General features: G+C 40.6%; 55 protein-coding genes, 3 tRNA genes, 1 rRNA gene, 1 other RNA gene and 2 pseudogenes (1 of these 62 cut by a window edge). 42 read left to right on the plus strand and 20 right to left on the minus strand.

From position 1 onward, the window contains the following. Nucleotides 1-32: 32 nt before the first annotated feature. Nucleotides 33-1,521 (minus strand): 16S ribosomal RNA (locus RM347_RS13315). A gap of 312 nt (nucleotides 1,522-1,833) precedes the next feature. Here RM347_RS13315 and nadC point away from each other — a divergent pair. Both nadC and RM347_RS13325 read left to right on the plus strand, forming a co-directional pair. Beyond that, complete coding sequence (nadC, locus tag RM347_RS13320) at nucleotides 1,834-2,700, plus strand: carboxylating nicotinate-nucleotide diphosphorylase (protein ID WP_322718695.1); 867 nt, start codon at nucleotides 1,834-1,836, stop codon at nucleotides 2,698-2,700. A 251-nt stretch (nucleotides 2,701-2,951) separates the two neighbouring features. Continuing rightward, nucleotides 2,952-3,134, plus strand: a complete 183-nt coding sequence (locus RM347_RS13325) for a hypothetical protein (protein ID WP_322718694.1) — start codon at nucleotides 2,952-2,954, stop codon at nucleotides 3,132-3,134. Nucleotides 3,135-3,365: 231 nt separating this feature from the next. Here the strand turns inward: RM347_RS13325 and RM347_RS13330 are convergent, their stop codons facing one another. Continuing rightward, the gene (locus RM347_RS13330; protein WP_322718693.1) at nucleotides 3,366-3,869 is read right to left on the minus strand and encodes a GNAT family N-acetyltransferase; all 504 of its coding nucleotides are present in this window, start codon (nucleotides 3,867-3,869) and stop codon (nucleotides 3,366-3,368) included. A 715-nt stretch (nucleotides 3,870-4,584) separates the two neighbouring features. Between RM347_RS13330 and RM347_RS13335 the strand changes: the two genes are divergently transcribed. Then, nucleotides 4,585-5,529 (plus strand): hypothetical protein, encoded by a 945-nt coding sequence (locus RM347_RS13335; protein ID WP_322718692.1) that lies wholly within the window; start codon nucleotides 4,585-4,587, stop codon nucleotides 5,527-5,529. Between the two features lie 48 nt (nucleotides 5,530-5,577). Here the strand turns inward: RM347_RS13335 and RM347_RS13340 are convergent, their stop codons facing one another. Continuing rightward, a complete protein-coding gene (locus RM347_RS13340; RefSeq protein ID WP_322718691.1) occupies nucleotides 5,578-7,248 on the minus strand; it encodes an ABC transporter ATP-binding protein in 1,671 nt (556 codons plus the stop codon). 320 nt (nucleotides 7,249-7,568) lie between these two features. Here RM347_RS13340 and RM347_RS13345 point away from each other — a divergent pair, with 320 nt between their 5' ends. After that, entirely contained in the window at nucleotides 7,569-7,808 is a 240-nt protein-coding gene (locus RM347_RS13345) for a hypothetical protein (RefSeq protein ID WP_322718690.1), read from the plus strand. Nucleotides 7,809-7,831: 23 nt separating this feature from the next. Here the strand turns inward: RM347_RS13345 and RM347_RS13350 are convergent, their stop codons facing one another. Then, nucleotides 7,832-8,614, minus strand: coding sequence for a TrmH family RNA methyltransferase (locus tag RM347_RS13350; RefSeq protein WP_322718689.1), 783 nt, complete (start codon nucleotides 8,612-8,614; stop codon nucleotides 7,832-7,834). Nucleotides 8,615-8,708: 94 nt separating this feature from the next. Continuing rightward, nucleotides 8,709-8,790: transfer RNA gene (locus RM347_RS13355), tRNA-Leu, on the minus strand. A 409-nt stretch (nucleotides 8,791-9,199) separates the two neighbouring features. On the opposite strand from RM347_RS13355, the gene murA reads away from it, so the two are divergent. Continuing rightward, the gene (gene murA / locus RM347_RS13360; protein WP_322718699.1) at nucleotides 9,200-10,567 is read left to right on the plus strand and encodes a UDP-N-acetylglucosamine 1-carboxyvinyltransferase; all 1,368 of its coding nucleotides are present in this window, start codon (nucleotides 9,200-9,202) and stop codon (nucleotides 10,565-10,567) included. A 629-nt stretch (nucleotides 10,568-11,196) separates the two neighbouring features. On the opposite strand, the gene RM347_RS13365 is transcribed toward murA, so the two are convergent. Further along, on the minus strand, nucleotides 11,197-12,816 hold the full coding sequence (locus RM347_RS13365) for an iron uptake porin (RefSeq protein ID WP_322718698.1): 1,620 nt from the start codon (nucleotides 12,814-12,816) through the stop codon (nucleotides 11,197-11,199). A gap of 391 nt (nucleotides 12,817-13,207) precedes the next feature. Here RM347_RS13365 and RM347_RS13370 point away from each other — a divergent pair, with 391 nt between their 5' ends. From RM347_RS13370 to RM347_RS13420, 11 genes are all read left to right on the plus strand, one after another. Continuing rightward, complete coding sequence (locus RM347_RS13370; protein ID WP_416211899.1) at nucleotides 13,208-14,149, plus strand: metal ABC transporter substrate-binding protein; 942 nt, start codon at nucleotides 13,208-13,210, stop codon at nucleotides 14,147-14,149. A gap of 115 nt (nucleotides 14,150-14,264) precedes the next feature. Further along, complete coding sequence (locus RM347_RS13375; RefSeq protein WP_322718688.1) at nucleotides 14,265-15,041, plus strand: metal ABC transporter ATP-binding protein; 777 nt, start codon at nucleotides 14,265-14,267, stop codon at nucleotides 15,039-15,041. Nucleotides 15,042-15,052: 11 nt separating this feature from the next. After that, nucleotides 15,053-15,922 carry a metal ABC transporter permease gene (locus RM347_RS13380; protein ID WP_322718687.1) on the plus strand — a complete coding sequence of 290 codons (870 nt, stop codon included), beginning with the start codon at nucleotides 15,053-15,055 and terminating at the stop codon, nucleotides 15,920-15,922. Nucleotides 15,923-15,996: 74 nt separating this feature from the next. Then, nucleotides 15,997-16,069: transfer RNA gene (locus RM347_RS13385), tRNA-Phe, on the plus strand. 169 nt (nucleotides 16,070-16,238) lie between these two features. Further along, nucleotides 16,239-17,372 carry a tyrosine-type recombinase/integrase gene (locus RM347_RS13390; protein ID WP_428850551.1) on the plus strand — a complete coding sequence of 378 codons (1,134 nt, stop codon included), beginning with the start codon at nucleotides 16,239-16,241 and terminating at the stop codon, nucleotides 17,370-17,372. Between the two features lie 1,090 nt (nucleotides 17,373-18,462). Further along, nucleotides 18,463-19,617, plus strand: a complete 1,155-nt coding sequence (locus RM347_RS13395; RefSeq protein WP_322718685.1) for a virulence-associated E family protein — start codon at nucleotides 18,463-18,465, stop codon at nucleotides 19,615-19,617. A 376-nt stretch (nucleotides 19,618-19,993) separates the two neighbouring features. Further along, complete coding sequence (locus RM347_RS13400; RefSeq protein ID WP_322718684.1) at nucleotides 19,994-20,770, plus strand: competence protein CoiA family protein; 777 nt, start codon at nucleotides 19,994-19,996, stop codon at nucleotides 20,768-20,770. Between the two features lie 749 nt (nucleotides 20,771-21,519). Beyond that, nucleotides 21,520-22,224, plus strand: coding sequence for a hypothetical protein (locus tag RM347_RS13405; protein WP_322718683.1), 705 nt, complete (start codon nucleotides 21,520-21,522; stop codon nucleotides 22,222-22,224). Nucleotides 22,225-22,640: 416 nt separating this feature from the next. Then, nucleotides 22,641-22,850, plus strand: coding sequence for a hypothetical protein (locus tag RM347_RS13410; protein ID WP_322718682.1), 210 nt, complete (start codon nucleotides 22,641-22,643; stop codon nucleotides 22,848-22,850). Nucleotides 22,851-22,906: 56 nt separating this feature from the next. Then, a tRNA-Phe gene (locus RM347_RS13415) sits at nucleotides 22,907-22,977 on the plus strand. Nucleotides 22,978-23,247: 270 nt separating this feature from the next. Beyond that, nucleotides 23,248-23,634, plus strand: a complete 387-nt coding sequence (locus tag RM347_RS13420) for a hypothetical protein (RefSeq protein WP_322718681.1) — start codon at nucleotides 23,248-23,250, stop codon at nucleotides 23,632-23,634. A gap of 52 nt (nucleotides 23,635-23,686) precedes the next feature. Here the strand turns inward: RM347_RS13420 and RM347_RS13425 are convergent, their stop codons facing one another. Continuing rightward, the gene (locus RM347_RS13425) at nucleotides 23,687-24,976 is read right to left on the minus strand and encodes a lipid-A-disaccharide synthase (RefSeq protein WP_322718680.1); all 1,290 of its coding nucleotides are present in this window, start codon (nucleotides 24,974-24,976) and stop codon (nucleotides 23,687-23,689) included. A gap of 212 nt (nucleotides 24,977-25,188) precedes the next feature. Between RM347_RS13425 and RM347_RS13430 the strand changes: the two genes are divergently transcribed. The 6 genes and pseudogenes from RM347_RS13430 to RM347_RS13455 all read left to right on the plus strand — a co-directional run bounded on the left by RM347_RS13430 (nucleotide 25,189) and on the right by RM347_RS13455 (nucleotide 32,661). Next, nucleotides 25,189-25,791, plus strand: a complete 603-nt coding sequence (locus RM347_RS13430; RefSeq protein ID WP_322718679.1) for a hypothetical protein — start codon at nucleotides 25,189-25,191, stop codon at nucleotides 25,789-25,791. A 436-nt stretch (nucleotides 25,792-26,227) separates the two neighbouring features. Further along, complete coding sequence (locus tag RM347_RS13435) at nucleotides 26,228-30,214, plus strand: magnesium chelatase subunit H (RefSeq protein ID WP_322718678.1); 3,987 nt, start codon at nucleotides 26,228-26,230, stop codon at nucleotides 30,212-30,214. A 113-nt stretch (nucleotides 30,215-30,327) separates the two neighbouring features. After that, nucleotides 30,328-30,747 (plus strand): XisH family protein, encoded by a 420-nt coding sequence (locus tag RM347_RS13440; RefSeq protein WP_322718677.1) that lies wholly within the window; start codon nucleotides 30,328-30,330, stop codon nucleotides 30,745-30,747. Continuing rightward, complete coding sequence (locus tag RM347_RS13445; protein WP_163936986.1) at nucleotides 30,735-31,070, plus strand: XisI protein; 336 nt, start codon at nucleotides 30,735-30,737, stop codon at nucleotides 31,068-31,070. The genes RM347_RS13440 and RM347_RS13445 overlap by 13 nt, the downstream gene beginning before the upstream one ends. Before the next feature lie 235 nt (nucleotides 31,071-31,305). After that, a pseudogene (locus RM347_RS13450) lies at nucleotides 31,306-32,262 on the plus strand (MrcB family domain-containing protein). A gap of 180 nt (nucleotides 32,263-32,442) precedes the next feature. Then, a complete protein-coding gene (locus tag RM347_RS13455; RefSeq protein WP_322718676.1) occupies nucleotides 32,443-32,661 on the plus strand; it encodes a hypothetical protein in 219 nt (72 codons plus the stop codon). Between the two features lie 106 nt (nucleotides 32,662-32,767). Here the strand turns inward: RM347_RS13455 and RM347_RS13460 are convergent, their stop codons facing one another. From RM347_RS13460 to RM347_RS13470, 3 genes are all read right to left on the minus strand, one after another. After that, nucleotides 32,768-33,187: a type II toxin-antitoxin system VapC family toxin gene (locus RM347_RS13460; protein WP_322718675.1), complete on the minus strand. Its 420-nt coding sequence runs from the start codon at nucleotides 33,185-33,187 to the stop codon at nucleotides 32,768-32,770. After that, complete coding sequence (locus tag RM347_RS13465; protein ID WP_322718674.1) at nucleotides 33,178-33,441, minus strand: hypothetical protein; 264 nt, start codon at nucleotides 33,439-33,441, stop codon at nucleotides 33,178-33,180. Before RM347_RS13465 ends, RM347_RS13460 begins: the two co-directional genes overlap by 10 nt. A gap of 142 nt (nucleotides 33,442-33,583) precedes the next feature. Then, nucleotides 33,584-33,799, minus strand: a complete 216-nt coding sequence (locus RM347_RS13470) for a hypothetical protein (RefSeq protein ID WP_322718673.1) — start codon at nucleotides 33,797-33,799, stop codon at nucleotides 33,584-33,586. Nucleotides 33,800-33,970: 171 nt separating this feature from the next. Here RM347_RS13470 and RM347_RS13475 point away from each other — a divergent pair. Next, nucleotides 33,971-34,130, plus strand: a pseudogene (locus RM347_RS13475) (Uma2 family endonuclease); the annotation flags it as partial. A 76-nt stretch (nucleotides 34,131-34,206) separates the two neighbouring features. Here the strand turns inward: RM347_RS13475 and RM347_RS13480 are convergent. Next, nucleotides 34,207-34,461 carry a hypothetical protein gene (locus RM347_RS13480; RefSeq protein ID WP_322718672.1) on the minus strand — a complete coding sequence of 85 codons (255 nt, stop codon included), beginning with the start codon at nucleotides 34,459-34,461 and terminating at the stop codon, nucleotides 34,207-34,209. Nucleotides 34,462-34,626: 165 nt separating this feature from the next. Here RM347_RS13480 and RM347_RS13485 point away from each other — a divergent pair, with 165 nt between their 5' ends. Then, the gene (locus RM347_RS13485) at nucleotides 34,627-35,052 is read left to right on the plus strand and encodes a hypothetical protein (RefSeq protein ID WP_322718671.1); all 426 of its coding nucleotides are present in this window, start codon (nucleotides 34,627-34,629) and stop codon (nucleotides 35,050-35,052) included. A 28-nt stretch (nucleotides 35,053-35,080) separates the two neighbouring features. On the opposite strand, the gene RM347_RS13490 is transcribed toward RM347_RS13485, so the two are convergent. Beyond that, nucleotides 35,081-35,704 carry a TenA family protein gene (locus RM347_RS13490; protein ID WP_322718670.1) on the minus strand — a complete coding sequence of 208 codons (624 nt, stop codon included), beginning with the start codon at nucleotides 35,702-35,704 and terminating at the stop codon, nucleotides 35,081-35,083. 53 nt (nucleotides 35,705-35,757) lie between these two features. Beyond that, a complete protein-coding gene (locus RM347_RS13495; RefSeq protein WP_322718669.1) occupies nucleotides 35,758-36,528 on the minus strand; it encodes a pentapeptide repeat-containing protein in 771 nt (256 codons plus the stop codon). A 465-nt stretch (nucleotides 36,529-36,993) separates the two neighbouring features. Here RM347_RS13495 and RM347_RS13500 point away from each other — a divergent pair, with 465 nt between their 5' ends. Both RM347_RS13500 and RM347_RS13505 read left to right on the plus strand, forming a co-directional pair. Further along, entirely contained in the window at nucleotides 36,994-37,260 is a 267-nt protein-coding gene (locus RM347_RS13500; protein ID WP_322718668.1) for a type II toxin-antitoxin system HicA family toxin, read from the plus strand. Beyond that, nucleotides 37,244-37,456 (plus strand): type II toxin-antitoxin system HicB family antitoxin, encoded by a 213-nt coding sequence (locus RM347_RS13505; RefSeq protein WP_322718667.1) that lies wholly within the window; start codon nucleotides 37,244-37,246, stop codon nucleotides 37,454-37,456. The genes RM347_RS13500 and RM347_RS13505 overlap by 17 nt, the downstream gene beginning before the upstream one ends. A gap of 325 nt (nucleotides 37,457-37,781) precedes the next feature. Here the strand turns inward: RM347_RS13505 and RM347_RS13510 are convergent, their stop codons facing one another. Next, entirely contained in the window at nucleotides 37,782-38,843 is a 1,062-nt protein-coding gene (locus RM347_RS13510) for an L-histidine N(alpha)-methyltransferase (protein ID WP_322718666.1), read from the minus strand. 214 nt (nucleotides 38,844-39,057) lie between these two features. Between RM347_RS13510 and RM347_RS13515 the strand changes: the two genes are divergently transcribed. From RM347_RS13515 to RM347_RS13530, 4 genes are all read left to right on the plus strand, one after another. Further along, a complete protein-coding gene (locus RM347_RS13515; protein ID WP_322718665.1) occupies nucleotides 39,058-40,851 on the plus strand; it encodes an ABC transporter ATP-binding protein in 1,794 nt (597 codons plus the stop codon). Nucleotides 40,852-40,963: 112 nt separating this feature from the next. Next, the gene (locus RM347_RS13520; RefSeq protein ID WP_322718664.1) at nucleotides 40,964-42,766 is read left to right on the plus strand and encodes an ABC transporter ATP-binding protein; all 1,803 of its coding nucleotides are present in this window, start codon (nucleotides 40,964-40,966) and stop codon (nucleotides 42,764-42,766) included. Between the two features lie 39 nt (nucleotides 42,767-42,805). Beyond that, nucleotides 42,806-43,060 carry a TIGR03643 family protein gene (locus RM347_RS13525; RefSeq protein WP_322718663.1) on the plus strand — a complete coding sequence of 85 codons (255 nt, stop codon included), beginning with the start codon at nucleotides 42,806-42,808 and terminating at the stop codon, nucleotides 43,058-43,060. A gap of 187 nt (nucleotides 43,061-43,247) precedes the next feature. Beyond that, nucleotides 43,248-43,781, plus strand: coding sequence for a dihydrofolate reductase family protein (locus tag RM347_RS13530; RefSeq protein ID WP_322718662.1), 534 nt, complete (start codon nucleotides 43,248-43,250; stop codon nucleotides 43,779-43,781). A 131-nt stretch (nucleotides 43,782-43,912) separates the two neighbouring features. Here the strand turns inward: RM347_RS13530 and trxA are convergent, their stop codons facing one another. Together trxA and RM347_RS13540 are read right to left on the minus strand one after the other, a co-directional pair. Further along, nucleotides 43,913-44,266, minus strand: a complete 354-nt coding sequence (trxA, locus tag RM347_RS13535) for a thioredoxin (RefSeq protein ID WP_322718661.1) — start codon at nucleotides 44,264-44,266, stop codon at nucleotides 43,913-43,915. A 217-nt stretch (nucleotides 44,267-44,483) separates the two neighbouring features. Next, the gene (locus RM347_RS13540; protein ID WP_322718660.1) at nucleotides 44,484-44,795 is read right to left on the minus strand and encodes a hypothetical protein; all 312 of its coding nucleotides are present in this window, start codon (nucleotides 44,793-44,795) and stop codon (nucleotides 44,484-44,486) included. Between the two features lie 448 nt (nucleotides 44,796-45,243). On the opposite strand from RM347_RS13540, the gene RM347_RS13545 reads away from it, so the two are divergent. Further along, nucleotides 45,244-45,453 (plus strand): hypothetical protein, encoded by a 210-nt coding sequence (locus tag RM347_RS13545; RefSeq protein WP_322718659.1) that lies wholly within the window; start codon nucleotides 45,244-45,246, stop codon nucleotides 45,451-45,453. A gap of 170 nt (nucleotides 45,454-45,623) precedes the next feature. Here the strand turns inward: RM347_RS13545 and RM347_RS13550 are convergent, their stop codons facing one another. The 3 genes from RM347_RS13550 to aroB all read right to left on the minus strand — a co-directional run bounded on the left by RM347_RS13550 (nucleotide 45,624) and on the right by aroB (nucleotide 47,964). Continuing rightward, nucleotides 45,624-45,944 carry a hypothetical protein gene (locus RM347_RS13550; protein WP_322718658.1) on the minus strand — a complete coding sequence of 107 codons (321 nt, stop codon included), beginning with the start codon at nucleotides 45,942-45,944 and terminating at the stop codon, nucleotides 45,624-45,626. A gap of 272 nt (nucleotides 45,945-46,216) precedes the next feature. After that, nucleotides 46,217-46,795, minus strand: coding sequence for a Uma2 family endonuclease (locus RM347_RS13555; protein WP_322718657.1), 579 nt, complete (start codon nucleotides 46,793-46,795; stop codon nucleotides 46,217-46,219). A 77-nt stretch (nucleotides 46,796-46,872) separates the two neighbouring features. Further along, the gene (gene aroB / locus RM347_RS13560; RefSeq protein WP_322718656.1) at nucleotides 46,873-47,964 is read right to left on the minus strand and encodes a 3-dehydroquinate synthase; all 1,092 of its coding nucleotides are present in this window, start codon (nucleotides 47,962-47,964) and stop codon (nucleotides 46,873-46,875) included. A 190-nt stretch (nucleotides 47,965-48,154) separates the two neighbouring features. Between aroB and petL the strand changes: the two genes are divergently transcribed. From petL to ssrA, 10 genes are all read left to right on the plus strand, one after another. Further along, nucleotides 48,155-48,250, plus strand: coding sequence for a cytochrome b6-f complex subunit PetL (petL, locus tag RM347_RS13565; protein WP_322718655.1), 96 nt, complete (start codon nucleotides 48,155-48,157; stop codon nucleotides 48,248-48,250). Nucleotides 48,251-48,633: 383 nt separating this feature from the next. Continuing rightward, nucleotides 48,634-49,074 carry an ATP synthase subunit I gene (locus tag RM347_RS13570; protein ID WP_322718696.1) on the plus strand — a complete coding sequence of 147 codons (441 nt, stop codon included), beginning with the start codon at nucleotides 48,634-48,636 and terminating at the stop codon, nucleotides 49,072-49,074. A 60-nt stretch (nucleotides 49,075-49,134) separates the two neighbouring features. Beyond that, nucleotides 49,135-49,896 carry a F0F1 ATP synthase subunit A gene (gene atpB, locus RM347_RS13575; protein ID WP_012411161.1) on the plus strand — a complete coding sequence of 254 codons (762 nt, stop codon included), beginning with the start codon at nucleotides 49,135-49,137 and terminating at the stop codon, nucleotides 49,894-49,896. Between the two features lie 148 nt (nucleotides 49,897-50,044). After that, nucleotides 50,045-50,290, plus strand: coding sequence for an ATP synthase F0 subunit C (gene atpE, locus RM347_RS13580; protein ID WP_012411162.1), 246 nt, complete (start codon nucleotides 50,045-50,047; stop codon nucleotides 50,288-50,290). 183 nt (nucleotides 50,291-50,473) lie between these two features. Continuing rightward, nucleotides 50,474-50,905 (plus strand): F0F1 ATP synthase subunit B', encoded by a 432-nt coding sequence (locus tag RM347_RS13585; protein ID WP_322718654.1) that lies wholly within the window; start codon nucleotides 50,474-50,476, stop codon nucleotides 50,903-50,905. Nucleotides 50,906-51,120: 215 nt separating this feature from the next. Beyond that, nucleotides 51,121-51,693, plus strand: coding sequence for a F0F1 ATP synthase subunit B (locus RM347_RS13590; protein WP_322718653.1), 573 nt, complete (start codon nucleotides 51,121-51,123; stop codon nucleotides 51,691-51,693). Further along, entirely contained in the window at nucleotides 51,690-52,244 is a 555-nt protein-coding gene (gene atpH / locus RM347_RS13595) for an ATP synthase F1 subunit delta (RefSeq protein WP_322718652.1), read from the plus strand. The genes RM347_RS13590 and atpH overlap by 4 nt, the downstream gene beginning before the upstream one ends. Before the next feature lie 170 nt (nucleotides 52,245-52,414). Further along, on the plus strand, nucleotides 52,415-53,935 hold the full coding sequence (gene atpA, locus RM347_RS13600; protein WP_322718651.1) for a F0F1 ATP synthase subunit alpha: 1,521 nt from the start codon (nucleotides 52,415-52,417) through the stop codon (nucleotides 53,933-53,935). Between the two features lie 98 nt (nucleotides 53,936-54,033). Beyond that, on the plus strand, nucleotides 54,034-54,981 hold the full coding sequence (locus RM347_RS13605) for a F0F1 ATP synthase subunit gamma (RefSeq protein WP_322718650.1): 948 nt from the start codon (nucleotides 54,034-54,036) through the stop codon (nucleotides 54,979-54,981). Nucleotides 54,982-55,189: 208 nt separating this feature from the next. Continuing rightward, nucleotides 55,190-55,580: a transfer-messenger RNA gene (gene ssrA / locus RM347_RS13610) on the plus strand. Nucleotides 55,581-55,669: 89 nt separating this feature from the next. Here the strand turns inward: ssrA and RM347_RS13615 are convergent. Next, nucleotides 55,670-56,125 carry a helix-turn-helix domain-containing protein gene (locus tag RM347_RS13615; protein WP_322718649.1) on the minus strand — a complete coding sequence of 152 codons (456 nt, stop codon included), beginning with the start codon at nucleotides 56,123-56,125 and terminating at the stop codon, nucleotides 55,670-55,672. Between the two features lie 1,334 nt (nucleotides 56,126-57,459). Between RM347_RS13615 and RM347_RS13620 the strand changes: the two genes are divergently transcribed. Beyond that, nucleotides 57,460-57,671: the beginning of a diflavin flavoprotein gene (locus tag RM347_RS13620; protein WP_322718648.1), read on the plus strand. Its footprint extends 1,528 nt past the window's final position; 212 of the gene's 1,740 nt are visible here — the first part of the coding sequence; it begins with the start codon at nucleotides 57,460-57,462; its stop codon lies off the right edge, out of view.

Here is a 57,671-nt window from a genome sequence, read left to right on the forward strand (position 1 = left end):
TTTCGATTTCTGAGGGGTGTAGGTCTCCCTAAAAAGGAGGTGATCCAGCCACACCTTCCGGTACGGCTACCTTGTTACGACTTCACCCCAGTCACCAGTCCTGCCTTAGGCATCCTCCTCCACGAATGGTTGGAGTAATGACTTCGGGCACTACCAGCTTCCATGGTGTGACGGGCGGTGTGTACAAGGCCCGGGAACGAATTCACTGCAGTATGCTGACCTGCAATTACTAGCGATTCCTCCTTCACGCAGGCGAGTTGCAGCCTGCGATCTGAACTGAGCTCCGGTTTACGGGATTTGCTTGCCATCGCTGGCTTGCTGCCCTCTGTCCGGAGCATTGTAGTACGTGTGTAGCCCAAGGCGTAAGGGGCATGCTGACTTGACGTCATCCCCACCTTCCTCCGGTTTGTCACCGGCAGTCTCTCTAGAGTGCCCAACTTAATGCTGGCAACTAAAAACGAGGGTTGCGCTCGTTGCGGGACTTAACCCAACATCTCACGACACGAGCTGACGACAGCCATGCACCACCTGTGTTCGCGCTCCCGAAGGCACTCTCGACTTTCATCAAGATTCGCGACATGTCAAGCCTTGGTAAGGTTCTTCGCGTTGCATCGAATTAAACCACATACTCCACCGCTTGTGCGGGCCCCCGTCAATTCCTTTGAGTTTCACCGTTGCCGGCGTACTCCCCAGGCGGGATACTTAACGCGTTAGCTACGGCACGGCTCGGGTCGATACAAGCCACGCCTAGTATCCATCGTTTACGGCTAGGACTACTGGGGTATCTAATCCCATTCGCTCCCCTAGCTTTCGTCCCTCAGTGTCAGTTGCGGCCTAGCAGAGCGCCTTCGCCACCGGTGTTCTTCCTGATCTCTACGCATTTCACCGCTACACCAGGAATTCCCTCTGCCCCGAACGCACTCTAGCCATGTAGTTTCCACTGCTCTTATCTAGTTGAGCTAGACTCTTTAACAGCAGACTTACATAGCCACCTGCGGACGCTTTACGCCCAATCATTCCGGATAACGCTTGCATCCTCCGTATTACCGCGGCTGCTGGCACGGAGTTAGCCGATGCTTATTCCTCAGGTACCGTCATTTTGTTCTTCCCTGAGAAAAGAGGTTTACGACCCAAGAGCCTTCCTCCCTCACGCGGTATTGCTCCGTCAGGCTTTCGCCCATTGCGGAAAATTCCCCACTGCTGCCTCCCGTAGGAGTCTGGGCCGTGTCTCAGTCCCAGTGTGGCTGATCGTCCTCTCAGACCAGCTACTGATCGTCGCCTAGGTAGTCCATTACACTACCTACTAGCTAATCAGACGCGAGCTCATCTTCAGGCAGTTAACCTTTCACCTTGCGGCACATCCGGTATTAGCCACCGTTTCCAGTGGTTGTCCCAGACCTGAAGGCAGATTCTCACGCGTTACTCACCCGTCCGCCACTGTGTCCGAAGACACCGTTCGACTTGCATGTGTTAAGCATACCGCCAGCGTTCATCCTGAGCCAGGATCAAACTCTCCGTTTTGAACTGGAAAGCTTTTTAGCTCATTAGCTGCTCTTTTTTAACTTCAGCTTAGTTATCTTTATTTGCTTGACGCAGGCCACTTGTTGTATAATGGCTTTCAAACTATAATATTTTCAAGGTTCGGTGTTTCTTCTGGCGTCGCTCTTTCGCGCTCCGCTTCAGGCACTTATTCAATATAGCGAACCTACCTTCATGTGTCAACTATTTTTCCAAAATTATTTTGGATTGTTTTTCGATTTTCATCAAAGCTTTAGAGAGTAAGGGTTTTAGGCTATAGTATTCCTGAAAGTCACTAAGGAAACAGTTAAAGTCGTGAGGAATTCTGGTGTTTTGCCGCCCTGGCTGGTTTTAGATTCACTGCTGCGTGGCTGGTTGATGGAGGATATTGGCAGGGGCGATCGCACAACAAATGCGCTCCTAGTAGAAAATGCGACGCTAGGCTCTGCTAAATGGATAGCTAAAGCTTCAGGAATAATTACTGGCTTACCAGTTGCAGCTAGAGTATTTCAGATTTTGAATGAAAAAGTCAGTTTTGTGACGGTTGTGGCTGAAGGTGCATGGTGTGAGCCGGGACAGGTCATAGCTGAAATTCATGGTTCGCTGGATGCGCTGTTGATGGGGGAACGGGTTGCGCTCAACTTGGCTATGCGGTTGAGCGGGATTGCGACGCTGACTAATATATATGTAGAGAAAATTGCTGATTTACCTGCTCAGTTGGTGGATACGCGTAAAACTACACCAGGGCTGAGACTGTTGGAAAAGTACGCGACTGCATTGGGTGGGGCGATTAATCATCGTATGGGCTTGGATGATGCGGTGATGATTAAGGATAATCACATTGCGGCTGCTGGGGGAATTGGAGAAGCTGTTACGCGTATTCGTTCTCAGATTCCTTATCCCTTGACTATAGAGGTAGAGACGGAAAGTTTAGAGCAGGTGAAAGAAGCTTTGAAGCACAAGGCTGACATTATTATGTTGGACAATATGCCTTTAGATATGATGCGTCAGGCAGTGCAGTTGATTCGCCAGCAGGATAGCCGGGTGAAAATTGAAGCTTCGGGGAATGTGACTTTGGAAACGATTCGCGGCGTGGCGGAAACGGGTGTTGACCATATTTCTAGCAGTGCGCCAATTACTCAGTCGAAGTGGTTGGATTTGAGTATGAGGATTGTACTTTAAATATAATGAGGTGAATCATCGTACTGCAAAGTCGGTGTAATGTCGCATTTTTGAACGATCAAGCCTAAAACCTAGCGTGGCAAAACTAACTAGAGCAAAAACTTAAACGTAGTAAATTCGTTATTATTGAAAATTTTGGTTTACCTATTTGCGCCTATTTCAATCATGAAAAATCTCCTCTAGCAAGTTTTACCACTCTAGCCTAAAACAATGTCTTCCTTGGGAACATGATGTAACCCAAGTTGCTAGTTATGCATTCGGGCGATCGCTTTTTGACCATTTTGGAATTAGACCAACAACGACAGCAAGAAAGACAACGAGCAGAGCAAGCCGAAGCCGCAGTTGAACAAGAATGCGAGAGAGCCAAACAAGCCCAAACCCAATTAGAAGCTCTCCGTGCTCCTCTACAAGACGGGGGAATTAATCCAGAGTAATTGTGACCGAATTTAATTTAGAAGTCTCAGAAAATAGCAATGGCTCCCTGACGCCAAGGGACAACACCTACGCAAGATTTACCATCCTATATGTTGCTAAGTTATTTACACGTAATTTTTTATCAGGATAAAAATAGTGCGATCGCACAAGCTTTGTTTATTTGTAGCAGTAGATTAAAACCAAATGACTACACAGGAACATCCCAATTTTGCACATTTAGGATGTTCTCATTAAACAACAGTTTTACTAATTCGCAGCCCCATGATGACTAAATCTTGTTCAACGCTGTCAAGTTCGGCAATTTTAGGCAAATGTCCCCAGCGTTGAAAACCAAATGTTTCAAAGAGTTTTAGACTGGGTTGATTGTGGGCAAAAATGAAGCAGAGTAGGGTCTTTAAACCCAAATTAGGACTTTCGCTAATTGCTTGTGTTAAAAGTTGCCGTCCCAAACCACACCGATGAAAGCTAGGGGCTATATAAATACTAATTTCGGCAGTCGTGCTATAGGCAGGTCGCCCATAAAAGGATTGGAAACTAAGCCATCCAGCAATTACTCCCTCTACTTCGATTACCCAAAGTGGGCGTTGTGAAGGCGATCGCCCCTTAAACCAAGCAAGGCGACTTTCCACGGATACTGGTTCTAAGTCAGCGGTTGCCATGCGGCTAGGAATTGCAGCATTGTAAATTGCCACAATTGCAGGCAAGTCAGTTTCTGTCGCATGGCGAATAGTCATTGCTACCGTCTCGGAATAAATCTTCAGAAAATATTCAAAAATAATACAGTGTTAACACTAGCAATTCTACGGCTTCTATCGTAATTGTCACAGATACTTTGCCAGGTAGGGGCCTCTTGCCTTACATAAGATAATGGCTAACCCTACTAGCAAGTAGGCGATGCGCCACTACGAAAGACACCACGATTGCTATAACTAGAGAAAAATTACAAGACACTACCTACTGTATTTTGCGTAACAGAGAAACTTTATAACTGCTTACATTTAAATTTTAAGTCTTTATTCCTAACGCATTATTCAGTATTCACCCTAGAGAAATAGATGTTTTTATCATATTAGAAAAATAAACTTTTTCTTCTGAATATTTATATACTACTTTCGTCTATTCAAGATAATTTAAATATTGAAATTCAGTAAACATAAATCTTTTATTAAAGTTTTGATTTTAAGTTTTACATCAGGGAATAAAATCTGAAACCCCTTGAGAGCAAGACTTTTGAATCATTTTATTAGGACTGAATAAACATACAAATTAGGTTTTTATATAACAAAGAATTGTATTTTGTAGCCATATTTATAATTAAATAATTTTAAATTTGTATTAATCAGTACAAGTTGCATTAGATATAGCTAAAGATAGAGGCTGTCACTATGTATTTGTATCTAGACTTAATTTAAGGGTAAATTGATATGCACTAACTATAATCAAAACATTATGTCTATTAATTGTTTTAAAATTAATAATAAATTAAGTGTAAAGCAAGATAGTAGTATTCCAAATATTGTTGAGATAGCACTTTTGATAGATCAAATCAAAAGTAGTATTTGGCTTTTTGGTATTCCATCTTGGCTTTTCGGAATAACCGATAGAAGCATAGCTGCATTTTCTGATGGTTATTTATCTCTTATAGAAATATTTCAGCTATTTACAGCCTCTTTCTTTTTTGTTAGTTGGCTATATCTAAAGCCTGACGAAAGCTTCAACAGCAATGATCTAGACCCCAGCCAATATCAAGAATATCTTGATCGTACTCAAGCTAACAAACTTCAAGTAAAAAAGCTCCACATGATTAGTCAGGAGTATATTTTACCGTTTCCTTATATTTGCCAAATTTATCATCTATTGAACTTAAAACATTTAGAAACAGTTCATAGCTTTAGCCTTAATAACCTGAAAATTTTTCAAATTAGCCACTTTCAGCCCACAAACACTGGTGGAATAATCAAATTCCAAACAATATTAGACTCGCCAGCTAATCCTTTAAGACTTTGGCGACAACCTATTGTAGAGGTAGATTTGATATTACATACTCCCTACACTGTTGAACTGAGTATTCCAGTCTACAATAACAAAAGGATAATTGTTATATTTCATGCTTTCCCGTTAAATGACTCAGAACATCAGTTCTTTATAGATATTTATAGTGACCTAGAGTGGCCAAAGCCTTTATTACAAATAATCTTGCATTTTGCTTCTTGTTTGACCTTATTTGAAGATTTGCCGTATCTAAGAGCTTTAACTGAGAAAAATATAGGGCGTTTATTCAACTTAAGCAGGACTTCAAATCACGAGACTGCGTTGCTGTTTAAAAGATTCGTTGAACTATATGGTTCGAGTGGAGAAGCAACTAAATTACTTGAGGGAAGGGAAGAGAGTTAAGAGTTAGAATTTAGGAGTTTATATCTATTAAATTCTAACTTTATGTAGTTAAGCGCGTGCTAGTAACGGAGCAGCAGCTAATAAGGTTTTGGTATAAGGGTGCTGAGGATTAGCAAAAATCTTTTTTGTAAGACCGAGTTCGACAATTTTACCGCCATTCATCACGGCAATACGATCGCATAAAAATCTTGCTAACCAAAGGTCATGAGTGATGAATAAATAAGTTAACTCAAACTCTTCCTTTAATTGCAACATCAAATCCAGTACTTGCGACTGCACACTAGCGTCTAACATACTCACTGGTTCATCACAGATTAAAAGTTTAGGGTGAGTAATTAAAGCACGAGCGATCGCAACTCGTTGCTGTTGTCCACCAGACAAATCTGATGGATAACGCTCATAATACACTTCTGGCGGTGTTAACCCGACTTTCTCTAGCATCCACAAAACCTGTTCTTTTGCCTTGGCAGGATTGGCAAGATTGTGGATAAATAAAGGATCAGCGATACTTTGTCCTACTGTCATCGCTGGATTGAGACAAGCATGAGGGTCTTGAAAAACCATTTGTATTTGTCGCCGTGAAGAACGAATTTCTTGACGCGACAGTTTAGTTAAATCCTGTCCTAAAAACTCAACTTTGCCACTAGTGGGACGAATTAGTTGCAAGATTGTTCGTGATAGTGTACTTTTACCACAACCTGATTCCCCCACTAAGCCGAGAATTTCTCCGGAATAAAGATCCAGGTTGATCCCGTCTACCGCTTTAATTGTCTGCGCTTGTGTATTAAACAGTCGTTCGATAAAGTTAGGTTCTATGGTGTAGTGTTGCTTGAGTTCTGTAACACTCAAAATTGGAGATTGCTCATTAATAATCGGTAATTGCTTTTCTCCGTCATTGGCAATTATCAATTCTCCACCATCATTTACTGCTTGAATGTGTAAAGCTGCTTTTAAGAGCGATCGCGTGTATTCATGTTGAGGTTGCCTAAATACGGTTTCTGTAGAACCCATTTCGACCATCTTGCCGTTGTACATCACGCCAATGCGATCGCAATACTCAGCCACCATTGCTAAATCGTGAGATATCAGCAACAATCCCATGTTTTCTTCAGCGCACAGACGAGTTAATTCTTGCAATATCTGCGCGGAAACGGTGACATCTAAACTGGTGGTGGGTTCATCCGCAACAATCAACTTAGGATTGAGAAGTAAAGCTAAGGCGATCGCTACCCGTTGGCGCATTCCACCGCTAAACTCATGGGGATACTGATTCCAGCGGCTGGCTGGAATATTCACCTTTGCCAAGGTAGCAAGTGCTTTTTCTTTGGCTTCCCGCGTTGATAATTCTGGTGAGTGCGCTTGGAGGGTTTCGATACAATGCTTACCAATCGTCATCAGCGGATCGAGGCGTGTCATCGGATCTTGAAAAATTAACGCGATCGCTTCTCCCCGAAATTTCCGCAATGGGTTAGGTGTCAAGTCAAACACGGATTGTCCTTGAAATGTCACCCGTCCCTCAATACGACTAGAGGCTGGTAGTAAACGCATTACTGCCCGTCCTATAGTTGACTTACCACAACCTGACTCTCCCACTAATCCCATTCTTTCACCTGGTTGCAAGGTGAAAGATACATCATCAACCGCCCAGCTTGCTTCTTCTCCACTCCGCCCAGGATAGGCAACTCGCAGATTTTCGATACAGAATAAGGCTTCACTCATAGTTAGTTATCAGCCCTGAGCTACCAGTTTTTATAATTTCAAATTTAAGATAGTCTATCAAATTAAGTATTAGACCTGTTTTATAAAACTTACCTAAACCTAGCCAAACTTGATTTAGTTTACCCGTAGCAGGATTTGGTTAACGTAGCAATAGCAATAAATCTCCAGTCCTAACAATTGGAGACAGCTATCGATATTCTTGATAACCACTGCTAAAGTTGATACAGCACACAACTATGATGTTATAAGTTCAAAATTTAAATCTGTAGGAACCAAAATCAAAATTAAGTCTAGCAAATCAGGATTTTCAAAATAATATTATGGAGCAAAGTCAGCCACAACAGCGCCGTGCCGCTGATCAAGTGTTTCAACAATCCCTCGAACAGCTGGAGGATATCTTACAAGAAAGTTTGACTGAGGAAGAAGAGATCCCCCAACTGCATACTAGTAGTCTCACTGAAGTCGAACTCGATCAAGACTTGACAGATATTGATTTAGCGGCTCTTGAGGACGCAGTTGCTGATATTGAACAATATCTCGAAGAAAAAACAAAAACCTAATTGGGGTAAAAAGTTAAAATTCATTACTGACAAATTAGTTGCCGTTGAGCTTCGTACAACATTAAAGCGGCTGCGATCGCCACATTTAAGGATTCCACCCCAGGACTCAAAGGAATTCTTACTTGCTTGTCTGCGATCGCTGCTAAATCTGCCGACAATCCAGCACCTTCATTTCCTAGTAAAATCAGGCTGGGTTTTCGCCAGTCCACGTCCCAATAAGTTAAAGTTGCACTGGGTAAAGTTGCCACTACCTGCATTCCTGCCTGCTGACTTTGTTGGACTGTCGCTTTTAAATCTTCGGTTACGGCTGTTGCTAGGCGAAACCATTGCCCTGCGGAAGCACGGAGAACTTTGGGGCTGTCTAAATCTACACTATCTTCACTTACCCACAACCCCGATGCTCCAGCGGCAGCAGCAGTGCGGATCATCGTACCCAGGTTGCCGGGATCTTGTATCGTCTCTAAAGCTAGTACTAAACCAGTAAATGGTAGTTGAGTTTGGCGATTGTTTCGTTTTGCCGTTGCTACCACTCCATCCGGTTGGACTGTGGTAGCGATCGCATCCAAGACTTCTCTACTAACAATTTCGGCGCGATCGCATCGGCTACAAGCTTCTGACCACAGTGAAAGGTGGGCTGCTTGCCAATCTGGGGTACAACACACTGTTTCTAGGGGATAATTCACCGCACAAGCTTCCTCTAACAGATGTGTCCCTTCCAGTAAAAATAACTGCTGCTTGTGCCGCTCCTTGGTAGAGTGCAGCTTGCGAATTTGCTTGACTAGAGAATTTTGTAAACTGGTCAACATCAAATAGTTAGGAGTTAGGAATTAGGAGTTAGGAGTTAATTTAGTTTTCTTTCAACTTTTAACTCTTGACTTTTAACTCCTAACTCAAATAATATGCGGAACCCGGGACTTGAACCCGGAAGCCTTGCGGCACTAGAACCTGAATCTAGCGCGTCTGCCAATTCCGCCAGTTCCGCTGGCATTTGTGCTTATCGACAATTTCTTATTATTGCGTTATGTTTTACCTTTGTCAAGTAAAAGCATAACGCCTCCTTACAAAGTCTCTAACTGGAAACGAGTTTTTCAGGCAAGAGGTCGAATCAAAATATTAACTGAACAGTACAGCATTGATTTTTAGAGCATACTTAAGTTATTTTACTGAGTATTTATTTTTGCTTAAAGCTACTACTTATTCATTCTTTTTTATTAAATTTTTAAAAAGCTCAAAATGCTTGCTATTAGTTCCTTTCAGCCCGAATTATTTACCCAAAAAACAATTTTTTTATGCAAGACGTTGCCCTAAAACGTGGACAATTTGAAACTTTACTGTAGAATCAAAACCAACTTCAAACATATAAAATACGTATTACTTTTGGAGGTAGGCTTATTAATCCTTCTACCAGCTTACCAGATGCCAAAATTGCTCCAGAAGCAGACTCCTCAGTCTTGCAAATTTGGGGTGGGCATCCTTTGCGGGGTCATGTGAAAATTAGTGGGGCAAAAAATTCAGCACTGGTAATCATGGCTGGAGCCTTGCTGTGTCCGGGTGATTGTCGTATCCGCAATGTCCCCTTATTAGCGGACGTAGAGCGGATGGGTCAGGTGTTAACAGCTTTGGGTGTACAGTTAACACGACAAGACGATATTTTAGACATCAACGCTAGCGAGATTAAAACATCAAAAGCTCCCTACGAACTAGTTACCCAGTTGAGGGCGAGTTTTTTCGCCATTGGAGCCATTCTGGCAAGATTGGGAGTAGCGCAGATGCCCTTACCAGGCGGTTGTGCTATTGGAGCAAGACCAGTTGACTTGCATGTCCGCGGACTGCAAGCAATGGGAGCTGAGGTGCAGATTGAGCATGGCATTTGTAATGCCTACGTCCCTGGCAGCAGCCGGAGATTAAAAGGTGCGAAGATTTACTTAGACATCGCCAGCGTCGGAGCGACGGAAAACTTGATGATGGCGGCTACCCTGGCAGAGGGCGAAACGATCATCGAAAATGCTGCCAGAGAACCGGAAGTAGTTGATTTAGCTAACTTCTGTAACGCGATGGGAGCGAAGATTAAGGGGGCGGGGACTAGCAGAATTATTATCGAAGGAGTCCCCAAATTGCATTCTGTTGACTACAGCATTATTCCCGACCGCATTGAGGCCGGGACATTTTTGTTGGCGGCAGCAATTACCCGCTCAGAACTTACCCTCTCGCCAGTAGCTCCAGAACATCTTGTACCAGTCATTGCCAAGCTGCGGGATATTGGAGTGACAATAATTGAGGAAAAGCCTGAATACTTACACATTCTGCCAGCGGAAACCCTCAAGGCAACGGATATTGAAACTCAATACCATCCAGGGTTTCCCACAGATATGCAAGCGCCTTTCATGGCTTTGCTGACATTGGCAGAAGGCGACAGCGTGATTAACGAATCTGTCTTTGAAAATCGCTTGCGTCATGCCTCAGAGTTGAATCGCTTGGGGGCAGACATTCGTGTCAAAGGCAACGCTGCTTTCGTTCGGGGAGTACCGAAATTGTCTGGCGCACCAGTATTAGGCACAGATTTACGAGCATCAGCAGCGCTAGTCATAGCAGGACTGGCGGCAGAAGGACAAACCACGATTCAAGGATTACAACACCTCGATCGCGGCTACGATCGACTCGATATGAAGTTGCAGCAATTGGGGGCTAAAATCCTCCGCGTGGGCGAAACATCAGCAGATGCAGTAATCGCTCCCAGCATCAGTAGCTTGTCAAGTTGAAATTGATCGGTTGAGACTGACGCAGGCACAAGCAAGACAAGGGAGACAAGGTAAAATTTTCTCCCTTACCTCTATTATCTATACCCTGCGATCTGCTGAATTCTCCTGATAGAGAGAGGCTTTTAAGCTTTGTTCATATCTTTTTTTGATGAATTTTCAGGAAAAATCTGTGTTGGCTGTTACAATATTGTTAAGAAAAGTTGCCCGTTGCATTTTGGGAACGCGCAATTGGGTTTTAACTCTCTTGAGAAGACAACGCAAAAAAAAACATTTTCTAGACCAGCTGTGGGAGGCTGGTCTTTTTGTATTTAAAGTGCTCATCCATTGGTTATCCGATAACTCACTACAAAAACTTTGAGCATCTATTAGGTTAGTAACTTCAAGGCTCTAACTGACAATGCCAAAAAGAGGGTATTTTTAAGTAATCTCCGCAATTTATCTGTTTCATCTGCGTTAAATCCACTAGATATTTTCATTTTTCTACCGCTACAACCTATTGCATCTACATGAGTTTCGCTATAAGGTTTTGAGATATCAGACTCAGCAAGAATGCTGAGTTTTATTTTTGAGATCACATACAAAAGAAGACGCAAAAGAAAAATTTGCGTCTTCTTTTAAGATTTTAAAAATTAGAAACTGAATGTGGTTCTCAGTGCACCAATAACAACATCATCATTATTATTGTTGTGATCTGGGGATGTTAACCAGATGACTCCTGGGGTAATGGCGATATTGTCACTCAGCTGATACTGGTAGAACGCCTCAAGATGATAGGATGTATCAGGATCGCTATCCAATCCGGCGATGCTAGAACTTGTTAATCTAGGTTCCACGCCAGCAATAATACCGGCCAAACTTCCTTTTTTACCGAGATCGGGGAAGCCGAGGGTAACGGCATAGTTCCAAATATCAACCTCTCCACGATTTCCAGTCAAGGTACGGCTGTTGGTGTATCCAGCCCAACCACCCAAGACTATGTTATCAGTAATGCCAATGGATGCTTGGACACCGTAAGAATTACTGGAAAATCGCGAATCTAGCGTACCATCGCCATCTAAATCTAAGGGTGCGAGAGTTGCGCCATTGCTACCTGTGAGTAGTGGTTGGTTATAGGAATTGATGTAAGTTAAACCGATAGTAATGCGATCGCTTGGTTTAATCGTCAACTGTGCCAGTGCACCATAAGAACCATTGAACAAACCATTATTGGGCGTAGGGTCATTCGCTGTACCACTCAAATACCCTAGACTTAGTGCCAATTTATCACTGAACTCGTGCGTTACTCCCAACCCCGCACCATCCATTTGGCCATAAATTGGGTTGCGTGTACCAAAGGTAGACAAGGCACCAAAAGCACCATCACCATCAAAGAGATTAACAGTACTGGTAATGTCGTCAGCTGCACCTGCATTAGCAATAGCGACAACCTCTGTTTTTTCGCCCAAGGGAAATCTGTAGAACAGTGCATCTATCGCAGCATTAGTAGTACCATCCTCGCCAGCAAAAAATAAGTTGCCCTCTGGTGTACCAATATTAGGGCTGAGAATATTATTAGCCTGGATTCTGGTGAATAGCGTATCTCGCCCTGTGAAGCTGGTCACAAGTTCTATCCGTGCCCGTACCCCTAAAGTTGTATTCTCGTCTGTAATTTCCGCACCATTGACTGTATTTCCTGACAAAACATCGCTGACGACTGCGACAACTTGTCCTTGCAGTTTGGTTGTGGTTGAGAACTGATTCGCCTCCAATTCAGCAGTTTTAGCTTCTACTGCATCCACACGACCTCGGAGTGTCGCCAGTTCTGCGGAAAAATCTTCTTGCAGCTTTTGTAATGTGGCTAAATCTTCTTTGTTAACTAAATCGCTGGTAGCTGTAGCAATAAGTTCGTTAACACGGTCAAGACAAGCATTCAAACCAGCAGCAAACTCATATCGCGTTAATGCCCGATTACCACGATAAGTGCTATTTGGGTATCCGGCAATACAGCCATAGCGCTCAACCAAGGATTGCAATGCTTGGAATGCCCAGTCAGTAGGTTGTACGTCGGAAAATTGAGACACCGAGGTAACTTGCCCTATTATCTGATCTGGCGCTATGTTCGTAGCTCTTGTGTCTGGATTAGCTAAAACTTGCGGTTGATTGATTTCAGACGTGCTAGAAGTTTCACCTGCAAATACAGCAGTATTCACAAATAGGATTACACCACAGACTGCTGGACTAACTAGCAGATATTTACAGAATTTTTGCATTTCTATACTCACACCGATCTCCAATTCACACCCAAACCACGTTTTTTAAACGTGTATTTCATGAAAATCTTTGTCAGCAATCTTATCAGAAATAAGCTAACTTTTTAACAATAAAAGTCAATAAATCCTAATTATTCAGGGAAAACTAAATAGCAGAGGGTTGTACCATCTGAAAAAGTTTTGTTGTTACTCATTACACAGGAAACCCAGAATGATATCATGTGTGAGAAATGAGAATGAGAATTATTATAGTATAAAATCTAGAATATAGGAATTGTGGCAGAGATAAAGCAAGCATCGGTTTTGAGGAGAAAATACCGTGAGCATGAATTGCAGAGAGCTTAGAATAGACAGACAAAGAAGCGGCATCTTGCCCATAATTGCTCTGCTAATGTTGTCAATGGCTACTGGGTGTAGCCAAGCGAATCCGAATCAGGGAACAACTTCCGAACAGTCGCCGCAAGCACAGGAAGCTAGCTCTACTCCACCGGTGCAGTTGAGAAAAACTAAAGTAGTGACGACATTTTTGCCGATATATTTGTTTACTAAGGCAGTGGCTGGAAATGTGGCAGATGTAGAAATTTTAGTGCCACCTGGTACGGAGGTACATGAATACCAAGCGACACCAGAAAATGTTAAAGCGATCGCTACTGCAAATGTGTTAGTAAAAAATGGTTTAGGTTTGGAGGTATTTCTGGACAATACTGTCAAAAATGCCCAAAATACCAAATTAACTGAAATTGTTGCTAGTAAAGGTATTAAACCCTTAAATGAAATTTCACCTGTTGTGAAAACGGACCAAGAGGAAAAAGACCACGAACATACCCAAGGTAATCCTCACGTTTGGTTAGATCCAGTTTTGGCAAAACAGCAGGTAACTAATATTCGGGATGGATTAATTGCTGCCGACCCCGCAAACAAAACTACTTACGAAGCAAATGCTACAGCTTATATTAAAGAATTAGAAAGTTTAAACAGCGAATTTCAACAGACTTTGCAGAAAAATCCCAGTTGCACCTTTATTACCTTTCATGATGCGTTCCCGTATTTAGCTAAACGCTATAACCTCAAACAAGTTGCTGTGGTGCAAATCCCCGAAGATCAACTTTCACCAACTGATGTGCAAAATGCAGTCAATACCGTGAAAAAGTACAAAGTTAAAGCCTTATTTAGTGAACCAGGAGTAGATAACAAACTGCTGACCAGCCTCTCCAAAGACTTGAAGTTAACTTTGCGTCCTTTGGATTCTCTGGAAACTGGCGAAACAAATCCGCAGCATTACTTTAAGGCTATGAAAGCTAACTTGCAAACTCTGGAAACGGCCTGTAAATAGGTTTGTCTTTTGTCGTTTGCAAATGACTAATGACTAATACTTCTCTACGAGAGGCTACGCTCAGGACAGGCTCGGCATGAGTCGCTCAGTACAAATGACCCATGACTAATGACCAATGATTAATGACATTGCTATTTTGAAAGTAGAAGGATTAACTGTCTATCAAGGCAGCTATCTAGCTGTTCGAGATGTTTCCTTTGAATTGTTGCCAGGAACAGATACAGCCATCGTTGGTCCCAATGGTGCTGGTAAAAGTACTTTGGTAAAAGCGGTTTTAGATTTGATACCTCGAAGTGCTGGTACGATTGAAATATTGGGTCGTCCAATTGCAAGACTGGGGCATTTGCGTCACCTGTTGGGCTATATGCCACAGAACTTTATCTTTGACCGCAGCTTTCCCATTTCTGTTAGTGAATTAGTGGGATTGGGATGGGTTAAGGAAGGGAAAAGAAAGAATTCATTTTTCTCCAAGCTGTGGAGACAAGACCGAGAAAAATCGGCAGCAGTAACAGAAGCTTTACGGCGAACTGATGCTTATCATTTACAGCATCAAGCTATTGGTACTCTTAGCGGTGGTCAACTCAAGCGGGTTTTATTGGCTTATTGTTTGGTAATGCCTCGCAAACTCTTGGTACTAGATGAAGCCTTTGCTGGTATTGATGTTCAAGGTGCAGCAGATTTTTATGCTTTGCTAAATGAATTAAAGCGGGAAGAGGGTTGGACGGTATTGCAAGTTTCTCACGATATTGATATGGTAAATCGCCATTGCGATCGCGTGCTTTGCCTGAACCAAAGCATTGTTTGTACTGGTAAGCCGGAAATTGCCCTTTCACCGCAAAACCTGTTAGCAACATACGGCCCAGGTTTCAGTCGCTACCAGCACCAACATTAAAGTCCATAAGTATGAATTTCTTCAATGATTATCAGATAACAAGGCTTGCGATCGCCAGTAGTAGTGACTTACTAGAGTTATTACAACTTCCCTCTATACAGCGTGCGATCGTCGGTGCTGCCTTGATGGGAATACTTGGCGGGATGTTGGGTAGTTTTGTCACCTTGCGCCAGTTGTCCTTTTTTAGCCACGCGGTTGGTCATGCAGCATTAGTAGGTGTGGCGTTAGGCGTGCTGCTACAGGTAAATCCTACTTGGATGCTGTTACCTTTTACCTTAGTTTTTGGTGTTATTGTCCTCTACTTCATCGACAAAACCGACTTAGCTAGCGATAGCATACTTAGCATAGTGCTATCTGGGGCATTAGCGATCGGTTTAATTCTCACGAGCCTCATTAAAGGATATCGTGGCAATTTGATGGCTGTGTTGTTTGGGGATATTCTAGCGATCGATGCCACAGACTTGATTTTGACGCTGCTAGTACTTGTGGGAGGCAGCATATTTTTACTGTCAACCCTGCGCCAGCAAATTTTGTTGACCCTTAACCCCGATGTAGCACAGGTTCAAGGTATTCCTGTCCAATTGTACCGCTACGCTTTTGTCGTCTTGCTTTCACTCGCCGTTGCTGTAGCGATTAAAGCTGTTGGCGTTTTATTGGTAAACGCCTTTTTGGTTATTCCCGCCTCTACTGCCAAACTGATGAGTCACCACTTTAGCCGCTTTCTAGTTATGTCGGTGATAGTTGGTTCCATCAGCAGCATTGCTGGCATCCTTGTGTCAGGTATCTTCAACCTTGCTTCTGGCCCAAGTATTGTTCTTGTCCAGTTTCTACTATTTGTAGCCGTATTCATCTGGTTTAAGTTGAGATTGAAAGCTGCATAAATATTTTTCTCCCAACCCTTGCTATATTCTTTGATGTTTGCTAAATTGATTAATCGTGGCTCACAAAAGCCCCAGCCGGGATAGCTCAGTTGGTAGAGCAGAGGACTGAAAATCCTCGTGTCACCGGTTCAAGTCCGGTTCCTGGCATAATCATATAATAGGTAAAAGCCTTGGTATATCAAGGATTAAGAAAATCACCCTAGTAACTGTAAGAAAACTAGTGGTGATTTTTAGATTTTTTAACTTGACTTTGACTATGAATTGACTATGATAGTAGTAGAGCAGAGGTTTTCATAGTCAAGGTAAGAATATGGTAATGAAGGTAGAACATAAAGCATCTAAAGGTTCAGTCGGTGTTGAATCATTTCAAGAAAGACTCAGATTACGTTTACCGCGTCACCTTTACAATGGGAAGCAAAAATATCTAACTCTGGGAATGGCAGATAATCCAGAGAATCGTAAGTTAGCAGAAGCTAAAGCAAAGCAAATTGAATCAGATATTGCATTTGAACGCTTTGACCCCACATTAGCTAAATATAAACCCCAAACTCATTTAACTCTGGTTGCACCCATAACAGAAGGTCAGCAACAAACAACATTGATCGAGTTATGGGATAAGTACACAGATTATAAGTCTAAAACTTTGAGTGTAACCACTATTAATAAGGATTATAAAAAAACTAAAAACCACATTGCTAGTTTACCAACACAGAAGCTTTCAGAAGCTGTAATAATCAGAGACTTCTTACTCAAGACATTAACACCTAATGCAACAAAGCGTGTTCTGACTCAATTAAGGGCTTGTTGTGATTGGGCAATAGATTCTGAGTTGATTAATAGTAACCCTTTTGTAGGGATGTCACAGAAGGTAAAAGTAGCTATAAACGATGAAACTATCAACCTATTTAACAAAAGTGAGCAAGAACAAATTATCGCGGCTTTTGAGAGAAATATATACTACAGTTATTACACAAACTACGTTAAATTTTTGTTCATGACAGGTTGTAGAACTTCTGAAGCTATAGGTTTAACTTGGGGTCACATCAATAGTAATCTAACTCTAATTACCTTCTGTGAAGCTGTAGTAGAAGGGAATCGTAAAGATACTAAAACTCATAAAAGTCGCAAATTTCCTGTTAATCAATCACTTAAAGAGTTATTGGCTTCTATTAAACCAAGTAATTTTAATGCAGATACACCAGTCTTTAAAGCACCCAAAGGTGGTTTAATTGATGCTCACAATTTCCTTAATCGAGCTTGGAAAACTGTACTATCTGAGTTAAATATTCCTTACCGTCCCCAATACCATACACGACATACCTTTATCACTAATTGCTTAGAAGCTGGTGTCAGTGTGGTACAGGTTGCTAAATGGGTAGGTAATTCACCAGAGATAATAATGAAACACTATGCAGGGACAATAAGACAAGTACAAGTACCAGAACTATAACTGTATTCATCATACTCGCACTAACAGTACTCATAATACATACAGTAGCAAGGGATAGTAAACACACAATACTATCCTTTTTTCTTACCTCATATAACATCTAATAGTTATTTCATCTAACGGCACTCTGAACATTAACTAAATTACTATAAACAAGTTACTTTAGGACAACTAAGTTTAATAAATAATTGTATTTACCTTATTTGCACTAGTTTAATCAGTAATAGATATGATAGGTATCTTAAGTAATACTTCATATATTATCTTGAATAAACTTAACTTGACTATGATTATATACAGTTAACTTAACTAACATATTTACTTCTACTTTAAGTAAAAGGTCTGCAAATACTTAATATAATTGCATAAATGATTTTAGTTGCATTAATAACAAACTAGATAAATAACATAGGCTAATTCATGTATCTTATTTATTACTATACATAATAAGTTGTATAGAGTAAGGAAAATATGACTAATGCAATTAAAATAACTACCTTAATCGCGCTAAAAATAATCAAAAAAGACTGATAAGCAAAATACCAAAAAATATTATATGAAATGAAAAAAATGTGATCAAATATTTTTTAAAAAGTTTACACAAACAGTTTTTTATTGCTTACAATATCAGCAGGAGGGTAAAAAAGCTTATAGAACCAGAACCTCGAAAACCGAATATCTAAGACGCTCTGAGGTAACAGAGGCATCGAATAGTCAAGGATGTCAACGGTAGGTAAAAAACGGGCTGAAGATATTCTGCATAGTACCTAACCACACATTCTGAGGAAGTCTGTTTAGGTCGCGTCCATTCAAATTAATTATTAACCATAACAACAATGCCAAAAATCACAGATAAACCTCTAAACCATATAGTTAGTACTCGATTAAATAATAAAGATTATGAGCAGTTAATCAATACAGCAAAACTCCATAAACTAACAAGTACAAGCTTAATTAGGAAGTTAGTTATAGAATGCCTTAATGAAAACTATGTAATTGACAAATTATCTAATTAAATTAAAAGCACTAGATTTCGCCCCCTAATGCTTTTAATTACTATGACCCATTATTTTATTTCTATATATTAATTATGACTGATTATAATCAAACTAGACAAATCGTAGAAGAAAAATTTATCTCTAGATTAAGCTGGCATAAAACTAATCAAGATGTCTATCTAGATGGAAAATTATTTGATATTGCTAAATTCCGTGCCGAAGTCGCAAAAGAACATAATGTAATCTTGGATAATGATAAATACATTTATGAGCTAACCCATCTTTCCAGTCTTAATAATCCCTTTTCTCCCATAGAGGATTATTTAAATCAGTGTTTTTGTAAGCATAATGACACAAGCTACAAGGAATTATTCAGATACATAAATGAACAAGTTTTACAGATTGACCCTGATTCAATTGAAGCACTATACTTACCTAAAACTTTAGTGGCAGCAGTAAAAAGAATATATGAACCTGGATGTCAACATGATTCTGTGTTGATACTTCACAGTGAAAAACAAGGATTTTACAAAACCTCTTTCTTTAGAGAATTAGCTAGTACAGATTGGTTTGAAACCATCAATTTCGCTAGTTATAACAAGGATGAATTAATGGTATGTCATAGTAAATGGATTCTGGAATTAGGGGAATGCGAAGAGACTATTAAACCTTATGCTATGTCTAAACTTAAAGCATTTATTACTAAAACATCAGATTCATTTAGAAAACCTTATGAGCGAACTAATGTTACGCTACAAAGACAATTTATTCTTGTAGGTACTACTAATAAAGATAAGATTTTACACGATCCTACTGGTAATAGAAGATTTTGGATTATTGAAATCAATCAAAAAATAGATATTGATTGGATTAAACAAAATAGAGATTTAGTTTGGGCAGCAGCAGTATTAGCTTATAAAGATAGTTATCTTACTTATTTGAATGAAACTGAACAAGAATTAAGTAATTCTATTAACTCTAGTAAGTATCAAGTTGAAGATATGTGGACAGATATAGTAACTAATTGGGCGTTAGATCAAATAACACCTTTTACTCTATCTGATGTTCTAACTACGGCTCTCAAGAAAGAACCGAGAAGCTGGACACGTTCAGATGAAAATAGAGTAACTGGGATACTAAAATCTTTAGGCTTTGAAAAACCTAAGAATACTACTAGGGTTAACGGTAAGGGAGGTAAATATTATTATCCAATTACCAATAATATCTTAGATAAAGTAGCCAGCTAATAATTCAGTTACACTTAGTTACAGGCTGAGACTCTTATTATATAAGGGTTTCAGCTTTCTTGTAACCATGTAACCATGTAACCAATAATTTATAAACTTTTTCTTCAATATCTGTACTGACTCTTGATTCATCCACATTTACTAAAGAGTTTAATAAAAGTCAGTTACATCAGTTACAGTTACACATTAGTTTGAAACCTAGTTATTGCAAGGGTTTCAGAGATTATTGTAATTATAGTCAGTTACATTATAGTTACATCAGTTACAAGCACAAAAAAGAAATATGCTAATAAATAAAGGTATAATAAGTAACTCTACTCAGGCATATCCTAAGTATTAACAGTTATTCTCATAATAATGAGAGTATCAATTGAATATGGATTATGCAATTTCAATATATAAAGGTGGCAAAAGAGTTTATGCAAAGGATTGTGATTTTGTTTCTTACTCAGAACAAGGTTTAATTTGTCCTATTTGCAAACAAGAAGTTTATTTAAGAAAGGGTAATATTAGAGAACCTTATTTTGCTCATTTTCATGCTACTAGTTCTAGGCAAATAGAAGAATGTGAACTGAGAGTATCAACAGATGGTAATAGTACAGAAACAAGTAGCTTGATTGAAAATAGGGGACAAAGATTAGAGATATTTCAACAGCACTTTTTAAGTTTGATTTATTTTGAAAATTCAAAAATTGTTGAGGATGTAAAATTTAATAACTGGATCAATTCAAGAAAAGATGAAAGCAATCAAATAATTAATGACATTATTATAAAGTGTATTGATTATTTTCTAGAAAATCGGCAATCAATGGAAGCCAAGCATATTATTCATACAACTAAAATTAAAAATAAACAAATTTTACTACAACAAAAAATCTCTCTAGAAGTAATGAGTTATTTGTGCGATAACGCAAAATTTAATTACAATTTGCGATATCTATTGTTTTACAGTATGTATCAAATTTATCAATATGAAAAACACAAATTAATTCGACAAAATATTAAAGCAAAAGAGATAGAAAAAATTTGTCAATACACCGTAAGAATTATTATGCATAATTCTTGGATATTAGCATTTAAAAATACCAAAATTAATGAGGTTAATAACAAAACACAATATAATATTATCAAAATTAATAAAAACAAAAACTAATCTTAGATTTTTGTTAACGTTAATCGAGATTAAATTATGTATCCTGGCTTACAACTACTTCCCGATTATTTAAAATCAGATAAATGCATAGCGCCTATTAAATTACAAAATGAGATTATTAATAATACTGGTGAAGTTGAGACAAGCAGTAGGAATAATAAACAAGCTGCTAACGCTAGTAACAGAAATATCAATCTATAATATAGAACAAGGTGTATATAGCTTAAGGTGATAAGTTAACTATGATAGTTATATTAGGTTAGCTACAGTAATAAAAATAGGTTATTGCAGTTATAAATATATAGATTAATGTGTATATCATATATGTGATATTGGTCTTAATCAACTATATTTGATTTGGATTAGTGTACTTGCGGCTCAATACGATTAATTATTTTAACTTTTGTTTTCACTAAGTTAACTAACCTTAAGTAATGTTAGTTTAGTCAATAACGTAATTCTCTAATTGTAGTTAATATAGTGTTGATTATACGTCTACTATCTCTCAACACTTCCAGTATTGTTTTTGCTTTATCGTGTGTATTTGAGTTAGTTTGGTTTGTTTCTACTGCCTTTACGCATACCACATCTAAAGGTGATATGGCTGTGTCAGATAATAGAAACATTTGTTTTTCATTCTGATATATTAATTATTTATACATATACGCCGCTAGTAGAATTTTTAGAACAAAATATACTAAATAACTTTTGACTGCTTAATACAACTAATTGAAACAATATTTTTTATTATGCTATTAATTTTAGTTACCTTATTTATGTGGTTAGCAAGTTTTATTTATATTGTTGAATTTAAAGAAGAATTAATTATTAAATACAAAGAAATATTTTTCTTACATAGGGATTCTCCTTATTTAATAGATTTAGAATATTGGAAATCACTGAAGTTTGAAGAAGTAAAACAGATAAAAACATCTTTAATAAAACAATACGATTTAGTAACTAACTTAATAGAAAAAAAGAAATTGTATTCAAAAATCCAAATAATTGATATTTGTCTAAAACGAAATAATCCTAATAAGTTTTTTGCCAAGCGTAGTTGGTCTTTTTATATAATTGGTATTGGTTGCATTATGTCTTCTATATTTTTAAGTTACAAACTTATTCTTACTGCTACCAACCCTTTTGAGCCTGTAGACATATCCAGTTCTCCTATTGAAACTACTATTCCTACTCCTCTTCCTAAATCCATAGTTTGTCAAAATGCTAAAAGATTAAGTGATATATTAACTGAAACTGAAATGAAAAACCTATTAGAAATGCCTGCTATTATTGGTGATGGGCTTAGAAGAAATCCTAATAACCCATTGAGGTCAAAAATATGTTCATTTTGTAGCAGTGGGTCTCAGCGTAGATGTACGTCTGATTCTACTTATGAAGCAGATAAGGAGTATTCTATTTGTGATTCCATGAAATATCAGGCAGTGTGCCAATAAGGTAATCTATGATGGAAATAGAATTACAATCAATGAGCAAGTCAAGTTGTAAATACAAAAGTTTTCATATATTTAGAACATATTTTCTGATTGTTTATTCTTTCTATCGCGGCGCTACTCTAAAAAACGCAATTCAAAGCAATAATGTCTTGACTTTTTATATAAACACAGTTTTGATGTTGAATGATTAGCTTTGATAGCATTTAAGCTTTAATGCCTAGCTCTACAATTCTCTATAACGAGCGATATAAGACTTAAGCTTGCATTCTACCTGAGACTTAAAATAGAGGCATTATAGGCGAATCTGGCGCAAGTGTTTATGTACTATATAGCTTATAGCTTGATACAGTTGTCAGATAGCTATTCAGATAGTTATTGTTCTATACTTAACCTGCTAGTTGCTACCATAGTAAACTATGTCAGATAATGTTTGGAAAGAACGGGAAACTACTATAGCTATTGCTAACGATAAAACTGGGGAATGGTTGTTTCTTACGTTTCCATCATGGGAAGAAGCTAGACGAGCCGTTAATGCAGCTAGGAGTGAAGGTAAAGCAGCAGTTTTCTATGACGGTGCTACTTTACCCGAACCTCCAGAATTACCTATGCCTCCAGAACCACCATAATATTGACTATGGTTTGACTATGACTATGAATGACTATGAATGAATATCCTTAATTGGCAAGTATTTCAGCAATCAAAACAGAGGACTGAAAATCCTCGTGTCACCGGTTCAAGTCCGGTTCCTGGCATCACAATAAAACCCTTGAAGTTAATAACATCAAGGGTTTTGTTATTTTTAGGTACTGGCTTGCAGAGGACAAATGTTCTAGCTGTAAACAAGCGAGACCAAAGGAGTCAATATACAGTTTCACGGTGCTGAATGTGGAATATCAGCTAAGAAGCGGGAGAGATGCCAAGTAGTTGAAATCTTGCTAACCTTTATGCTTAAAATTGCACAAGAGGTTTATTTAGCATCTACTGACAGCTAAAGTTAACCCTTTGCAGGACTTACCTAAGCAATGCTGACTGAAATTTTACCTTTCCGCTTTGAGTTAGACACGATCGCGATCGCAGGAGCGAGTTTGTGGTCATTGGCGCTATATCTAGGTTTTTCCCCAGTCAATGAATGGGTAATCGAGCAACTGAACCGCTGGTTTAATTTTGCCGAGCGATCGCTTTATACCAGCCAGTCAGAATTTGAAAAGACTCGTAAAGCCAGAGAATCCCAAAATGCTTTCTACGCTTCTCTGTTCAGCATTGCGCCTTTTTTGGTAGTTGGTGCTTTGTGTAACTGGGGTTTGGAAATTAGTTTAGGTGAAAGTTGGGGAATTAGTACAGGAATATTAGCTTGCATGGGTGCTGGCATTTATGAACTTGGGCGCAGGGATGGAGAATCTTCGGATTAAGTAGAGAGCTGAAGAGGAAAGACTTACTGCAACTTCTCCTCCCTTGTTCCTTCTACTTCCCAATTTCCTCGCCAACAATCTGTGCGATCTTCTCGGCTGCTCCGCTTTTGCCGCGAATATTACGGAGTTTAGCGCGCATATCAGCCAATTTTTCTGGATGGGCTAATAAGTCTAAAACCATTTCCCCAATTTCTTGCGGTTGAAGTTTACCCATAATTTCTGGCACTATCTCTTCTTGTGCCCAGATGTTTGGCCATGCTAATAAACCTTTACGTCTCACGAATCTTAGGAATAGCCAATTGATCGCGTTAGCAAAGGTAGTACCTACCCTTGGCAGATTTGCTAACAACCCAGGTAAACCATCCCAAGAACGCATGGCATCAAGTTGCTGTGTTGGCAGCAAAACAATCATTGGCACTCCTAAAGCCCCGAGTTCGGCAGTGTTTGCCCCCACCGTAGTCAAGCAGATACAGCACTGCGATAATAAGTGATATGCAGGGTTTTCTTGCCACAGTTCCACAGTTAAGCCCGTTGCTGTTTTGAGCAATGCTTTTCCTCTAGCGTCCTCTGGGATAATTAAGGAAGCACCACTAAAGCCAAATATTTCAACAATAGAGTTCCTTTGAGGATCGGCAAAACCAGCTAAAGTTTGTAAATCCAAAGTTGGGGCTACAGGAATTACAAATCTGGTTTGCGGTCTTTTTGCATAAACGTATTCAGCGACCGCTAAAGATAATGGCACTCCTTGGGCTAATTTTGCCGCTTTTGAACCAGGGAGTAAACCAATCAATTCAGTTTTGAGTGATGGAGTGATAGCCACAGGGGAATTTGAATTTAGGCTCTCTCCTGCTTCCCCTGCTGCTTCTAACATCAAATCACCGACAACGGTGAATTTGTGAGCATATTTCTGGGGTACACGGGCAACAACTTCAGACTTCATCACGCCAAAACGATCAATCCAGTTATGCCAACGAGCTTCCCATTCCGCGTAAACCACTGTGCGATATCCGAGCTTTTTACCTATAACTACGGGGAAAATTTGATCGCCACCGAGAAAAACAACCACGCCGCGACTTCTCCAGTCCCAATTGTCAAATGTTTTGCCCCCAAGCAAAAATTGCCAAAAATGCTCTGCTCCCTGTACTCTGTCTACTTCTGGGTAAGAAAGAGCGATCGCAGCTTCTTTACCACTAGCATTTGAGCAAGGCGATAGAACTACACTGATTCTCACTTGATTTCGGTCATCGCCGAATTTTTGCCGTAACGCTCTTACTACTGGGCGCACCCAGGTTGTTACCTCTCCAGGGCCATTTGATAGGATGAGAATATCTACTTGATTCATTAGTTAATGGTCAAGAGTTAGGGGTCATTAGTCAAGAGGTAAATATTACCTAATTCGTTCCTAATTTTTAGAGGCACAACATCACTGATATAGTTGCAGGCTATGTTCGATAACATCTGCAAGTTTCTGGGAGAGTCATTTTCAGCCGAATAATTCTTAAAATACTAAATTCCCAATTTATACTCATAGATTAATATTTAATCATATTTATAATGTCTTATAGTGACTTATCTTTGTCAAAATTCAAACGCGATTTTAACTTAACTACAGTTGAGAATGTACGTTTTTTACCCGAAACACAGTCCATAGAACCTAGTTTTTACCTCAAAGAAGCACTAAGCGAAGGACTGCCACTAGCAACAGCAACTGGTTCAGAAAAAGCTAGCTCAGAGTTAATTATTAGTCCTATCCTCGTAGAAGTTCGGAAAATTTTTGAACGCAGAGTCAGCTTTTTTTCGGGTGAAGATTTTACCGTTGCATCGGAGCTAGGCTTAAATGAAGTATGTGATTTTTTAGTTAGCCGCTCACCCGAACAAATATTTATTGAAGCTCCTGTCATCGTGATTATTGAAGCGGAAAAAGGTGATTTAAAACCTGGTTTAGGGCAATGTGCAGCAGAAATGATTGCCGCCCAAAAATTCAATGAAACCAATAATATACCGATTAAGACAATTTATGGCAGCGTCAGTAGCGGTACAGCTTGGCGATTTTTGAAATTAGAAGAGCAAACACTGAGTATTGATTTGAATGATTATTCCGTTCCCTCAGTGGAAATACTATTAGGAATGTTGGTTTGGATGGTGCGGGAAGGTTGAAGAAGAATTTTGGGGGATTTAAGGGAAGTCCGCAGCAGAAAGCTAAATATTAGTTAAGAAATTATAGTAATTAAGCGATGTCTACAATCGGCTACGCCTACGCATTTTGCCAAACATAACCAATTTTACAACCCGCACAAGCGGGTTTTGTTTTGTAAATCCAACAATATACTTAATAGCTATTTAACTATTGAAGAGAACTATTGCAAAAAATTTACAAATGGGTGAGCGAATACTTTTAAACACAGTCAACAATTACAAAGAAATATTTCGTTTTTTATATCGATTTGTGTCAAATAGACGATAAAATGCCCAGTGGGCAAGCGTTTTCTGATAAAAAACACATATTGCCGAAAAATAAGAAGTTAATAGTGGCTGATGATGCCGCTAGGAACTTCTAGTAGAGAACACGCATCAAAATTGGAGCCGAAGAAGCATGTTCACACACGTCAAGTCCACCATTAGACACATTGCGCCTGATAACTTACGCGGACGTAATTTAATCAAGGTGGTCTATGTCGTGCTTGAGTCCCAGTACCAGAGTGCATTGTCGCAAGCGGTTCGCACGATTAACGCGAGCAATCCCAACTTGGCGATTGAAATCAGCGGGTACTTGATTGAGGAACTCCGCGACCCAGAGAACTACGAAGAGTTCAAACGAGAAATTGAGAGTGCGAATATCTTCATCGCTTCCCTCATTTTCATCGAAGACTTAGCACAGAAAGTAGTAGCAGCAGTAGAACCACATCGCGATCATCTGGACGTTTCCGTTGTCTTTCCCTCCATGCCAGAAGTAATGCGCCTGAATAAAATGGGCAGCTTTTCCTTGGCACAGTTGGGTCAGTCAAAAAGTGTGATCGCCCAATTCATGCGGAAACGCAAAGAAAAATCCGGTGCGGGATTCCAAGATGGGATGCTGAAGCTTTTGCGTACGCTGCCGCAAGTGCTGAAGTTCCTACCAATGGATAAGGCGCAGGATGCCCGAAATTTCATGCTCAGTTTTCAGTATTGGCTAGGTGGTTCACCAGAAAATCTGGAGAACTTCTTGCTAATGCTAGCTGATAAATACGTATTTAAAGGTTTAGAGAAACAAAATTTTGCACCTTCTACATATGAACAGCCGATGGTTTATCCCGATTTAGGGATTTGGCATCCTTTGGCTCCTAGTATGTTTGAGGATGTCAGAGAGTATCTTAATTGGTACACAGCTCGTAAGGATATTTCTAACGATCTCAAAGATCCCCTAGCTCCTTGTGTCGGGTTGGTATTGCAACGCACTCACCTAGTTACAGGGGATGATGCCCATTATGTAGCAATGGTGCAGGAGTTGGAAGCACTAGGCGCACGGGTACTACCTGTTTTCGCTGGTGGTTTGGATTTCTCCAAACCTGTAGACGCTTACTTCTACGAACCGACTACCAACATTCAGTTGGTAGATGCAGTGATATCGCTGACTGGTTTTGCTTTAGTGGGTGGCCCAGCTAGACAAGACCATCCCAAGGCAATTGAATCACTCAAACGCTTAAACCGTCCTTATATGGTGGCGTTACCCTTAGTATTCCAAACCACAGAAGAGTGGATGGATAGTGATTTAGGGTTACATCCAATTCAAGTAGCTTTACAAATTGCGATTCCTGAATTGGATGGGGCAATTGAGCCAATTATATTATCAGGTAGAGATGGGACTACAGGCAAAGCGATCGCACTGCGCGATCGGGTTGAAGCTGTAGCCGAACGCGCTTTAAAATGGGCTAACCTCCGCCGCAAACCGAAGCTGGATAAAAAAGTCGCCATCACTGTTTTCAGCTTCCCGCCAGATAAAGGCAACGTGGGAACCGCCGCTTATTTGGATGTATTCGGTTCCATCTACGAGGTGATGAAAGCTCTCAAAAATAACGGCTACGACTTGCCAGAATTGCCAGAATCCGCCGAAGCGTTGATGCAAGAAGTCATCCATGACGCACAGGCGCAGTACAACAGCCCAGAACTGAACGTTGCTTATAAAATGTCGGTTCCTGAGTATGAGGCGCTAACTCCATATTCTCAGCGCTTAGAGGAAAACTGGGGCCCACCTCCCGGACATCTCAACAGTGACGGGCAAAACCTGCTGATTTATGGTAAGCAATTCGGTAACGTCTTCATCGGTGTCCAACCCACATTTGGTTACGAAGGCGACCCCATGCGGCTGTTGTTCTCCCGTTCAGCTAGTCCTCACCACGGTTTTGCTGCCTACTACACTTACCTAGAGCAAGTTTGGAAAGCTGATGCTGTACTGCACTTTGGTACACATGGTTCCTTGGAATTCATGCCAGGTAAACAGATGGGGATGTCTGGTGATTGTTATCCAGATAACTTAATTGGCTCAATTCCTAACTTGTATTACTACGCAGCCAATAATCCGAGTGAAGCGACAATTGCCAAACGTCGGAGTTATGCCGAAACAATTTCTTACTTGACACCTCCGGCAGAAAATGCTGGTTTATATAAAGGTTTGAAGGAACTCAGCGAATTAATTGCTTCCTACCAAACCTTAAAAGATAGTGGACGCGGTGTTTCCATTGTCAACAGCATCATGGATAAATGCCGGATCGTGAATCTGGATAAGGATATTCACCTGCCAGAAACCGATGCCAGAGACATGAGTGCCGACGAACGGGATAATATTGTTGGCAACGTCTACCGCAAGTTGATGGAAATTGAGTCGCGGTTGTTGCCTTGTGGTTTACACGTCATTGGTAAACCGCCAAGTGCAGAAGAAGCGATCGCAACTCTCGTCAACATTGCTAGTCTAGATCGTCAAGAAGAAGAAATTGTTGGTTTACCGCGAATTATCGCCAATAGCATTGGGCGTAACATTGACGATATTTACCAAAATAATGACCGAGGCATTTTAGCAGATGTCCAGTTACTCCAAGACATCACCTTGGCAACCCGTGCAGCAGTTACTGCCCTTGTCCAAGAGCAAACCGACGCTGAAGGGCGAGTTTCTCTAGTTTCCCGGTTGAATTTCTTCAACATGGGCAAAAAAGAACCTTGGGTGGAATCATTGCATAAAGCAGGTTATCCCAAAGTCGATAGCGCCGCTCTAAAACCCCTGTTTGAGTATTTGGAATTTTGCCTGCAACAAGTTTGTGCCGACAACGAACTAGGGGCATTACTCAGAGGCTTAGAAGGTGAATACATCTTACCTGGTCCTGGTGGCGATCCGATCCGCAACCCGGATGTATTACCCACAGGTAAGAATATCCATGCACTCGATCCGCAATCCATCCCAACAGCAGCAGCAGTTCAATCAGCCAAAATCGTTGTAGATAGGCTTTTGGCACGCAACAAGGCAGAAAATGAAGGAAAATGGCCAGAAACGATCGCCTGCGTCCTTTGGGGAACCGATAACATCAAAACTTACGGCGAATCCCTAGCACAAATTATGTGGATGGTGGGCGTGCGTCCAGTTCCCGATGCTTTGGGACGGGTGAACAAGTTGGAATTAATATCCTTAGAAGAGTTGGGAAGACCTAGAATTGATGTAGTAATTAACTGTTCTGGTGTATTCCGCGACTTGTTCATCAACCAAATGAACCTTTTAGACCAAGGCGTGAAAATGGCAGCCGAGGCAGATGAACCCTTAGAAATGAACTTTGTTCGCAAACACGCTTTGCAGCAAGCTGAAGATATGGGGATTAATCTGCGTCAAGCAGCAACGCGCGTTTTCTCCAACGCATCTGGTTCCTATTCGTCAAATATCAACTTGGCGGTAGAAAACAGCACTTGGGATAGCGAAGCCGAGTTGCAGGAAATGTACCTCAACCGGAAATCTTTCTCCTTCAATTCCGATAACCCCGGAATCATGGACGAATCCCGGCAGATTTTTGAAAGCACATTGAAAACTGCTGATGCAACTTTCCAAAATTTGGATTCTTCCGAGATTAGCTTAACGGACGTTTCCCACTACTTTGATTCAGACCCCACAAAGCTGGTGGCAAGTCTGCGGGGTGATGGTAAAAAACCAGCATCTTATATTGCAGATACAACCACAGCTAACGCCCAAGTGCGGACATTATCAGAAACCGTGCGTTTGGATGCGCGTACCAAATTGTTAAATCCCAAATGGTATGAGGGGATGCTGTCTCACGGTTACGAAGGTGTGCGCGAACTCTCCAAGCGGTTGGTGAATACAACAGGTTGGAGTGCGACAGCCGGCGCTGTGGATAACTGGATTTATGAAGATACTAACGAAACCTTCATCAAAGATGAAGAAATGCAGAAACGGTTGCTGAACCTTAACCCTCATTCTTTCCGCAAGATTGTATCAACTTTGTTGGAAGTGAATGGACGCGGTTATTGGGAGACTAGCGAGGAGAATTTAGATCGTCTGCGCGAGTTGTACCAAGAGGTTGAAGACCGGATTGAAGGGATTGAATAATCCCTAATCATAAATGTAGGGACGTTTTATGAACGTCTCTACATAAAAAATCGTTTTGACAAATTGTATGGAATCCGGCTAAATGAAAATCAAATATATAATTATAGATAGGTATGTCTGCTAAAGATGTCTTTCATGAAGTTGTCAAAACAGCTTTACACAAAGATGGTTGGCAAATTACTCACGATCCACTCACAATGAGCGTGGGAGGAGTTAACCTTTCAATTGATTTAGCCGCCCAAAAGCTGATTGCAGCAGAACGTGAAGGACAAAAAATTGCAGTCGAAGTCAAAAGTTTTTTAGAAAGGTCGTCTGCTATTTCAGAATTTCATACAGCATTAGGACAGTTTATTAATTATAGAGGTGCATTACGACGGCGGCAACCGGAGCGTGTTTTGTATTTAGCAGTACCTTTAACAACTTATAAAACATTTTTTCAACTTGATTTTCCTCAAGAGATGATAGCAGAAAATCAAGTGAAAATGCTTATTTATGATGTAGAACAAGAGGTGATTTTCCAATGGATAAATTAACTCGATATCGCCAGCTTGTACAACAGATATTACATGATTATAGTGAGCAAAAACCAGCTAATGGAAATATAGAAGTTGAAACAATTTTTGATACAGAACGCAACCATTATCAAATAGTTCATGTAGGGTGGGAAGGTCAAGACTGGGTACATAGTTGTATTATTCATATTGATATTAAAGGTGGGAAAATTTGGCTTCAGTGGAATGGTACAGAAGATGATATCGCAGCTAATTTGGTAGCTGCGGGAGTTCCCAAGGAAGATATTGTGTTAGGTTTTCAGTCTCCTTTTATGAGACAGTTTACAGAATATGCAGTGAGTTAGGAGATGTTTTGAAAATCTCCAAGTACTACTTAATGAATCTTTGGGATGCTTTGCAAAGCCATAAAGAAGAATATGAATAAGTAATGACATTGGTTTAGAATAAATTCTGAAGAATCTTAGATCGCCTATTCGATTTGTACCAACAGATTAAAAACCGAATTGAAGGAATAGAATAGTCCTTATAGGGCAGGCAAAATGCCTATCTTAACATTTCAATCTAATTGTATAAATATAAATGCTCAAACAAACTATTGAAAAATTATTATACGAATATCCAATAGTAAACCAAGAAAAATTCAAAAACCATAATTTTCCAAGATATTTAAAGAATGATGTTCCAAAGTTGTTAGATAATTCTCTAAATCTTCCTGAAATATATAGTATACAAGCTTCAGCAGGAAATGGCTCATGGGCAAATATTCCTTGGATAGCTGTTTTTAATAAGCTGGTCACAGAAAGTGTGAGATTTGGATTTTTCCTTGTCTATTTGTTTTAGGCAGATTGTTCTGGTGTTTATCTATCTTTGAATCAAGGTACAGCATCTTTGAAAACAAATTATGGACTTGGAGGTGCAAAAGATATATTGCGAGAAAGAGCAAAAACTTTTAGGAAAATTATATCGACCGATACAAGTATTAAATATTCTGAAAATATTGATCTTAAACTTGAAGCAATTCCTAAAGAAACTACTGCTCGAAGATTAGGTCAGGCATACCATGCCGGTAATATATTAGCTGTTTATTATCCAAAAAAAAGTTTGCCAGACTCAGATAAACTAGTCAATGATTTATTATTTTTTATCAAAATTTATGAAGAATTGATCGAACAGCAACCTTTATATACTCAGGATAATGAATTAGATTATGAAGAAGTTTGGTTTGAAGATTTAACAAAGTATAAAATCCATAAAAGAGTAGAAAGAAATCAAGCTTTGTGTAATAAAGCTAAAGAAATACATGGATATATATGCAAAGCTTGCGGTTTTGATTTTGAGATGAAATATGGCAATATAGGCAAGAATTACATAGAAGCTCATCATCTAGTACCGATTGCAACTCTAGAAAAAACGAAAGTTCAGCTAGACCCTTCAACTGACTTTACTGTTTTATGTTCCAATTGTCACCGCATAATACACAGAATAAAACCTATACCAACACTAGAAGAGTTTAAAAATATAATCACAACTGATTAGTCAAGGCAAAAAGTGAATCAGATTGTCCAACTCCTGAACTGAAACAGTGTTTAATATCTGCCTGATTGATGATAATACTAAGTATGATCGCACTCACTCTTCCACAACAGCGATCGCTTTATTTTTGAGGTTTTCTGTAAGGCGATCGCTTTTTTAGGCATACAAGCGTAAAATCAAAACATGACTGTTCAAAAAACAGATATGCTAAAAACGCTTTGGGCTACTGTTCGGGAAGGAAAAATCGAATTGCTGGAGTCAGAGGAATTACCGGAAGGAATAAGAGTGTTAGTGACGCTGCTTCCTGATGATGAAACTGAATTTTGGCTTCAAACCAGTCAAACATCACTCTCATCAGTTTGGGATAACGCTGAGGATGATGTCTATGCCGAACTACTCTAAAAATGACATCATTTTGGTTCAGTATCCCTTTTCAGATTTGTCCAGTTCAAGCGATCACTCACTCTTCCACAACAAGCGATCGCTCTTTTGTTAACTATTATTTTCTTTAAGGCAAAATTTCAAAGCTATCGCAGTGCTGAGGTCGATATAATCTAAAGTCTCGCTGATCTAAGGTAAATATTTTTTTAATACCATAGCGTTCAGCTATAGCCATAACACTTGCATCTACAAAATCAATCCGACTATCTGCATACTCATCCAAGATTTCCGCCACACGGATTACATCTTGTTCTGTTAAAGCTACTAAACTAAATCGACTCGCAGGTAGTCCTTGCAAAAAAGCTACAACTGTCGCTACACCTGCATTACGTCCTACCAAATAAGCTAATTCTGCCAATACTGTTTGTGGTAACAAAATTTGTTTTTGTTGTATATATAATGTTGAAACAACGCTGTGCATTGCATCTGAACGGTTCAACAATGCTACAACAAAACCTGTATCAGCTACTGCTAAGGTTATTTCCACGTCCAACCAGATTTTTCAGTAATCTCCTGTTGGAGAATATCTTCTGAGTTTGTAGCTAAATCAGGTGTTCCTGCAAATAAGCCAATTAATGGGTCAGACACAGCATGATCAACTGTTTCTAGCAATTGGGTTTCGAGATATAGCCTAACAGCTTCACTGACTATTGATTCAGGAGATTGTCCTCGTTGACTAGCCAGATTTATGACTTTTTCTAATAAAGTCTGTTCCAGATTCCAGTTAAATGTAGAGTCCACCAGATAACTTCTCTCTCTTTAGTAACAAAAAATATTCTAACAAATAAGGGTTTGATGCTTACTGTTATACTTTTTTGTCTTTAAGTTAGATATACACAGCGATACCTACGGTAAGCGACGCTAACGCTTACTTTTCTGAGCGTTACACATGGTCTTGAGTTTTAGCAGGTTGTAGCACTTTTAACATAGTATCTGCTGCTTCAACTGCATCATAAGGCGACCACACAGGATAGGACTGACCAGGCTTAATCAGCTCGGTTTCCTGTTGGGCTAACTCTGAGATTAAAACCTGCATAATGTAAAACTTATCTGCTCGACTAAGTTCTCGCAAAGTGGAGATTAATTCTGCTGGAACCATGCAAAGCACTCCAGTAAATCAAGTCTGCTTCTTGAGCATAGTTTATTCATTGGGTTTCACTGCGTTTACCCCAAGCTACAACTAGAATAATCACGTCTGCAACTTACAGATGAGACAATTCAAGCAGCTAATAATGCGATCGCTCACTCTTCCATACAGGCGATGTCTAACGACAACGGTGCTAGATTAGGTTGGTTAATTGATTTAGAAACTCGGCAAGTAGAAATTTATCGCTCTGGTAGAAATGTTGAAGTGCTGCAATCTCTTGCTAGTTTATCAGGAGGAAGATGTGCTACCTGGATTTGTCCTTAATTTTGAAGATATCTGGTGAATTGATTAAAATACGAAGTGCGATGTCTACGACGGACTACGCCTACGCAACATACAAAAAGGCTCAAACTATCAGTTTATCCAACATTAACACTGTTAACGCTGGTAAAGACGGCAACCGTGCCACGCATCATTGATCGCATTTGCTGGTTGAGCGATCGCATTTGCTGGTTGAGCGATCGCATTTGCTGGTTGAGCGATCGCATTTGCTTGTTGAGCGACAGCATTTGCTTGTTGAGCGATCGCATTTGCTTATTGAGCGATCGCATTTGCTTGTTGAGCGATGGCATTTGCTTGTTGAGCGATCGCATTTGCTTGTTTGGCGACAGCATTTGCTTATTGCGTTTATCCCGAAACAAGAGACAGATACAAATAAATGAGTATAAACACAGGCAAAGTCTTAATTACTGCGTTTAAATTAAATCCACAAAATTACTCTTCTCACGCAGAAAGACATCCCAGTATGTTGAAATAGAACTATTCCAGAAATATTTCCCATGTCTCTAAGAACTCGCGGTTCTGCTGCTGTAGACAAAGCTCAACGCCGTCTCGCCCTGCTTAAATCCATCAATGAGAATCTAGATTTAGGGCACGGACTAACCATTGAAGCTTATACCCGTCTTATCGATAACACCCGTGCCACGCTAGAAGCCCATAATACGCTTCTGTCTAATCTTGAGGAATCTCGTAAGACGATGGCTCAGATGGACAACGCACTTTCGGAACTGTCTGAAAGGATGCTTACTGGAGTCGCCACTATCTACGGCAGAAACAGTATGGAGTATTCAAAGGCAGGCGGCTCTAGTCGAAAGCGGAGTAAGAGTAAAAAATCTATTTTACAAGTTCCTTCAGTTGTTGCGGTTCCCACTACTCAACTTACCCAAACAGCAACTAACGGCAAAGGCAGCTTGAGCAATGTCTAAGTAGGGGCGCACAGCTAGCTGTGCGCCCCTACTTCAAAATCCATGCAGCCTGAAAAAAGTCGCGTTCGCAAAACATAGCATAACGGTAGGTTGAATGCACAACAGAATTGGTAGCGGCATAATTGTCAACCAAATTTTCTAATTGTTGTGTTAGTGGTTGAAAGTCTGCGCTGCTGTAAGTAAGAATCCAGTCTGCATATTGATGATTAGGAATGCCGTTACCAGCTAACTTTTCTCCCAAAAAGGCATACAAACGCATACAGGGAGACATCGCCGCAGCAGTTAAGCCCACATCTCCACTCCAAGCAGTTGCTAACAAAAAGTCAGTGTAGCGGCGGGTGGCGGCTTCTGGTTGCACAGAATGCAAATCGACTCCCCACCCAGAAGCATAGCTACTATGCAACCGCAATTCTTCTAAAACTCCACTAGCTAAGTTATGAAATGTGGTGAAACCTAACCAGTCTGGTGCTTTAGCTGCGGCGATACTGTACGCACGGGCAAAAGCTTCTAAAAAAAAAGCATCTTGCCCTACGTAGTAAGCAAATTTAGCTTGCTCAAGAGTACCATCGCTAATGCCTTGAACGAAAGGATGCTCTAGGCAAGCTTGGGCTAAGTCTTGATTTGCAGCCCATAATTCCTTAGATAAAGTCATTTGTTATTTGTCACTTGTCATCTGTTATTATCCCTCTGTTCTTTCAACTCTCCTCAGAAAGGAAAGAACTGGAGCAAGACTGAGCCTAGACTTCCCAAAAAGTCAACGAAACTGGGGCTACCAGCGCTTACCTTCTCATTGACGGGTGTTTGTAGTTCTTTAATAAAAGCTTGGGCTGTTAGTGTTCCAGGACTATTGTTTTGCGATGTAAACAATTTTTCAGCAATTTGGGCATCTTGGAATGCACCTTGTCTATCTAGTATTTGGTAACGGGCAACACCACGAGCTAAATAAGCACCCGCATATTCTGGTTTAATAGCGATCGCTTGATTAAAATAACTGATTGCTTGCTGTTGGTTGCCTTTTTGCGCTTCTGCTACACCTAAAGTATAAAATTCTTCTGGTGAAGCAATTTGTGATGGTATACCAACTGCACCTTGGAAGTTAGCACCATTCAAGTAAGCACCAGTCAGTTCTGCATTTGCTAAATAAGCAGTTCTCAAATCAGCACCTGCCAAATTTGCCCCACTAAATTTAGCTTGGCTTAGGTTAACACCAAATAAACTCGCGCCACTCAAGTTTGCACCCCGCAAATCTGCGCCGCTCAAGTTTGCACGGCTAAGGTTAGCACCTGTGAGATTAGCACCGCTCAAATTGGCTCCAGATAAGTCAGCCATCACTAAACCTGCACTGGTTAAATCACAGTTTTGACATTGTTTGGTTGCCAATAACTGTCTAACATGTCCAGAATTGGCTGCTTGTACGGTTGTTGTCAAACTAATCGTGGTTAAAAATGCAGCTACACCGAGAATTTGGTTTTTCATAATTGTGTAATATTTCTTACTCAATATTCAATACTAACTGAGACGGATTTATACCTCAGCATTATGATATGAGCAATATTAACAATTTGACCTCTGTAGTTACCTATATTACTTGTAAATTTGGGTATAGAGATTATTAGTTGGGTTTAATACCAGTGTTTACCAGGCAATATCTTCTGGTGTGTCTGCTACGCGATCGCATTTTAGAAAAATAATCAAGCTATCAATGTCAAGCAAAATGATGCACCTCCAGAATAGTCAAGACTGAGATCGCAACCCTAAACTGAGTGTGAAACATCGTTTCAAAGAAAGCATCTGTAACATCCAAATAATTAGGATTTTCTGCAATAAAGTCAATGAGTAGAACTGTATCCAAGTCAAGGGGCAAAAAGAGAGATTTCCTTTAGTATGCCCTGATTTTAAATAAATATGAGACTATAGAAACATTAAAGCAGTCAGAAAAACGTGAGTCAGCAAGACAAACTCTTAGAAAAAATTCTCTCTGGGACTTCTGATACAGACATCCCTTTCGCGCAACTGTGGCAACTTTTATATACACTAGGCTTTGATGAACGGATTCGTGGCGATCATCGGATTTTTATCAAAGCCGATGTTGAGGAAATCTTGAACTTGCAACATAAAAAAGGAAAAGCCAAAAGCTATCAAATTAAACAAGTTCGTGCAGTAATTATCAAGTATAAACTAGGAAGTAAAAATGATGTTTCGCTATGAAATCATTCTCTACTGGAGTGAATTAGATCAAGTATTTATTGCTGAAGTACCAGAATTATCAGGCTGTGCTGCTGACGGTGATACTTATCAACAAGCCCTGCATAATGTAGAATTAGTTATGCAGGAATGGATAGAAACGGCTAAAGATTTAGGGCGTCCAGTTCCTCAACCTAGACCGCGTTTGATGTACATCTAATTGAGACACAAGCCAAGTCAACTGATTTGTTAGCATCATCAGAAATAAGTAAGTCGGCGAAAAAAATTCAATATACATAAAGAAATATAAATTATCCGTAGGGTGTATTATGCCGTGGGCTAACGCACCTTGAATTATTGACGGTGCGGCGCTTGGCGACAACACACCCTACATTTAAGTTTCTTAACATAGCTTGAGATATTAGCGTTGACTCGCTTATTTGACACCATTCTTAGATTCAGTCCTAAATCATTCATGAAAAGTTAGAACCCCGATTTCTTTGAGGAATCGGGGTTCTGGGCAGCACAAAATTTAATTGAAAAGGTTAGTTACTAGCAACCTGGCAAATCGCCATAATATGTGATTTGTATTTGTCAGTACTATAGTGAATAAGTTGCAGTCCAGAACGTTCTAGTTCTTGCAAAAGTTTAGGAATTTCATACTTATGATGTCGCCAAATAGTAATCTCTTCACCTTCAGAGATTTCAATATTTTTATCCATCCCCATCTGGCTGAAATTTATAGTGTAATTATAAAGAAATTTCATATTAGCAATTATACTATCTGTTTTTAAATCATACTTTCTCACTAGTTCACAATCTTCAGATTTAACTCCAATCTTGTTTTTAACCCATCTATATATTTCTTCTACATGATACTTGCAGCCACCTCTGACGTTTCCATCCCATGCAGAGTTAGAACCAGTTTCGTTAGTGAACACCAAAAAATCGTTTTTCCCCATACTATCTCTAAAATTTTTGAGAACCACATCTCTATTTTGATGATTCCCAATGGTAACACCTAAGTGTAAAAAAATTTTTGCTGTATCGTCAACTTCAATACCAGCTTGGTTTTGGAATAAAATTTGGGGTATACAATTATTTTCTATGTCAATTGTGGAACTGAGAAACTCAACTAGAGGAAACCATTTTCTAAAATTATTTCTGGATAAATGAAGCAATTCCTCGCTAATATCTAAAGCAATATATTTATTAACCTTGCCCAATTTATTCAGCCTGCGGATAAATTTTTTAACGGGATATGAGTTTCCTGCACCAACATCTACAATATTGACTCTTTTACCACGTTGAATATTGCCATTAAGGTATTGAAAATTATCCTTTAAAAGGTCAATTTCTACATTCGATCTGCCATACCATCTAGGAATAACATATTTTAGATAAAACTCGTCCCAAATTTTTGCGCCTCTACCTTTATAAGAATACTTGAGAGGGATTTCTCGTTTGACTTCTAATGCATGAATTATCCCTGAAACTTCTTCATCAGAAAAAATAGAGTAGAACTCAGAACTTGGCTTTGCTGTGCGACTGATAGCAGTTGAGATATCTGAGGGAAGTTGGGAATTGCTATGAAAATTTGGAGCCATTATTTTTGTTTTTTGGTTTTCTTAAGTCTTGAGTTCGATGAGCCGCAGTGCTTGCCAAAGACGTATTCTCCCATGCCACTGTCCCAAAACTCGGAATTTTTACCACAAATAGGAGAGTTACTCTCTATCTCACATTTCCCACTTTCAACTGGCCAATTGGTTTTTTACAATCAAAGTACGAGATAATTTTCCAAAGATACAGGGGTAAATACCATTGGTTCAGCAACCAGAACTCCAGGAAACTTCGTCGATACAGTCAATCCAGCGCGTGCTTGGGAGTTTAAGCACTTACCGATGGACTTCGCTGGGAGCATTGGTCAGCCTGTTGCTATTGACGATCGCAAATGCGGTTACTCCGCAACTATTTCGGTGGGGAATTGATCAGGGTATCATCCAGCAAAATCTTCAAATTGTGCTATACAGTGCCGCCTGGATGGTAGTCGCCGCGATCGCTCGTGGTTTATTTAACTTTGGACAAAGCTATTTAGCAGAAGCAGTGTCTCAGGGCGTAGCTTATGACCTGCGAAACAAAATTTTCAGCAAGATTCAAAATCTCAGTTTCAGCTATCATGACCAGGCGCAGACTTCCCAACTGTTAACCCGTGTCACCAGCGACATTGAGCAGATCCGTGCCTTTGTTGGTACTAGCTTAATTCAGGTGATTGGTTCAGTTGTAACATTGGTGACTATTGCGGTAATTTTGCTGGTGATGAACTGGGAACTGGCACTGATTACGCTAACGGTAGTGCCTATAACTGCATGGTTGATGGCACGATTTGTCACCCGAAATAACAAACTTTTTCGGCAAGTACAAGAGCAACTAAGCAACCTCAATGCCGTATTGCAAGAGAACTTACTAGGAATCCGAGTAGTGAAAGCCTTTGTGCGGGAATCAACCGAAAGGTCGCGTTACACGACCCTGAATGATTCCCTAGTCAAGGGAAACATGAAGACCATTAGCGCTATCCATAATACCTTCCCGTTTATCTTTTTACTGAGTAACTTGGTAACACTGGCAGTTTTCGGCTACGGAGGAGCGCAGGTGATTGGCCGTAGGTTCTCCATTGGTGAACTGGTGGCGTTTAACTCCTACCTCGCGTTGATTCTCCAACCAATTTTGTTGATTGGATTTGCTGCACCTGCGATCGCTCAATCAGCTGCTTCTGCGGAACGAGTCTACGAAGTTGTCGATGCGGAAGTAGAAATTCGCGATCGCCCCGGTGCTGTCCCATTTGACACCTGCGGCGGTAGAATCACCTTTGAAAATGTTTCCTTTCGCTATCCGGGAGCCAGCACTGAAACTCTCAAAGAAGTTTCCTTTGAAACGAAACCCAACGAACTAATCGCCGTTCTAGGGATGACTGGGTCGGGAAAAAGCACAATTATGAACCTGATTCCCCGCTTTTACGATGTCACAAAGGGAGCGATTCGCATTGACGGTCGGGATGTAACAAGTTTCACGCTCAAAAGCCTCAGATCGCGAATCGGCATTGTATTTCAGGAAACCACCCTCTTCTCTGGCACAATCCGCGAAAATATTGCCTACGCAAAACCCGATGCAACCTTAGAGCAGGTGATTGAGGTGGCAAAAACTGCACAAATGCACGATTTTATTAGCACTCTACCCGATGGCTATGAGACGATTGTGGGTGAACGGGGAGTGGGCTTGTCTGGTGGACAAAAGCAACGAATTGCGATCGCTCGTACCTTACTGACCGATTACAGCATTCTGATTTTGGACGATAGTACCTCAGCTGTAGATGCCAAAACTGCTGCCCAGATTCAAGCCGAACTAGATGACTTAATGCGCCAAAAAGCTTGTACAACCTTTGTAGTGGCTCAACGTATCAGTACCGTCAAGAATGCCGATCGGATTTTTCTTATGGATAAAGGACGATTGGTAGCACAAGGTACTCATGAGGAATTGATGCAAACTAGCCCACTCTACGGTGCAATTTTGGAATCTCAGGTAAAGCCGAAGGAGAAAAATCATCCCAAATTAACATAATTAGTCTGGCTGGAAATTTTGATCGCAGCCTTGTAATAAAGACTTTTAATCCAAAATCGTTCGATGGTTCCTGAGCGAAGTCGAAGTCCAAAATATAAAATCCAAAATTTTTATGAGAGGCACAGTTCCCGTTGTTGCATCTGAGGAAAACGCGAGTCAGCAACTATCCACCCTGCGGCGCTTTTTGCAATACCTGCTACTCTATCGCAAAGAAATTCCCATCGCCCTAACATTAGTATTTATTGGTGCCGTAACCCAGGCAATTGGGCCATTCTTTATCGGCTGGTCGATTGATCATCTGATTGCACAAGGGAATTTGCAAGGACTGCTGCTGTTATTAGGGCTATTAGGGCTGAACTATGGGCTTGGTGTTTTGGCAATTCGGGGTCAAATTATTCGAGTCGGCTGGATTATGCAGCGATTGCTGGCTCAACTGAGACAAGACATTTTTATTAAAATTCAAAGTCTACCACTCAGCTTTTTTGACCGCAGCGAAGCGGGCGATTTAATGAGTCGCCTGCTGAATGATGTTAATACCGTGAATCAAGCATTTGGACTGACAATCGCCCAAATGCTGGGCAACACTTTCAGTTTGGTCGGCATCATCATTGCGATGCTCTCAATCAACCTGCAACTCGGTTTATTGAGCAATCTGGTTGTGCCACTAATGATTTTTACCACAAGCTTATTTGCACGTTGGGCAAGAGCTAGATTTCGCGTCACCCGACAAACCATTGGAGAGCTTTCCGCCAAGTTAGAAGAAGATATTGGCAGTGTGCGAGAAGCACAGGCATTTAATCGTGTACAGATGAATATCGAAGAATTCGACATTCTTAACGCTGCCAATCGAGATGCCAACGTTGAGGCTGTAGCAATTACTTCAGCCTTTTTGCCCTCCATTGATTTTCTCAATACCCTAGCAACGGCAGGCGTGCTAGCCTATGGTGGCTATCTCGCGGTCACCGGAGCTGCAACAGTTGGTGTAGTCACATCCTTTTTACTTTACGTCCAGCAGTTCTTCCGCCCTATCCAGATTCTCAGCCAGTTTTATACCCAAGCTCAATCTGCCTTCGCTGGATTAGAGCGAATCTTTCTATTGCTAGATGAACCGTCAGAACTCAAAGACGCACCCGATGCAACAGAAATGCCGTCAATTCAGGGTGAGGTGAAATTCGAGAATGTCAAGTTTGGCTACAACCCAGATCAACTGGTTCTCAAAGGGGTAAATTTGCACGCCTATCCAGGGCAGATGGTTGCGTTAGTCGGGCCGACCGGTTCAGGAAAAAGTACAATTATTAACTTGATTTTGCGCTTTTATGATGTATCTGGCGGGGCAGTGAAAATTGATGATATTGATGTGCGTAGCGTTACTCAAGCAAGTCTGCGGCGTCAAATTGGCATCGTCCTGCAAGATAATATTCTATTCAGCGGCACCGTCGCCGAAAACATTGCTTTTGGCGCTCCTTACACCACCCAAGCTGATATCGAAGCAGCTGCACAGATGGCAAATGTGCATGAGTTCATTACCTCACTGCCACAGGGTTATACAACTCAATTGGGTGAACGGGGAGCGCCCTTAAGCCAGGGACAGCGACAACTAATTAGTATTGCCCGTGCGGTGTTGATCAACCCCCGAATTCTGATTCTCGATGAAGCCACCAGCAGCATTGATACCCGCACAGAAGCGCTAGTACAAAGTGCGATCGCTCGCTTGCTCCAAGGTCGTACCAGCTTCGTAATTGCTCACCGCCTCAGTACAGTTACTCAGGCAGATCAGGTATTAGTAATTCAGGAGGGACAAATTGTAGAGCAAGGTACTCACGCCGAACTGATCAATCAGCAGGGTGTCTATGCTAACTTGTATGCCCTGCAACTGGGTGCAGCAGACACAATGGTTCTTCAAAACCAAAAGTAAAATGTATATAACTCAAATTTATCAATTGCCAGCAAAGGAATGAAGCTACCTAACCTCGATTCGGAAAGCATTGATCGCATCATTGAAATGGCGTGGGAAGATAGAACATCTTTTGATGCTATTGAAGCTCAGTTTGGGCTACTGGAGAAACAAGTAATTGCCCTAATGAGGCGCGAAATGAAGAAATCTAGTTTCCAGATGTGGCGAGAGCGAGTCACCAAACGCGGTACAAAGCATTTATCTAAGCGAGAATTTATTGCAGGTAGGTTTAAATCGCATAATCAAAAAACGTAGGTAATTGGGTGAGCGTAGGCGTAGCCCGTCGTAGACATCGCTATTTTGTGGTGTGTTCAATTAAAATATCGTCCGGAACCATCAGAGGCTAAAATGCTGTAGAAGGAATAAGCCTGCGATCGCGTTTCGCGTTGCCCTGGCATCGCGAAGCACCAATTGAGTGAAAACTACCAAATCCAGAAGCGCAATGACGAAAGTTACACTCTACATAGCAGCTAGTTTGGATGGCTACATTGCTCGCAGCGATGGTGGAATTGATTGGTTATCAATCCTTGATACAGAAGGGGAAGACTACGGTTACACTGCTTTCTACGAATCCATTGATGCTATTGTCTTGGGCAGCAAAACCTATGAAGTAGGGCTTGGTTTTGATAAATGGCCTTATCCAGAAAAAAAATCCTTCGTTTTCACCCAGCGCCATCTCCAATCTGACCGTGAAGACGTTGTGTTTGTTTCTGACCCAGTAAAACAGGTGTTAGCCAATATAGAAGCTCAAGGCTTGGAAAACATCTGGCTAGTTGGTGGTGGAGCATTAATCAATTCGTTTCTTCAGCACAGCTTGATTGACGAATATATTATTTCAACTATTCCGATTATCTTAGGTGGCGGTATACACCTTTTCCCACCGCCTACCCCTGAAGTAAAATTGGAGTTGATTCACTCAAAACAATATCCTAGTGGTTTACTTCAAGCACATTATAGGCGACAAGGAAATGTTTAAAAATTTGTAATTGTACTTCAATTAGTGAGAAGTCCGAGGGTCGGCTTTGGAGACTCGGAACTTCAGGGAATTTAAACTTGACTGCCGTTATTAGGCATCAGGTATAAACCCTTTTTATTATCAATTACCAATTAAGTTGAAACAACCTCAAGAAGCTTCTGAACAGCGTTGCTGAAGTCCTCGTAAGGAGAAACTCCCACGATGGTTTCTGCTAAAATACCATCTTTGAAAATTAAAACCGCTGGAATACTGCGAAGACCGAATTGCTTGAAAATCGGCTTGTTGCTGTCAACGTCTACCTTAACGACTTTAGCGCGACCTTTGTATTCTTCGGCAAGTTGATCCATCAACGGGCTGACTAGGCGACAGGGACCACACCAAGTAGCAGTAAAATCAACAACAACAACCTTCTCTTCACTTCCATTTAAAACAACATCAAATTCACTTTCTTGAACGTAAGCAACTATGTCAGTATCAGTAGACATTTTTTAATTCCTTAGTGTCAAACTAAAATTTCAGCAAAAAGCTAACTATATAAACTATACTCCCTTCTGCCTGTCAGATTCACCAGTCACCTACATCGGGAAACCCCCGCAACTGAGTTTTGCTGAGTAGCGGGGGTTTAATAATCTACAACTTTTGCCCTTAGGGTGGGTTACGTATCCTAATCCAAAAATCTCGCACCTTCAAGACGTGGAAGCGTCAATAGTCATTCTCCCGATCAAACAGTTCTAACAACCCAATGGTGCCTACAAAAAAAGTATAAGTAGCATATTTTATTGGCATCTTTTTTCTTGAAGGTGCATAAAAAGCTGCTATAATGCCTTCGATAAAATGGCTAGTTATGGCAAAACGCTCAATCCAAAAAATTGGATTAAGGCTGCTTGGTACATAACTATCAGTTATTACTGCATAAATATTCCACGATTCTAAACCAATTGCGCTTGTGATAAGCACTGTAGATATAATTTTTACAAAGCTCAAAATGTTTTTATTTATAGACTTTAAGTTCATACCCTTCACAAAAAAATTGTTGAACATATCTTCAAGACTCGGCGAAGTAACAGACAAGTTAATGTGTGTTATCTAAAAATTAGTCTTAAGTCAACCAATCTTATATCATGATTTACATTTTTGTAAAAGCCTACAAAAACCTAGACACAGTTTATTAAGGCAATATCCCCAAATTATTGGGAATCGAACTGTGGAAAAAACTATGCAGTTTTCTTGTCTGAGGATTTCTCGTTAAACATTCGCTCTTTGTGAGAATAGATCGATTTAATGCCTCAAAGACTCCAAAAAATACAAACTGAACTACTCAGGCAAGAAGAAACGCCATACCGGTAAACACTACGAGTCAGAAGATTAAATCAACAGATATTTAAAAAATGATAAAACTGTGGAATAATATATAGGTGGTAAATTCAATCGTACTCCATAGATTGATAAGAAATGTAAAGCTATGATTGCTCAACATTACAGTTCAATTCATGTTGAAAATAACTTGCTTAAACAAATCAAAATTAAAGAAAATCAGCTAAAAATTGCCCAAGAATCTAATATGCTCTATGTAGCAGAAGCATTACAGAATGAATTATTAGAATTACAGCATCAATTGTCAGAGCCTCAAGACGTTGAGATTCAAGCGTTGATGAGTTTGCTAGACGATTAAGATTGTAAATTCATGTTGCAAGGTTTATTTAAGACACAAAAACTCTGTTGTTGAAAAGCAGAGCGTAGTGATTGTGATACCTGGGGGTGTAGCTTATGTTCTACAGCTCAAGAATTAACACGTAAAAGAAGTAGCGATCTAAAGTCTCATAAAAGGATGATGATTCTTACTTAGATAAGATATTGGCTTTTTTGCTGGGTATTTGGTCTTTTGATCTGTGGTACTGAATCAATCTTAAGAACAGGTTTAATTGAGCGCAGTTGCCTTTGCCTAAGAATTTGAATTTCTCTCTCAATGGAATCTTTTCCTTGTCTAAAAAAGTCTTGAGAATTATATGGAACCAAGTCACGAGATAAATGTTGAGCTTGTGCTGGAGTCAAACTAGGAAAGGCTTGTTCAGCATTGGCAGAAGTCTGTACAGCTAGGAAAAAAGCTGTTGAAACTACCAAGGGTTTTATTTTTATACATCCAGTGAATATCAGGTTCAGCATGGTTGATACATCTGTTGCGTGAATGCTGGTTCAAACCATCTTGTATTGGTCTGATGATAACCAAAATACACTTATTGGCTTGCTAATTACCTCCCACAAATGGGTGAATTAATCAACTAAACTACTAGTACAGCACGACGTAAATCCAGCTACTATCTCAATTAACAAGACAAGTTGCTCTGAACAATTAGTTAAATGTAGGCAAACTTTCACTACTTGAAATTTCGATGGATATTGAGAGGAAGTGAATTGTGCTAGATGGAAACAGTTTGCTATTGGGTATCTAATGGTATTTTCGCCTTTTGAAATACCTGCTCAACAGTAAATTCCAGTCCCTCAAATAAAGAATCTGTGAGTAATTCTTCTCCCATATAAGTTTGTGGTGCTGCATCTGGATAAAAAACAGTAATGCTTCTCGCTTTACTATCTAATATCCACACCCGCAGCACCTTAGCATCTAAATAGTCTTTGGCTTTAGCCGCCATTTGTCCAAAGGTTTGTCCTGGCGAAATAATCTCAATCACCAAATCAGGAGGTACAGAACATGCTCCTTCTTGATTCCAATCAGGGGGTAAACGTTCATTAGAAATATATAAAATATCTGGAATTGGCATCCAATCTTGCCCTCGACGGGTTAGTTGGACAGCTAATTCTGGGCAAACTTCTCCTTTTCCCTCACAGCATTGGTCAATCAAATTGAGAAGGGTACGGGTAAGTTTAGAGTGGAATTTTTTTGGTGCCATCTTAGGACTTGCTTGACCATCGACTAGCTCATAAGTTATATCTCCCTCACCTAGTGGAAGATTTAGGAACTCTTGCAAGGTTAATTGATTCTTTGCTTGGAGTATCATGACTAAATAATTCGTAATTGAAGAACAGAGCAACTAATTTTTATTCTGAATTTTGACTACTGAATTCTTCAAATTATTTACATTCCCCGCAATACTTGCCGAATAATATCTGATGGCACCTCATCAGTAACTGTCACTACACCAATCTCCGTTGGCAAAACAAATCGCACTTTCCCTGCTTTGACTTTCTTATCTAACTGCAAGGCTTCAATAATTGCTTCAATATCTACCCCAGATGGTAATTGAGTCGGTAAACCCGTTTTTTGAATTAAAGCATTTTGACGTTCTGTGTCTTCCTTTTGCCACAGTCCCAAATCCACAGCAATTTGACCGGCTGCTACCATACCAATGGCTACCGCTTCACCGTGATTTACTAAACGATAACCAGTCAAACTTTCCACTGCATGACCGATGGTATGTCCATAGTTGAGAATCGCCCGTAATCCACCTTCTTTTTCATCTTTACCAACAACGTCAGCCTTAGCTTGACAAGAGCGCATTAATATACTGTGTATCAGGTCAGGTTTTACATAGCGGAGTTGGTCGAGGCGTTTACTTGCTTCCAACTGAGCAAACAATTCAGCATCCCAAATCACACCGTACTTAATAACTTCTGCCATTCCCGCCCGAAACTCACGCATAGGTAGAGTTTTTAACACATCTGGGTCAATCAAAACTAAGCGCGGTTGATGGAATGCCCCGATTAAGTTTTTACCGTGGGGATGATTCACGCCAGTTTTGCCACCAATTGCTGAATCTACCATTGCCAACAGAGAGGTAGGTACTTGGACAACATTAATACCGCGCAACCAAGTTGCAGCCGCAAAGCCAGTCATATCGCCAATCACACCTCCCCCCAAAGCCACCATAGTAGAAGTACGTTCTAGGCGGTTTTCCAAGGCGATATCGTAGAGTTTTTGGATAGAATTGAGGGTTTTGTAGCGTTCACCAGGTGGTAATGTGCAGCTAGCAACTTCAAATCCAGCAGATGTTAGGGATGCGATCGCTCTTTCGCCAAAATGCTTAAAAATTGTCGGATTAGAAACCAGCAGTACCTTCTTGCCTAGCTTGAGACCTGCCATCTGTTGACCCAGATGATCTAAACTCGAAGGTGTGATTGCAATCTCATAAGACTGCTCTGGTAAATTTACATTAATTACAGAAGTCATTGCCCAACCCCAAACAAGCGCTCGTGGGCTGTATTGTATCGCAATCTGGGAGTGGGGAGATGAGGGAGCAGGGGAAGCAGGGGAAGCAGAGGGAGCAGCGGAGAATTAATAACCAATGCCCCATGCCGAATGCCCAATGCCCAACAACTAATGATTGAATAGATTTAGGAAGTATTCTGGAGAGAAATAAATGTTTGCAATTGTAGCTTATGTCGTCTTTTTGGGTTTATTCTTTGGCTTATCTGTAGGTTTGCTGTTCGGTTTGCGGACTGCCAAGATAATTTAATCGAGAGATATATTCAACCCAAAACTCTTGTGGGGCGGGCATCTTGCCTGCCTTCAGCTTACTTTGGACGGGTGAGACCCTTGTCCTATGTACTGGGCGAGCTAAAAACCCAGCCCACAAGAGTTATAGTTAGAGCTTTCTTTATTTGAAAGTCCCTAAATGTAACAAGCCGTAGCTTAACAAGCTATAAAACTTTACTTTTTCACCAAGTCCGCATCGACGGACTTGGTAAACTTGTCATGGGCTTTAGTCTGTCGATACTTACTTGCTAAGGTTGACAAGAAGTTAATTGTTTTTTCCTAAAGTATTGTTACCGCATCGTGATATGATTCAGCTGACTGAATGTGCAGTCATCATATTTAGCTGTACTGGTTTCAAGTCCCGTGAGCTTGTCAGACGAATCAATTGCGCCCACTCCGACAACGCAACAAGATGCTAAAACTGGTTCTGAAGACACAGAATCAGGTAACTCCATGCAAGAGTTCTATCAACTCTTCCAGCGATTATTGGTAATCACGCTTGTCTTGACGGGGGTTATTTTTATCTCTGTGTGGATTTTTTATTCCTTAAACATTGCCCTCAATTATTTAATTGGGGCGTGTACAGGTGTGGTTTACTTAAAAATGTTGGCTAGAGACGTTGAGCAGCTCGGTAGTGAGAAAACCAGTCTGAGCAAAACTCGTTTTGCTCTGTTTATTGGAGTGATGATCGTGGCAACTCAATGGCGTGAGCTACAGATTTTGCCCATTTTTTTGGGATTTCTAACTTACAAAGCCACGCTCCTCGTCTATATGGTGCAAATTGCGTTCATTCCTGATTCTTAAAAAGTCAGGCTCACAAAGATAGTAATCCCATCCTCGCTCGTTGGGGAAAATGCTTGAAGAATGCAAATGCTTAGTGTCTTAAACGCCTTTAATTCTTTTCCCCTCGCCGAATTAGAAGTAGGTCATCATTTCTACTGGCAGTTGGGCAATCTTAAAATTCATGGGCAAGTTTTTCTAACCTCATGGTTTGTGATTAGCATTCTAGTAGTGGCTTCAATAGCTGCTACTCGCAACGCACAAAGAATTCCCAAGGGCATCCAGAATTTGATGGAATACGCCCTAGAATTTATTCGCGATCTGGCAAAAAACCAACTTGGTGAGAAAGAGTACCGCCCTTGGGTGCCATTTATTGGCACATTGTTCTTGTTTATTTTCGTATCGAACTGGTCAGGTGCGCTAATTCCCTGGAAGCTCATCAAGCTACCTTCGGGCGAATTGGCAGCTCCCACCAATGACATCAATACGACTGTTGCATTGGCATTGCTGACCTCCTTGGCGTACTTTTACGCAGGTTTTAGCAAACGGGGTTTAGGCTACTTTAAGAAATATATAGAGCCAACACCTGTTTTGTTGCCGATCGCAATTCTCGAAGATTTCACCAAGCCCCTCTCCCTAAGCTTCCGTCTATTTGGTAATATTTTGGCGGATGAATTGGTAGTAGCGGTGTTGGTGCTGCTAGTTCCTCTATTTGTACCTCTGCCTGTAATGGCCTTGGGTTTATTTACCAGTGCCATTCAAGCCCTGGTTTTTGCCACCCTAGCCGGAGCATACATTCATGAGGCAATGGAGGGGCATGGTGGAGAAGAACATGAGGAGCATTAAACTTCTCAGTTGATAGCACAGTTCCAAGAGCATTTTCGCTCAAAACATCGCAAAGCGCGATCAAAGAACTCATGTGCAGCGTGAAAACCACGTTTCTAATCGTTAACGTACTTTTGTTAGTTTTGTAATCAAAGCAAGGAAAATCAACATGGATCCATTAGTTCAGGCTGCTTCAGTTCTCGCTGCTGCTTTAGCGATTGGTTTAGCTGCAATTGGCCCTGGTATTGGTCAAGGAAATGCTGCTGGACAAGCAGTAGAAGGTATTGCTCGTCAACCTGAAGCAGAAGGAAAAATTCGCGGTACTCTGCTATTAACCTTGGCATTCATGGAATCCTTGACTATCTATGGTCTAGTAATTGCCCTGGTATTACTGTTTGCTAACCCCTTCGGTTAATACCTGAAAATTTTTGCGAGTGTGGAGACGTGAACCATCACGCCTCTACAATCCAAAATATTTTGGGTATCGTAATATTTCTAATGTTCAGTTGACCCTTGTTGGCTATGGGTCTCTAAAATATGAAAGGTTGGATGACGTTGCTAGCCATGAAAACTGCTACTCCAGCCAAAGAGGAGACAAATGTTTGATTTCGATGCTACCTTGCCCTTCATGGCATTGCAATTCCTGCTATTGGCAGCCTTGTTGAATGCAATTTTCTATAAGCCACTGACCAAGGTACTAGACGATCGCGATAGTTATATCCGAACGAATACCCTTGAGGCGCGGGAGAGCTTGGCTAAAGCCGAGCGCTTGGCTACTGAGTATGAACAGCAACTCGCAGACGCTCGCAGACAATCGCAAGCGACTGTAGAGGCAGCTCAACTGGAAGCTAAAAAAATTACTGCTGAGAAAATCGCTGAGGCCCAAAAGGAAGCTCAGACTCAACGAGAACAAGCTTCTGTTGAAATAGAACAACAAAAGCAGGAAGCTTTTAGTACCTTAGAGCAACAAGTTGATGCTCTAAGCAGGCAGATTCTAGAAAAACTATTGGGGCCAACTCCAGTTAGATAAGCTAACTAGACTGGTTCTGTGAAAGCATACGCGCAACTGGCCCCTAGTCCAGAGCGCTTAATTAAGTGTCAAAAAAAGGCACTTTTTCCCCTTCTGGGGAAAGATACTTAATTTCCTTACGGGGAAAAGATACTTAAATTTCCCCTGTGGGGAAAGATACTTAATTTCCCTTCAGGAAAATACAACGTATTAGCAAGCGAGCAGCGCACTTGTAAATGGGTATCATGGGGACATTCTTATTACTTGCCGCAGAAGCGAACGCTGTTCACTCTGAATTGGCAGAAGGCGCAGCAGAAGGTGGTTTCGGTCTAAACCTAGACATTTTTGAAACCAATCTGATCAATCTAGCGATTCTGGTTGGCATACTATTCTACTTCGGACGTAAAGTTTTAAGCAATATCCTGAACGAGCGACAATCCAATATTGCCACCGCAATTCAGGAAGCAGAAGGGCGCTTAAAAGAGGCAAAGACTGCCCTTTCCCAAGCGCAAGAGCAGTTGAAGCAATCTCAGGCAGAGGCACAACGCATCCGCCAATCTGCCCAAGAAAACGCCCAAAAAGCGAAAGAAGCCTTGTTAGCGAAGGCAGCGCAAGACGTAGAACGCTTGAAACAAACAGCAGCAGCAGATTTAAACACCGAAACAGAGCGAGCGATCGCTCAACTGCGGCAACGAGTTGCTACACTAGCATTGCAAAAAGTCGAATCGCAACTCAAAGGCGGGATTGCCGACGATGCTCAACAAAGTTTAATTGACCGTAGCATCGCACAACTGGGAGGCAATGTATGACAAGTCAGGTAGCAACAGCCGAAGTAGCCCAACCCTACGCACAGGCACTTTTGTCAATAGCGCAATCGAAAAATTTGACAGAAGAGTTCGGAGAAGATGCGCGGACTTTTCTGGGACTGCTCAGAACGGACAAACAGCTACACAACTTCTTCAGCAACCCGTTTATTCAGTCTGAGAACAAAAAAGCTCTCATCAAACAAATACTCGGTGAAGGCGCTAATCCCTACTTACGCAATTTTTTGCTGGTACTGGTAGATAAACGCCGCATTGCATTCTTGGAATCAATTTTTCAACAATATCTGGCGCTGTTGCGGCAGCTGAATCAAACCGTATTAGCGGAAGTTGTTTCAGCCGTTCCCCTCACAGAAGCTCAACAGCAGGCAATCATCCAAAAGGTCATTGCCATCACAAATGCTCGCCAGGTAGAACTAGAAACCAAGGTAGACAGCGATTTAATTGGTGGTGTGATCATTAAAGTAGGCTCGCAGGTAATTGATGCCAGTATTCGGGGTCAGTTGCGCCGCCTTTCATTGCGCTTAACTAATAGTTAGAAAGTTAGGAGTTAGAGAGACGCGATTAATCGCGTCTGTACAGGAGTTAGCAGTTAGGAGTTAAGTAAATAGTAATTTATTTTGACTTTTAACTTGTATTTTTTGCATTTTTAACTCTTAACTCCTAACTGAATTAATTTTTCCGTCTCGAAAGCAAAAAAGATAGACACATGAGCATATCAATTAGACCTGACGAAATTAGCAGCATCATCCAACAACAAATCGAGCAATACGACCAAGAAGTCAAAGTTGCTAACGTTGGTACCGTCCTACAAGTAGGTGACGGTATTGCCCGGATTTATGGTCTGGAAAAGGCTATGTCTGGGGAACTTTTGGAATTTGAAGATGGCACAATTGGCATCGCCCAAAACTTGGAAGAAGACAACGTGGGCGCGGTGCTCATGGGTGAAGGGCTGGAAATTCAAGAAGGTAGTTCTGTAACCGCTACTGGTAGAATTGCCCAAGTACCCGTGGGAGAAGCCTTAATTGGAAGAGTTGTAGACGCTTTGGGTCGTCCCATCGATGGAAAGGGAGACATCAAGTCCTCAGAAAGCCGTTTGATTGAATCTCCAGCACCCGGTATTATTGCTCGTCGATCTGTACACGAACCCATGCAAACGGGGATCACAGCTATTGACTCAATGATTCCTATCGGTCGTGGTCAGCGGGAATTGATTATTGGTGACCGCCAAACCGGTAAAACTGCGATCGCGATCGACACAATCATCAACCAAAAAGAAGAAGATGTAGTTTGTGTATACGTTGCGATCGGTCAAAAAGCTTCCACAGTTGCTAACGTGGTGCAGACATTGCAAGAAAAAGGCGCGATGGATTACACTGTCGTCGTCGCAGCTAGTGCCAGTGAACCAGCAACCCTACAATACCTAGCTCCTTACACAGGCGCAACTATTGCTGAGTACTTTATGTACAAAGGCAAAGCTACCCTGGTAATTTACGATGACCTCTCCAAGCAAGCCCAAGCTTACCGCCAAATGTCTCTACTGCTACGTCGTCCACCCGGACGCGAAGCTTACCCTGGAGATGTATTCTACATTCACTCCCGCTTGTTAGAAAGAGCAGCAAAGCTGAGTGATGAATTAGGTAAAGGCAGTATGACCGCCCTACCAATTATCGAAACCCAAGCTGGTGACGTTTCAGCATACATCCCCACAAACGTAATTTCCATTACCGATGGTCAGATATTCCTGTCTTCTGACTTGTTCAACGCTGGTATCCGTCCCGCTGTGAACCCCGGTATTTCTGTATCCCGCGTGGGTTCTGCGGCGCAAACCAAGGCAATGAAAAAAGTTGCCGGTAAGATTAAATTGGAACTAGCCCAATTTGACGACCTGCAAGCCTTCGCACAATTTGCTTCTGACTTAGATAAAGCCACTCAAGACCAGTTGGCACGGGGTCAACGGTTACGCGAACTCCTCAAGCAGCCACAAAATTCGCCACTTTCGGTATACGAGCAAGTAGCAATTTTGTATGCTGGTATCAACGGTTACTTGGATGATGTGCCTGTAAATCAAGTAACCACCTTCACCAAAGGTCTGCGGGAGTACTTAAAGACTGGTAAAACCCAGTATGCCCAAGGAGTACAAGCCTCCAAAGCACTAGGTGACGCAGAAGAAGCTGCCTTGAAGGAAGCACTCACCGAATACAAGAAGACCTTCAAAGCAGCAGCGTAATTAGTCATTAGTCATTAGTCATTAGTCATTAGTAAATAACTTAATGGCTATTGACTGTTGACTGTTGACTATTGACTAAGGACTCAAGACTTAAAAATATGGCCAATCTAAAAGCAATACGCGATCGCATTCAGTCGGTCAAAAACACCAAAAAAATCACAGAAGCCATGCGCTTAGTAGCTGCGGCTAGAGTGCGTCGGGCGCAAGAACAAGTGCTAGCAACTCGCCCCTTTGCCGATCGCTTGGCACAAGTATTGTATGGTTTGCAAAGCCGTCTGCGCTTTGAAGAAGCAAACCTACCACTACTGAGAAAACGGCAAGTTAAATCAGTAGGACTGTTGGTAATCTCTGGCGATCGCGGTCTATGCGGCGGCTACAATAATAACGTTATCCGTCGTGCAGAAAACCGCGCCAAAGAAATCAAGGCAGAAGGTTTAAACTATCAATTTGTGTTAGTCGGACGCAAATCTACACAGTACTTTCAACGCCGCGATCAGCCCATTGATGCTACTTACAGCGGATTAGAGCAAATCCCCACTGCAGCGGAAGCCAATCAGATTGCCGACCAACTACTTTCCTTGTTTCTTTCCGAAGAAGTTGACCGCATCGAATTAATCTATACCAGATTCGTCTCCTTGGTTAGCTCCCGTCCTGTGGTGCAAACCTTACTGCCCCTCGATCCGCAAGGTCTAGAAGCAAGTGATGACGAAATCTTCCGCTTGACAACCCGTGGCGGTCAATTTCAAGTCGAACGGGAGAAAGTGACTAACCAAGTCCGCCCGTTGGCTCCTGATATGATTTTCGAGCAAGATCCAGTGCAGATTCTTGATTCTCTGTTGCCCCTGTATTTGAGTAACCAGCTATTGCGGGCGCTGCAAGAATCGGCAGCTAGTGAACTAGCTGCGCGGATGACAGCCATGAGTAATGCCAGTGAAAATGCTGGTGAACTGATTAACACCCTCACCCTGTCTTACAACAAAGCCCGACAAGCTGCTATTACCCAAGAACTCCTTGAGGTTGTAGGTGGTGCTGAAGCACTAACTTAGGGTATAGCTAATTATTTATTTGTAGTGCGTTGTAATATATAGCCAATTGCTAACTATTTTAAGATTAGCAATTGGCTATTTTTAGTTAGTCTTTGGAGATTTTTCACTAAATAACATTAACTGCATACAGACCCTCTCAATACAGAAAAATTTTTGCCCAATAACACATTTTAAAAACTGCGTACTATAATTGAAGTATGAAGTGCATGGGTCCGTCACGGTTTCGACAGGTTGGCGAACGCTGCTCTGTGATTCAGGTCGAGAGTGAGTCTCCTCTCGGAAATCAAAGGCTCAAACAAAAAGTAAATGCGAATAACATCGTTAACTTTGCTCGTAAGGATGCTCTAGTAGCAGCCTAAAACACCTCTTATAGGTTCGAGCGTCTTTAGTTTGACTCCGTTAAAGACTGAAGACCAAACCCCAACGGATGCTCTAGCAAGCGTTCTCTGGTTGGCTTGTTAGCTAAGATTAAATCAGAGCATCCTACGTTCGGGATAATGAACGATTCCCGCCTTGAGGATCAGAAAGGCTAAACCTGTGAATGAGCGGGGGGTCAATACCCAATTTGGACAGCAGTTCGACTCTGCTCGGATCCACTAAGAATAAATAACAAGTCCACCAAACAGTTTAGTGTTTAGGTGGATTTTGTTTTATGAGTTATTGTCAATGAACAATCAATACTTCTCATTCAGCTAACTATTCTGTTCCTGGGGTTGCTTGCGCTTCCAAATCTTCTTCCCCTTTTTTTGAGTACCCGTCGTAATCGATCTGCGCTCAAGTTTACTTGACGTTCAGATGCCAGTTTTTTTGCTAATTGTTTAGAGTTATAAGTCTGTGGCTCTTGAGCTAAACAATTTTCTAGATATAGCAAATCTGATTCTGAATATCGGGGTTTTCCCCCTCGGCCAGGAGCATCCCACAGGCCAGCTAAACCCATTTTTTCCCAGCGATGAAGGGTTTGACGTACTGTTGAAATCGCCCAGTTCAAGCCTTTAGCAATTTGCTCATTTTTTAAGCCGCGAGTATTCAGCAGTAAGACTTGAGCACGATCCTTGGTACGTTGTGGAACATCTTTGGCTTTTCTTAACTCTTCTAAAGTCAGCTTTTCTTCTTCAGTTAGAAAAACTTTTAATCGGCATCCCATAAACAATAACCTTTTACACAGTCAATTTTTGCTATTTTTATGTCTCTTCACGCCTATTTACCTAATTTATTAAGTATTTAAAAACACACTTAAAAGCTGATATACAAGTATTAAGAATGCCGGCGTCTAGAAAGCTGCTACGCAAGAAGTATTGGACTGAGAACACTATCAAAGTTTGCAATTTATCACAATGGATTTTCTAAAAAGTTAGGCACATCAGAAATTACACCATTTGCCTATATAGGCAAATCTATTAGATAGCCTATAGCTGTAGCTTATAGCTATGAAAATAAGAATTTGTTGGCGTCGTTCTGATTAATATCTAAAGTCAATAATAAAGGACTGTATCATTAATTTTCTTAGATGATTTGTATGGTTACGGAGATTTATCGAAACTTTAAAAAACATTTTTATGTAAATTTCCATTTGAATGAGCAAAAAAAGATATACAAGCTTAGTACCTTTTGATTCAACTCGTATCTGAAAACTTGCTTTGAATATTTACCAAAAACTATTTATATTCTCGACTTTACATAAAATTTATATTTTAGGTAACAAGATTCTTAGTTGAGGTAAAAACTATTCAATACCCATTCAGAAAAAGTTTTCGTAGCTTATTTTATGTAGATTGAAAAAGCAGAAAAAATTTATCTTACCTTTCCTACCTTTCCTACCTTTCCTACCTTTCCTACTTTTCTACTTAGTTATAAAACAATACAGTTCAGTTAAGCATTGATTTGTTCTCTTCGTATTCTTATTTACGAGACACTGGGCGAATATGGTTTCTTCAAAAAATTGGCTTTGGCAAAGAGTTTTAGCCTTAAATAAACTGTATTAAGTAATCATATAGTATCTGGGGTAAAATAGATTTTTATAAATAAAATCTAAATCTCTTATTTTAAGAATATTATTAAAATACATTAATTTTGCGATCGCTCAATATTGTGTATAACAATTATATATAGGCTCTTGTTGTAGATCCTGGTATGTCCTTAGCACTCATACTTAATTTTCAAAACAAAGGTTACTTTAACAGTAATAGATGCATAATAAACTTTCCAAAGTTTAGTTTTTTCTGATTAAATAATATGATAAATGTGATATTTTTGAATCAGGAAAAATCCAAATAAATAGAAAAATTAACTACTCAGTAACTTATTAAGAATCAATTAATATTTGGTATATTTCTTGAGACATATTTCATGCTAAAAAACAGCAATAATTGATACAAGTTAAATTTTTCAAAAACTGATGTTCATTACAACTTAAACAAAAAATAATAGAGAGAATGGGGGCAGAAGAAAAACCTGTTAATTTGCGCTCGGAGACGAATAATGGTAGCGATGTCTACGACCGGCAAGGCCAACGCAGAGAACGTTCAACATCGGCTAACTATACAAACTGTAGAAATTGCCCCTAACACAACGGCGATTCGCTCTCTTGATTGGGATCGCGATCGCTTCGATATAGAATTCGGACTTCAAAACGGTACAACCTACAATTCATATCTAATTAGGGGTGAACAAACAGTTTTGATTGATACTTC

The sequence above is a fragment of the Nostoc sp. ChiQUE02 genome (assembly GCF_034531305.2).
In the GTDB taxonomy this organism is placed as follows: domain Bacteria; phylum Cyanobacteriota; class Cyanobacteriia; order Cyanobacteriales; family Nostocaceae; genus Nostoc.

Bases quoted from the DNA above. Each gene is read 5' to 3' on its own strand.
- RM347_RS13480 (WP_322718672.1), bottom strand. From the start codon at position 34,461: ATGCTGTCGCCAAACAAGCAAATGCGATCGCTCAACAAGCAAATGCCA.
- RM347_RS13540 (WP_322718660.1), bottom strand. From the start codon at position 44,795: ATGAACTTAAAGTCTATAAATAAAAACATTTTGAGCTTTGTAAAAATT.
- RM347_RS13365 (WP_322718698.1), bottom strand. From the start codon at position 12,816: ATGCAAAAATTCTGTAAATATCTGCTAGTTAGTCCAGCAGTCTGTGGT.
- RM347_RS13510 (WP_322718666.1), bottom strand. From the start codon at position 38,843: ATGGCTCCAAATTTTCATAGCAATTCCCAACTTCCCTCAGATATCTCA.
- RM347_RS13330 (WP_322718693.1), bottom strand. From the start codon at position 3,869: ATGACTATTCGCCATGCGACAGAAACTGACTTGCCTGCAATTGTGGCA.
- RM347_RS13430 (WP_322718679.1), top strand. From the start codon at position 25,189: ATGTCTTATAGTGACTTATCTTTGTCAAAATTCAAACGCGATTTTAAC.
- RM347_RS13350 (WP_322718689.1), bottom strand. From the start codon at position 8,614: ATGTTGACCAGTTTACAAAATTCTCTAGTCAAGCAAATTCGCAAGCTG.
- RM347_RS13470 (WP_322718673.1), bottom strand. From the start codon at position 33,799: ATGGTTCCAGCAGAATTAATCTCCACTTTGCGAGAACTTAGTCGAGCA.
- RM347_RS13585 (WP_322718654.1), top strand. From the start codon at position 50,474: ATGTTTGATTTCGATGCTACCTTGCCCTTCATGGCATTGCAATTCCTG.
- atpE (WP_012411162.1), top strand. From the start codon at position 50,045: ATGGATCCATTAGTTCAGGCTGCTTCAGTTCTCGCTGCTGCTTTAGCG.
- RM347_RS13395 (WP_322718685.1), top strand. From the start codon at position 18,463: ATGACTGATTATAATCAAACTAGACAAATCGTAGAAGAAAAATTTATC.
- RM347_RS13420 (WP_322718681.1), top strand. From the start codon at position 23,248: ATGCTGACTGAAATTTTACCTTTCCGCTTTGAGTTAGACACGATCGCG.
- RM347_RS13555 (WP_322718657.1), bottom strand. From the start codon at position 46,795: ATGATACTCCAAGCAAAGAATCAATTAACCTTGCAAGAGTTCCTAAAT.
- RM347_RS13400 (WP_322718684.1), top strand. From the start codon at position 19,994: ATGGATTATGCAATTTCAATATATAAAGGTGGCAAAAGAGTTTATGCA.
- RM347_RS13445 (WP_163936986.1), top strand. From the start codon at position 30,735: ATGGATAAATTAACTCGATATCGCCAGCTTGTACAACAGATATTACAT.
- RM347_RS13495 (WP_322718669.1), bottom strand. From the start codon at position 36,528: ATGAAAAACCAAATTCTCGGTGTAGCTGCATTTTTAACCACGATTAGT.
- atpH (WP_322718652.1), top strand. From the start codon at position 51,690: ATGACAAGTCAGGTAGCAACAGCCGAAGTAGCCCAACCCTACGCACAG.
- RM347_RS13545 (WP_322718659.1), top strand. From the start codon at position 45,244: ATGATTGCTCAACATTACAGTTCAATTCATGTTGAAAATAACTTGCTT.
- aroB (WP_322718656.1), bottom strand. From the start codon at position 47,964: ATGACTTCTGTAATTAATGTAAATTTACCAGAGCAGTCTTATGAGATT.
- RM347_RS13375 (WP_322718688.1), top strand. From the start codon at position 14,265: ATGATTAATGACATTGCTATTTTGAAAGTAGAAGGATTAACTGTCTAT.
- RM347_RS13490 (WP_322718670.1), bottom strand. From the start codon at position 35,704: ATGACTTTATCTAAGGAATTATGGGCTGCAAATCAAGACTTAGCCCAA.
- RM347_RS13370 (WP_416211899.1), top strand. From the start codon at position 13,208: ATGTTGTCAATGGCTACTGGGTGTAGCCAAGCGAATCCGAATCAGGGA.
- RM347_RS13485 (WP_322718671.1), top strand. From the start codon at position 34,627: ATGTCTCTAAGAACTCGCGGTTCTGCTGCTGTAGACAAAGCTCAACGC.
- RM347_RS13390 (WP_428850551.1), top strand. From the start codon at position 16,239: ATGAAGGTAGAACATAAAGCATCTAAAGGTTCAGTCGGTGTTGAATCA.
- RM347_RS13425 (WP_322718680.1), bottom strand. From the start codon at position 24,976: ATGAATCAAGTAGATATTCTCATCCTATCAAATGGCCCTGGAGAGGTA.
- RM347_RS13340 (WP_322718691.1), bottom strand. From the start codon at position 7,248: ATGAGTGAAGCCTTATTCTGTATCGAAAATCTGCGAGTTGCCTATCCT.
- RM347_RS13440 (WP_322718677.1), top strand. From the start codon at position 30,328: ATGTCTGCTAAAGATGTCTTTCATGAAGTTGTCAAAACAGCTTTACAC.
- RM347_RS13520 (WP_322718664.1), top strand. From the start codon at position 40,964: ATGAGAGGCACAGTTCCCGTTGTTGCATCTGAGGAAAACGCGAGTCAG.
- RM347_RS13525 (WP_322718663.1), top strand. From the start codon at position 42,806: ATGAAGCTACCTAACCTCGATTCGGAAAGCATTGATCGCATCATTGAA.
- RM347_RS13380 (WP_322718687.1), top strand. From the start codon at position 15,053: ATGAATTTCTTCAATGATTATCAGATAACAAGGCTTGCGATCGCCAGT.
- trxA (WP_322718661.1), bottom strand. From the start codon at position 44,266: ATGTCTACTGATACTGACATAGTTGCTTACGTTCAAGAAAGTGAATTT.
- RM347_RS13605 (WP_322718650.1), top strand. From the start codon at position 54,034: ATGGCCAATCTAAAAGCAATACGCGATCGCATTCAGTCGGTCAAAAAC.
- RM347_RS13590 (WP_322718653.1), top strand. From the start codon at position 51,121: ATGGGTATCATGGGGACATTCTTATTACTTGCCGCAGAAGCGAACGCT.
- RM347_RS13435 (WP_322718678.1), top strand. From the start codon at position 26,228: ATGTTCACACACGTCAAGTCCACCATTAGACACATTGCGCCTGATAAC.
- atpB (WP_012411161.1), top strand. From the start codon at position 49,135: ATGCAAATGCTTAGTGTCTTAAACGCCTTTAATTCTTTTCCCCTCGCC.
- petL (WP_322718655.1), top strand. From the start codon at position 48,155: ATGTTTGCAATTGTAGCTTATGTCGTCTTTTTGGGTTTATTCTTTGGC.
- atpA (WP_322718651.1), top strand. From the start codon at position 52,415: ATGAGCATATCAATTAGACCTGACGAAATTAGCAGCATCATCCAACAA.
- RM347_RS13335 (WP_322718692.1), top strand. From the start codon at position 4,585: ATGTCTATTAATTGTTTTAAAATTAATAATAAATTAAGTGTAAAGCAA.
- RM347_RS13410 (WP_322718682.1), top strand. From the start codon at position 22,641: ATGTCAGATAATGTTTGGAAAGAACGGGAAACTACTATAGCTATTGCT.
- RM347_RS13550 (WP_322718658.1), bottom strand. From the start codon at position 45,944: ATGCTGAACCTGATATTCACTGGATGTATAAAAATAAAACCCTTGGTA.
- RM347_RS13455 (WP_322718676.1), top strand. From the start codon at position 32,443: ATGACTGTTCAAAAAACAGATATGCTAAAAACGCTTTGGGCTACTGTT.
- RM347_RS13345 (WP_322718690.1), top strand. From the start codon at position 7,569: ATGGAGCAAAGTCAGCCACAACAGCGCCGTGCCGCTGATCAAGTGTTT.
- RM347_RS13530 (WP_322718662.1), top strand. From the start codon at position 43,248: ATGACGAAAGTTACACTCTACATAGCAGCTAGTTTGGATGGCTACATT.
- RM347_RS13325 (WP_322718694.1), top strand. From the start codon at position 2,952: ATGCATTCGGGCGATCGCTTTTTGACCATTTTGGAATTAGACCAACAA.
- RM347_RS13405 (WP_322718683.1), top strand. From the start codon at position 21,520: ATGCTATTAATTTTAGTTACCTTATTTATGTGGTTAGCAAGTTTTATT.
- RM347_RS13615 (WP_322718649.1), bottom strand. From the start codon at position 56,125: ATGGGATGCCGATTAAAAGTTTTTCTAACTGAAGAAGAAAAGCTGACT.
- RM347_RS13505 (WP_322718667.1), top strand. From the start codon at position 37,244: ATGATGTTTCGCTATGAAATCATTCTCTACTGGAGTGAATTAGATCAA.